The sequence below is a fragment of the Mycobacterium sp. ZZG genome, assembly GCF_054786995.1.
Map to the genome: position 1 here is coordinate 56,632 of NZ_JBTBFV010000012.1, position 56,703 is coordinate 113,334.

At 68.8% G+C, this 56,703-nt stretch carries 53 protein-coding genes (1 of these 53 only partly in view); 38 read left to right on the forward strand and 15 right to left on the reverse strand.

Annotation, left to right across the window (positions count from 1 at the left end):
• On the reverse strand, window positions 1-17 hold the start of the coding sequence (locus ACXMYJ_RS09875) for an ABC transporter ATP-binding protein (RefSeq protein WP_460355850.1). The gene continues 1,726 nt to the left of window position 1, outside the view; only the first 17 of its 1,743 coding nucleotides appear in the window; the start codon lies at window positions 15-17; its stop codon lies off the left edge, out of view.
• Between the two features lie 125 nt (window positions 18-142).
• Between ACXMYJ_RS09875 and ACXMYJ_RS09880 the strand changes: the two genes are divergently transcribed.
• Window positions 143-751, forward strand: coding sequence for a DUF3558 domain-containing protein (locus ACXMYJ_RS09880; RefSeq protein WP_260754684.1), 609 nt, complete (start codon window positions 143-145; stop codon window positions 749-751).
• Window positions 748-1,293, forward strand: coding sequence for a DUF3558 domain-containing protein (locus ACXMYJ_RS09885; RefSeq protein WP_260754683.1), 546 nt, complete (start codon window positions 748-750; stop codon window positions 1,291-1,293). The genes ACXMYJ_RS09880 and ACXMYJ_RS09885 overlap by 4 nt, the downstream gene beginning before the upstream one ends.
• A 13-nt stretch (window positions 1,294-1,306) precedes the next feature.
• Here ACXMYJ_RS09885 and ACXMYJ_RS09890 read toward each other — a convergent pair whose 3' ends face one another.
• On the reverse strand, window positions 1,307-1,825 hold the full coding sequence (locus ACXMYJ_RS09890) for a SixA phosphatase family protein (RefSeq protein WP_443187165.1): 519 nt from the start codon (window positions 1,823-1,825) through the stop codon (window positions 1,307-1,309).
• Window positions 1,826-1,938: 113 nt separating this feature from the next.
• On the opposite strand from ACXMYJ_RS09890, the gene ACXMYJ_RS09895 reads away from it, so the two are divergent.
• On the forward strand, window positions 1,939-3,090 hold the full coding sequence (locus tag ACXMYJ_RS09895; RefSeq protein WP_260754681.1) for a metallophosphoesterase family protein: 1,152 nt from the start codon (window positions 1,939-1,941) through the stop codon (window positions 3,088-3,090).
• Window positions 3,087-5,735, forward strand: a complete 2,649-nt coding sequence (locus ACXMYJ_RS09900; protein WP_460355764.1) for an AAA family ATPase — start codon at window positions 3,087-3,089, stop codon at window positions 5,733-5,735. The genes ACXMYJ_RS09895 and ACXMYJ_RS09900 overlap by 4 nt, the downstream gene beginning before the upstream one ends.
• A 111-nt stretch (window positions 5,736-5,846) precedes the next feature.
• Here the strand turns inward: ACXMYJ_RS09900 and ACXMYJ_RS09905 are convergent, their stop codons facing one another.
• Window positions 5,847-7,061, reverse strand: a complete 1,215-nt coding sequence (locus ACXMYJ_RS09905; RefSeq protein ID WP_460355767.1) for an acyl-CoA dehydrogenase family protein — start codon at window positions 7,059-7,061, stop codon at window positions 5,847-5,849.
• A gap of 112 nt (window positions 7,062-7,173) precedes the next feature.
• Between ACXMYJ_RS09905 and ACXMYJ_RS09910 the strand changes: the two genes are divergently transcribed.
• A complete protein-coding gene (locus ACXMYJ_RS09910; protein ID WP_460355770.1) occupies window positions 7,174-8,412 on the forward strand; it encodes an alpha/beta fold hydrolase in 1,239 nt (412 codons plus the stop codon).
• Here the strand turns inward: ACXMYJ_RS09910 and ACXMYJ_RS09915 are convergent.
• From ACXMYJ_RS09915 to ACXMYJ_RS09935, 5 genes are all read right to left on the reverse strand, one after another.
• Entirely contained in the window at window positions 8,402-10,108 is a 1,707-nt protein-coding gene (locus tag ACXMYJ_RS09915) for an ABC transporter family substrate-binding protein (RefSeq protein ID WP_460355772.1), read from the reverse strand. The two genes, ACXMYJ_RS09910 and ACXMYJ_RS09915, sit on opposite strands and share 11 nt — an antisense overlap.
• An 11-nt stretch (window positions 10,109-10,119) precedes the next feature.
• Complete coding sequence (locus ACXMYJ_RS09920) at window positions 10,120-11,955, reverse strand: dipeptide ABC transporter ATP-binding protein (RefSeq protein WP_460355775.1); 1,836 nt, start codon at window positions 11,953-11,955, stop codon at window positions 10,120-10,122.
• Between the two features lie 47 nt (window positions 11,956-12,002).
• The gene (locus ACXMYJ_RS09925; RefSeq protein ID WP_260758225.1) at window positions 12,003-12,890 is read right to left on the reverse strand and encodes an ABC transporter permease; all 888 of its coding nucleotides are present in this window, start codon (window positions 12,888-12,890) and stop codon (window positions 12,003-12,005) included.
• Window positions 12,891-12,898: 8 nt separating this feature from the next.
• On the reverse strand, window positions 12,899-13,876 hold the full coding sequence (locus tag ACXMYJ_RS09930) for an ABC transporter permease (protein ID WP_460355778.1): 978 nt from the start codon (window positions 13,874-13,876) through the stop codon (window positions 12,899-12,901).
• 98 nt (window positions 13,877-13,974) lie between these two features.
• Window positions 13,975-14,490: a hypothetical protein gene (locus ACXMYJ_RS09935; RefSeq protein ID WP_460355780.1), complete on the reverse strand. Its 516-nt coding sequence runs from the start codon at window positions 14,488-14,490 to the stop codon at window positions 13,975-13,977.
• A gap of 177 nt (window positions 14,491-14,667) precedes the next feature.
• On the opposite strand from ACXMYJ_RS09935, the gene ACXMYJ_RS09940 reads away from it, so the two are divergent.
• From ACXMYJ_RS09940 to ACXMYJ_RS09990, 11 genes are all read left to right on the forward strand, one after another.
• On the forward strand, window positions 14,668-15,372 hold the full coding sequence (locus ACXMYJ_RS09940; protein ID WP_260758224.1) for a response regulator transcription factor: 705 nt from the start codon (window positions 14,668-14,670) through the stop codon (window positions 15,370-15,372).
• Window positions 15,350-16,963 carry a sensor histidine kinase gene (locus ACXMYJ_RS09945; protein ID WP_460355783.1) on the forward strand — a complete coding sequence of 538 codons (1,614 nt, stop codon included), beginning with the start codon at window positions 15,350-15,352 and terminating at the stop codon, window positions 16,961-16,963. Before ACXMYJ_RS09940 ends, ACXMYJ_RS09945 begins: the two co-directional genes overlap by 23 nt.
• A gap of 23 nt (window positions 16,964-16,986) precedes the next feature.
• Window positions 16,987-18,912, forward strand: coding sequence for a glycosyltransferase family 39 protein (locus ACXMYJ_RS09950; RefSeq protein WP_460355785.1), 1,926 nt, complete (start codon window positions 16,987-16,989; stop codon window positions 18,910-18,912).
• 20 nt (window positions 18,913-18,932) lie between these two features.
• Window positions 18,933-20,216 carry a bifunctional glycosyltransferase family 2/GtrA family protein gene (locus ACXMYJ_RS09955; protein WP_460355788.1) on the forward strand — a complete coding sequence of 428 codons (1,284 nt, stop codon included), beginning with the start codon at window positions 18,933-18,935 and terminating at the stop codon, window positions 20,214-20,216.
• On the forward strand, window positions 20,213-22,123 hold the full coding sequence (locus tag ACXMYJ_RS09960) for a glycosyltransferase family 39 protein (RefSeq protein WP_460355791.1): 1,911 nt from the start codon (window positions 20,213-20,215) through the stop codon (window positions 22,121-22,123). The genes ACXMYJ_RS09955 and ACXMYJ_RS09960 overlap by 4 nt, the downstream gene beginning before the upstream one ends.
• Window positions 22,124-22,193: 70 nt before the next feature.
• Window positions 22,194-22,685, forward strand: a complete 492-nt coding sequence (locus ACXMYJ_RS09965; protein ID WP_460355793.1) for a beta-class carbonic anhydrase — start codon at window positions 22,194-22,196, stop codon at window positions 22,683-22,685.
• Window positions 22,686-22,839: 154 nt separating this feature from the next.
• The gene (gene cysD / locus ACXMYJ_RS09970; protein WP_460355796.1) at window positions 22,840-23,769 is read left to right on the forward strand and encodes a sulfate adenylyltransferase subunit CysD; all 930 of its coding nucleotides are present in this window, start codon (window positions 22,840-22,842) and stop codon (window positions 23,767-23,769) included.
• A gap of 95 nt (window positions 23,770-23,864) precedes the next feature.
• Window positions 23,865-25,712 (forward strand): sulfate adenylyltransferase subunit CysN, encoded by a 1,848-nt coding sequence (gene cysN, locus ACXMYJ_RS09975; protein WP_260754669.1) that lies wholly within the window; start codon window positions 23,865-23,867, stop codon window positions 25,710-25,712.
• Window positions 25,709-26,464, forward strand: coding sequence for a 3'(2'),5'-bisphosphate nucleotidase CysQ (locus ACXMYJ_RS09980; protein WP_460355799.1), 756 nt, complete (start codon window positions 25,709-25,711; stop codon window positions 26,462-26,464). The genes cysN and ACXMYJ_RS09980 overlap by 4 nt, the downstream gene beginning before the upstream one ends.
• Before the next feature lie 68 nt (window positions 26,465-26,532).
• Entirely contained in the window at window positions 26,533-27,132 is a 600-nt protein-coding gene (locus tag ACXMYJ_RS09985; protein ID WP_260754667.1) for a cysteine hydrolase family protein, read from the forward strand.
• Between the two features lie 26 nt (window positions 27,133-27,158).
• Window positions 27,159-27,635: an Rrf2 family transcriptional regulator gene (locus tag ACXMYJ_RS09990; RefSeq protein ID WP_260754666.1), complete on the forward strand. Its 477-nt coding sequence runs from the start codon at window positions 27,159-27,161 to the stop codon at window positions 27,633-27,635.
• Here the strand turns inward: ACXMYJ_RS09990 and ACXMYJ_RS09995 are convergent.
• A complete protein-coding gene (locus ACXMYJ_RS09995; RefSeq protein WP_260754665.1) occupies window positions 27,632-28,024 on the reverse strand; it encodes a VOC family protein in 393 nt (130 codons plus the stop codon). The genes ACXMYJ_RS09990 and ACXMYJ_RS09995 overlap by 4 nt on opposite strands.
• Window positions 28,025-28,098: 74 nt before the next feature.
• Between ACXMYJ_RS09995 and ACXMYJ_RS10000 the strand changes: the two genes are divergently transcribed.
• Complete coding sequence (locus tag ACXMYJ_RS10000) at window positions 28,099-29,115, forward strand: nitronate monooxygenase (protein ID WP_260754664.1); 1,017 nt, start codon at window positions 28,099-28,101, stop codon at window positions 29,113-29,115.
• Between the two features lie 25 nt (window positions 29,116-29,140).
• On the opposite strand, the gene ACXMYJ_RS10005 is transcribed toward ACXMYJ_RS10000, so the two are convergent.
• From ACXMYJ_RS10005 to ACXMYJ_RS10015, 3 genes are read right to left on the reverse strand one after another with little or no spacing between them, the layout of a single operon-like run.
• Window positions 29,141-30,022 carry a DUF4097 family beta strand repeat-containing protein gene (locus ACXMYJ_RS10005; RefSeq protein WP_260754663.1) on the reverse strand — a complete coding sequence of 294 codons (882 nt, stop codon included), beginning with the start codon at window positions 30,020-30,022 and terminating at the stop codon, window positions 29,141-29,143.
• Between the two features lie 18 nt (window positions 30,023-30,040).
• The gene (locus tag ACXMYJ_RS10010) at window positions 30,041-30,679 is read right to left on the reverse strand and encodes a response regulator transcription factor (protein ID WP_260754662.1); all 639 of its coding nucleotides are present in this window, start codon (window positions 30,677-30,679) and stop codon (window positions 30,041-30,043) included.
• A complete protein-coding gene (locus tag ACXMYJ_RS10015) occupies window positions 30,667-32,007 on the reverse strand; it encodes a sensor histidine kinase (protein WP_260754661.1) in 1,341 nt (446 codons plus the stop codon). The genes ACXMYJ_RS10010 and ACXMYJ_RS10015 overlap by 13 nt, the downstream gene beginning before the upstream one ends.
• A gap of 120 nt (window positions 32,008-32,127) precedes the next feature.
• Here ACXMYJ_RS10015 and ACXMYJ_RS10020 point away from each other — a divergent pair, with 120 nt between their 5' ends.
• Genes ACXMYJ_RS10020 through ACXMYJ_RS10030 form a run of 3 tightly spaced genes read left to right on the forward strand, consistent with a single transcriptional unit; the run spans window position 32,128 to window position 34,868 of the window.
• Window positions 32,128-33,246: a TDT family transporter gene (locus tag ACXMYJ_RS10020; RefSeq protein ID WP_260754660.1), complete on the forward strand. Its 1,119-nt coding sequence runs from the start codon at window positions 32,128-32,130 to the stop codon at window positions 33,244-33,246.
• 46 nt (window positions 33,247-33,292) lie between these two features.
• Window positions 33,293-34,174, forward strand: coding sequence for an LLM class flavin-dependent oxidoreductase (locus ACXMYJ_RS10025; protein WP_260758222.1), 882 nt, complete (start codon window positions 33,293-33,295; stop codon window positions 34,172-34,174).
• Between the two features lie 22 nt (window positions 34,175-34,196).
• A complete protein-coding gene (locus tag ACXMYJ_RS10030) occupies window positions 34,197-34,868 on the forward strand; it encodes a DUF899 domain-containing protein (protein WP_260754659.1) in 672 nt (223 codons plus the stop codon).
• A 110-nt stretch (window positions 34,869-34,978) separates the two neighbouring features.
• Here the strand turns inward: ACXMYJ_RS10030 and ACXMYJ_RS10035 are convergent, their stop codons facing one another.
• The 3 genes from ACXMYJ_RS10035 to ACXMYJ_RS10045 form a co-directional block, all read right to left on the reverse strand.
• Window positions 34,979-36,094 carry an acyl-CoA dehydrogenase family protein gene (locus ACXMYJ_RS10035; protein WP_260754658.1) on the reverse strand — a complete coding sequence of 372 codons (1,116 nt, stop codon included), beginning with the start codon at window positions 36,092-36,094 and terminating at the stop codon, window positions 34,979-34,981.
• An 8-nt stretch (window positions 36,095-36,102) separates the two neighbouring features.
• Window positions 36,103-37,260 (reverse strand): acyl-CoA dehydrogenase family protein, encoded by a 1,158-nt coding sequence (locus ACXMYJ_RS10040; RefSeq protein ID WP_260754657.1) that lies wholly within the window; start codon window positions 37,258-37,260, stop codon window positions 36,103-36,105.
• Window positions 37,261-37,342: 82 nt separating this feature from the next.
• The gene (locus tag ACXMYJ_RS10045) at window positions 37,343-38,152 is read right to left on the reverse strand and encodes a DUF1460 domain-containing protein (RefSeq protein ID WP_260754656.1); all 810 of its coding nucleotides are present in this window, start codon (window positions 38,150-38,152) and stop codon (window positions 37,343-37,345) included.
• Between the two features lie 108 nt (window positions 38,153-38,260).
• Here ACXMYJ_RS10045 and ACXMYJ_RS10050 point away from each other — a divergent pair, with 108 nt between their 5' ends.
• The 18 genes from ACXMYJ_RS10050 (at window position 38,261) to ACXMYJ_RS10135 (ending at window position 56,589) form a co-directional block, all read left to right on the forward strand.
• Complete coding sequence (locus ACXMYJ_RS10050) at window positions 38,261-39,214, forward strand: lytic transglycosylase domain-containing protein (protein ID WP_260754655.1); 954 nt, start codon at window positions 38,261-38,263, stop codon at window positions 39,212-39,214.
• 263 nt (window positions 39,215-39,477) lie between these two features.
• Entirely contained in the window at window positions 39,478-40,296 is an 819-nt protein-coding gene (locus ACXMYJ_RS10055; RefSeq protein WP_460355806.1) for a peptidoglycan-binding protein, read from the forward strand.
• A 38-nt stretch (window positions 40,297-40,334) separates the two neighbouring features.
• Window positions 40,335-42,845, forward strand: coding sequence for a hypothetical protein (locus ACXMYJ_RS10060; protein WP_460355855.1), 2,511 nt, complete (start codon window positions 40,335-40,337; stop codon window positions 42,843-42,845).
• Window positions 42,846-42,994: 149 nt separating this feature from the next.
• Window positions 42,995-44,596, forward strand: a complete 1,602-nt coding sequence (locus tag ACXMYJ_RS10065; RefSeq protein ID WP_460355808.1) for a hypothetical protein — start codon at window positions 42,995-42,997, stop codon at window positions 44,594-44,596.
• A 90-nt stretch (window positions 44,597-44,686) separates the two neighbouring features.
• A complete protein-coding gene (locus ACXMYJ_RS10070) occupies window positions 44,687-44,962 on the forward strand; it encodes a hypothetical protein (protein ID WP_460355810.1) in 276 nt (91 codons plus the stop codon).
• Window positions 44,963-45,023: 61 nt separating this feature from the next.
• On the forward strand, window positions 45,024-45,656 hold the full coding sequence (locus ACXMYJ_RS10075; protein ID WP_260754651.1) for a GIY-YIG nuclease family protein: 633 nt from the start codon (window positions 45,024-45,026) through the stop codon (window positions 45,654-45,656).
• Between the two features lie 57 nt (window positions 45,657-45,713).
• Complete coding sequence (locus ACXMYJ_RS10080) at window positions 45,714-46,376, forward strand: pyridoxamine 5'-phosphate oxidase family protein (protein ID WP_260754650.1); 663 nt, start codon at window positions 45,714-45,716, stop codon at window positions 46,374-46,376.
• Window positions 46,377-46,798: 422 nt separating this feature from the next.
• Window positions 46,799-47,974, forward strand: a complete 1,176-nt coding sequence (locus ACXMYJ_RS10085) for a tyrosine-type recombinase/integrase (RefSeq protein WP_460355814.1) — start codon at window positions 46,799-46,801, stop codon at window positions 47,972-47,974.
• Window positions 47,975-48,146: 172 nt separating this feature from the next.
• Entirely contained in the window at window positions 48,147-48,365 is a 219-nt protein-coding gene (locus ACXMYJ_RS10090; RefSeq protein WP_460355817.1) for an excisionase family DNA-binding protein, read from the forward strand.
• 89 nt (window positions 48,366-48,454) lie between these two features.
• On the forward strand, window positions 48,455-49,873 hold the full coding sequence (locus ACXMYJ_RS10095; RefSeq protein WP_460355820.1) for an AAA family ATPase: 1,419 nt from the start codon (window positions 48,455-48,457) through the stop codon (window positions 49,871-49,873).
• A gap of 462 nt (window positions 49,874-50,335) precedes the next feature.
• The gene (locus ACXMYJ_RS10100) at window positions 50,336-50,581 is read left to right on the forward strand and encodes a hypothetical protein (protein WP_460355822.1); all 246 of its coding nucleotides are present in this window, start codon (window positions 50,336-50,338) and stop codon (window positions 50,579-50,581) included.
• A 484-nt stretch (window positions 50,582-51,065) separates the two neighbouring features.
• A complete protein-coding gene (locus ACXMYJ_RS10105) occupies window positions 51,066-52,520 on the forward strand; it encodes a terminase large subunit domain-containing protein (protein ID WP_460355825.1) in 1,455 nt (484 codons plus the stop codon).
• Window positions 52,517-53,875 carry a phage portal protein gene (locus ACXMYJ_RS10110; protein ID WP_460355828.1) on the forward strand — a complete coding sequence of 453 codons (1,359 nt, stop codon included), beginning with the start codon at window positions 52,517-52,519 and terminating at the stop codon, window positions 53,873-53,875. The genes ACXMYJ_RS10105 and ACXMYJ_RS10110 overlap by 4 nt, the downstream gene beginning before the upstream one ends.
• Window positions 53,872-54,507 carry a hypothetical protein gene (locus tag ACXMYJ_RS10115; protein WP_460355830.1) on the forward strand — a complete coding sequence of 212 codons (636 nt, stop codon included), beginning with the start codon at window positions 53,872-53,874 and terminating at the stop codon, window positions 54,505-54,507. Before ACXMYJ_RS10110 ends, ACXMYJ_RS10115 begins: the two co-directional genes overlap by 4 nt.
• Window positions 54,504-54,989 (forward strand): hypothetical protein, encoded by a 486-nt coding sequence (locus ACXMYJ_RS10120; RefSeq protein ID WP_460355832.1) that lies wholly within the window; start codon window positions 54,504-54,506, stop codon window positions 54,987-54,989. Before ACXMYJ_RS10115 ends, ACXMYJ_RS10120 begins: the two co-directional genes overlap by 4 nt.
• A 113-nt stretch (window positions 54,990-55,102) precedes the next feature.
• A complete protein-coding gene (locus ACXMYJ_RS10125; protein WP_460355835.1) occupies window positions 55,103-55,966 on the forward strand; it encodes a phage major capsid protein in 864 nt (287 codons plus the stop codon).
• On the forward strand, window positions 55,967-56,281 hold the full coding sequence (locus tag ACXMYJ_RS10130; protein WP_460355838.1) for a hypothetical protein: 315 nt from the start codon (window positions 55,967-55,969) through the stop codon (window positions 56,279-56,281).
• Window positions 56,278-56,589, forward strand: coding sequence for a hypothetical protein (locus tag ACXMYJ_RS10135; RefSeq protein WP_460355840.1), 312 nt, complete (start codon window positions 56,278-56,280; stop codon window positions 56,587-56,589). The genes ACXMYJ_RS10130 and ACXMYJ_RS10135 overlap by 4 nt, the downstream gene beginning before the upstream one ends.
• The last annotated feature ends 114 nt before the right edge of the window (window positions 56,590-56,703 follow it).

Here is a 56,703-nt window from a genome sequence, read left to right on the forward strand (position 1 = left end):
AGCAGCCCCCAGAGCATCTCGCTACTGTCGCACACCGGCCGCGCCGCCCGAGGCCGGGGCGAGCGCGAACTCCACCTGAGAATCAGATAAAGAGGCAGGTCAGTCGGCATGTCGGTGGTTGAGGGCGAGGGCTGCCGCTACAGTGCATGGCGTGAACCCCAGCTTCCGCGGACACCGTCGGCCGACGGTGTCGGTCATCGCTCCCCGCGCGCGTGGGGCGCTGGCCGTCGCCGTCGCCGCCATGCTCCCCGTGCTCGCCGGGTGCTCGGACTCCGAGCCGCAGAACCCGGCCATGCCGTCGACCGAGGCTCCGCAGCAGAGCGTCACGCACGGACCGTTCTTCCCCGAGTGCGGTGGGGTCAGTGACGAGGAGATCACCAAGCAGACCGAGGTGCCCGGTCTGGTGAACACGGCCAAGACCTCGGTCGGATGCCAGTGGCTGTCCGGTGGATCGATTCTGGGGCCGCACTTCTCGTTCTCGTGGTTCCGCGGCAGCCCGATCGGCCGCGAGCGCAAGACCATGGAGCTGTCGCGGACCAGCGTGGAGGACATCAACATCGAGGGCCACGACGGCTTCATCGGGATCAACGAGGACCCCGACCCCGAGGTCGGCGTGAATCTGTGTGAGGTCGGCATCCAGTTCAACGACGATTTCATCGAATGGTCGATCAGCTACGCGCAGCCGCCCTATCCGGACCCCTGCGAGGTGGCCAAGGAGCTCACCCGCCAGTCGATTGTGAACTCCAAATGACCCGACGCCTGCTCACCGGGGCGGTCGCCGCTCTGGCCGGTCTGGCCGTGCTGACCGGCTGCACGCAGACGGTCGAAGGCACCGCCGCCAAATCCGGCACCGGCACCGTGCCCCGCAATGACAACTCCGAGCGCAAATACCCCAACCTGCTCAAAGAATGCGAGGTCCTCACCGAGGACATCCTCGCGGAGACGGTCGGCGCCGATCCGCTGGACATCCAGAGCACCTTCGTCGGTGCGATCTGCCGCTGGCAGGCCGCCAATCCGGCCGGTCTTGTCGACATCACCCGCTTCTGGTTCGAGACCGGCAGCCTGGACAACGAGCGCAGCGTGGCCGAGCAGCTGCAGTATCAGATCGAGAACCGGTCGGTCGCCGGCATCTCCTCGATCGTCATGCGGCCCAACGATCCCAACGGCGCGTGCGGGGTGGCCAGCGATGCCGCCGGCGTGGTCGGCTGGTGGGTCAATCCGCAGACACCCGGCATGGACGCCTGCGGGATGGCGATCAAGCTGATGGAGCTGACACTGGCCACCCGGGCCTGACTGTCAGCGCGCTTCAGCGCGGGACGTGGAAGTCGACCAGCTCGGCGCCACGGAGCGCGAGCTGCTCCCACGCCGCGCCGGTGCGCAGCACCGCGACCGCCGACGTCGGGAACTTCGCCGAAACCGCCTGATAGGCACTGTTGTCGGCGTCCGGGTTGGCGGCCAGCCCCAGCGCCAGCGACGACATCACCGGCTCGTGGCCGATGACCAGCAGCGTCGAGACGTCGCCGCCGAAACGGGTCGGCACGGCGTTGATCTCCTCGATCACGATGCCGGGCGTCGCATCGTAGATGCGGTCGACGTACTGCACTGGAGCGATGATCCCGGTGCGCTCCAGGGTCTGCCGGGTGCGCGTCGCCGTCGAGCACAGCACAGCGTCCACCTCGCCCACGTTCGTCCTGATCCAGTCGCCGGCCAGGGCTCCCTCACGGACGCCCCGCGCCGCCAGCGGGCGGTCGTGGTCGACGACCCCGTCCGGGTAGTCCGACTTGGCGTGGCGCAGCAACAGAAGGGTGCGTCGGCGGTCACTCATCCATCAACCGTAGGCCATGCCGGTGCGCGTCCACGGACTTGTCGGAGCCCGGCCCTACAGTAGCCATGCCATGACAGACACAGCCGGCGACGACGCGGAGGGGGCGGGGCGAGATGCGTTTTCTGCACACTGCTGACTGGCAGTTGGGGATGACCCGTCATTACCTCAACGGTGATGCGCAGCCGCGCTATTCGGCGTCCCGGCGCAGTGCAATCTGCGCGCTGGGGCAGCTCGCCGCCGAGGTCGGGGCCGAGTTCGTCGTCGTCGCCGGCGACGTGTTCGAGCACAATCAGCTCGCCCCACGTGAGGTCAGCACCGCCCTGGAGGCGATGCGCGCCATCTCGATCCCGGTCTATCTACTGCCCGGCAACCACGATCCGCTGGATGCGTCGTCGGTGTACACCAGCGCGCTGTTCGCCTCCGAGAAGCCCGACAACGTGGTGGTGCTGGACCGGCCCGGCGTCCACGAGGTGCGGCCGGGGCTTGAGCTGGTGGCCGCGCCCTGGTTCTCGAAGGCGCCCACCACCGACCTGGTCGGCCGGGTGCTCGACGAGCTCCCCGGCGGCACCGAGGTCACACGTGTCGTCGTCGGGCACGGTGCGGTCGACATCCTGGTGCCGGACAAGGACCGGGCGTCGCTGATCGGGCTCGCGGCCGTCGAGGCAGCGATCGCCCGCGGCGCGGTGCACTATGTCGCCCTGGGGGACAAACACTCTCGGATGAGTGTCGGCGCCACCGGCAGGGTGTGGTACTCGGGCTCACCCGAGGTCACCAACTACGACGACATCGAACCCGATCCCGGCCACGTCCTGGTCGTCGACATCGACGAAACCGACGGGAGCCGACCGGTCCAGGTGGACGCTCGCCGGGTCGGCACGTGGCGGTTCATGTCGCTGCGGCATGCGGTGGACAACAGCCGCGACGTCGCGGACCTCGACATCAATCTCGACCAGATGCCCGACAAGGAGCGCACGGTGATCCGGCTGGGCCTGACCGGGTCCCTCACGGTGACCGACCGGGCTGCGCTCGACGCGTGCCTGGACCGGTATGCGCGGCTGTTCGCGGCGCTGGTGCCGTGGGACAAGCAGACCGACCTTGCGGTGATACCCGCCGACGGGGAGTTCGACGACCTCGGGATCGGGGGCTTCGCCGCGGCCGCTGTGGACGAGCTGGTGGCCACGGCACGGTCGGCCGGCGAGGACGCCGAGGACGCGCGCGCGGCGTTGGCGCTGCTGCTGCGGCTCACAGAAGGGGGCGCGGCGTGAAGCTGCACCGGCTGGTCCTGACGAACTACCGCGGAATCACCCACCGCGACATCGAATTTCCCGATCGGGGAGTGGTCGTGGTCAGCGGCCCCAACGAGGTGGGTAAGTCGTCGATGCTCGAAGCCCTCGATCTGCTGCTGGAATCCAAGGACCGGTCCAGCAAGAAAGAGGTCAAGCAGGTCAAGCCCACGCATGCCGATGTGGGCGCCGAGGTGACGGCCGAGATCTCCGCCGGGCCCTACCGGTTCGTGTACCGCAAGCGCTTCCACAAGCGGCCCGAGACCGAGCTGACCGTGCTGACCCCGCGGCGCGAACAGCTGACCGGAGACGAGGCGCACGACCGCGTTCGCGCCATCCTGGCCGAGTCCGTCGACCTCGACCTGTGGCAGGCGCAACGGGTCCTGCAGTCGGCGCCGACATCGGCCGCCGAGCTGGCGGGATGCAACGCGCTGTCCCGGGCGCTGGACGTGGTGGCCGGGGAGGTCGACGAGGTCCCGGCCGCGGGCGCCGCAAACGTCGAGAGCCTACTGATCGACCGGGTCGAGGAGGAGTACCGGCGCTACTTCACCAGCACCGGACGCCCCACCGGCGAATGGGCCGCCGCGACGGCGCGGTTGCGCGCCGCCGACGAGGATGTGGCGCGCTGCGCGGCAGCGATGGCCGAGGTGGACGAGGCGGTGCGCACCCACGCCAGGCTCACCGAGGACCAGGCCCGGCTCGCCGAGGAGTGCACGTCGGCCGTGCAGCGGCTCGACGGCGCGCAACGCGCGGCCCAGGTCCTGGGGGTGCTGCAGGGCGAGTTCGAGCAGGCGACGGTGCGTGCCGAGGCGGCCCGATCCGCGCACACCGTGTCCGTGGCGGCGCTGACCGAGCGGCGCCGGTCACGCGCCGACATCGACGAGCGGACCGCGGCCGTGGCCATGCTGCAGACCGAATCCGACACCGCCGCCGATGAATTGGACACGGCCAAGCAGATGCAGGTGGTGGCGGACGAGGCTGCCGAGCAGGCCCGCGCCGCGGTCAGCGCCAGCCAGGAGCGGGTCGACACCGCGCGTGCGGCGGTGCAGCGACTGGCGGACCGCGAGGAGCTCGACAGGCTCTCCACCCGCATCGCGACGATCGAGCGTCACGAACGCGAGCTCGCCACCGTGCAGAACGATCTCGCGGCGATCACGCTCACCGACGCGCTGCTGGCCGACATCGAAACCGCCGCGGCCGCGGTCGACCGGGCCACCGCCGCCGTCGAACAGACCTCGGCCCGCATCGAGGTCAGCGCCACCGCCGACGTCCAGGTGCTCATCGCCGGGCAGGAGGTGGTCCTACGTGCCGGTGAGACCTGGTCTGCGGCAACAGGATCAGCGACCGGTATCGACCTGCCCGGGGTGCTGTCGGTGCAGGTGGTGCCGGGCGCGTCCGCGGCGGTCACCCAGTCGGCGCTCGACGGAGCCACGGCGCGGCTGGCCGAATCGCTGCGACGGGCCGGGGTCGACGACGTCGACGCCGCCCGTGCGCTGGACCGGCGCCGCCGCGAACTCCGTGCCGCACGCCAGCAGGTGCGGGCCATCCTCGAGGCGCTGACCGCCGACGACTCTTTCGATGAGCTGCGGTCCCGCCTCGACGAGCTCCAAGCCCGGATGCCCGCCGTGGAAGGGCTTTTCGACAACGACGGGTCACTGGATCCGACGGCCCAGCGGCTGGAGCTCGTGGAGGCCACCGCGGCCCACCAGCAGGCCATCCGCGACTGTGAGACACAGCGCAAGGTCGCCGAGGAGGCCGGCCGACTGCTGGCCAAGCGGAGCCTGCACGCGGCCCGGTCGCTGGAGAAGTTGCAGGCCGCGCAGACCGAGCTCGCTGGCGCCGCGCAGCGGCTGGCCGACCAGCGCGCCGCCACCGGGGACGACGAGCTGGCCGTCAGAGCGCAAGCCGATGCCGAGGCGGTGGCCGCAGCCGAAGCGGTGGTCGCGCGGCTGGGCGGCGAGGTGGCGCGGCACGAGCCGGAGGCGGTCGCGTCGGCGCTCACCGCGGCCGAACGTGAGGCGTCGGCGGTGAGCGCGCGGCACGCCGAGGTGAGCGAGTCGCTGCGGGAGGTCTCCGCGCAGCTGAAGGTGTACGGCACCGAGGGGCGCAAGGGCCGCCTCGACGCCGCCGAGACCGAACGTGAGCGTGCCGAGGCCGAGTTCGGGCGTGTGCAGCGGCGCGCGCGGGCCGCCCAGCTGCTCAGGTCGGTGATGGGCCGGCATCGCGACGCGCTGCGCCAGCGTTATGTCGACCCATTCCGCGGCGAGGTGGAACGGTTGGGCCGCATCGTGTTCGGCGACAGCTTCGAGGTCGACGTGGATAGCTCGCTGCGCATCGGGCACCGCACGCTGTCCGGGCGGACCGTGCCCTACGAGTCGCTGTCCGGCGGTGCGAAGGAGCAGCTCGGCATCGTGGCTCGGCTGGCGGGAGCGACGCTGGTGGCCAAGGAGGACAGCGTGCCGGTGGTGATCGACGACGCGCTCGGCTTCACCGACACCGACAGGCTGACCAAGATGGCCGAGGTGTTCGACGCCGTCGCCGGCGACGGCCAGGTGATCATCCTGACGTGCAGCCCGCAGCGCTACGCCGGTGTGCAGACCGCGCGCCACATCGAGCTGATCGCCTGATCTCGGCGCACGCACCCCGCGACCGCGCGCCCTCCCCGCGAGCGTGCGTGTCTGCGGTGGAAACGCCGCGGAAAATCCGGCAAAAGCGCACGCTCACCGCCGGGAAACCCGTCAGAAGTACGCGTTGGCTGGAATCGCCGTGCCGTGCAACAGGTTCTCGCCGATCACCCTGGCCTTGTAGGCCACCGGATTGTGCAGGGTGATCGTGCGGATGTTGCGCCAGTGCCGGTCGAGGTTGAGCCGCCGGCTCGCCGCGCTGGCCCCGCCGAGTTCGAGCAGGCGCGTGGCGGCCCGCGGCGCGACCTCGTCGAGATGCACCTTCACCTTGGCCGCCTTGAGTTGAGCCTCGGCGGCCAGGTCGGCATCGGGCACGCCGTTGTTCTCCGAGGCCGTGGCGTCGGCGATCGCCGCGGCCGCGTCGAGCACCACAGCTCTCGCGACGTAAGCGGTGCCGGCGAGCTCACCGAGCTGGCGCTGCAACAGCGGATCATCGGTGGGGCGCTCGGCGACGGCATGGCTGAAGCTGCGGTCCCGTGAGCGCAACAGCGCCACACCGTCGTCGACCACCGACTCCAGGATCCCGGCAACCACCGCGTGGATGAACAGCTGCAGCGCCGCGTACTGCACAGTCGGCACCGGATCAGCGTCATAGGGTGTATCGCTGAGCACCTCCTCGGCGGATACGGCCACGTTCGCAAACGTCGTCGTCCCGGTGCCGGTCCGGCGCTGTCCGAACCCGTCCCAGTCGTCGACGATCTGCACGCCGTCGCGGTCGGCGGGCACCACCACGGTGGCCACCGAGTCATGGTCGGTGGTCGCGGTGACGGTCAGGTAGTCGCAGAACAGCGTCCCGGTGCTGTAGTACTTCTCGCCGTCGAGGCGGAATCCGCCCTCGCCCGCCGGTAGCAACCTGGTGTTGAAGACGAGGCTGCCGACTGCGTGTGCGCCCTTCTCGCTGAACGCGTTCCCGAAGATTTTGCCCGCGGCGACTTTTCGCAGCCACTGCTGGGCGACCCGGGTGTCGGCGGTGCGCAGGCGCTCCTCGACGAACCAAAAGTGTGTCCGGAAGATGTGCGCCACAATAGGATCGGCGCGTGCGACGTCGATGACGGCGGCGAAGAGCTGGGGCGTTGTCAATCCCGGTCCGCCCAGCCCGGTCGGAAGCCGAAGCGTGCCGAAGCCGGCCCGTTTCAGCGCCGCCACCTGTTCAAAGGGATTCTCGTCATTGAGGTCTCGATTTCGGGCTCCTTCACCGATCTGCTTGAGCAGGGCGGCGAACTCGGCAGAGCCGGGCAGCAGTGCGGTGATGTGATCCACAGAGGTCATGTCTTGGTTGTACTGACGGGACGGCCCGCGGCACACGCGTTTGGCTCAGCCCGAACGGAACGCTGCACGGGCGGGACGCCGTTGGTGACGGCCTCCGGGCACAATGGCTGTGATGACCATGAACGCCAGACGCCGCCGGGCGCACAACAGGCTTGCCGCGCAGCCCGGGGTGCGACGGGTCCGCAGGCCTTTCGGTCGGGGCGCCGACGAGTTCGACCTGTACTACGTGCGGACCGGGCGCCCGTCGGCCCATCCGGTGGTGGTCATTCCCGGCGGTCCGGGGGCCGCCTCCGTCGCGCTGTACCGGGCGTTCCGGCGGCACGCCGCGGCGGCCGGACTCGACGTCATCATGGTCGAGCACCGGGGGGTCGGCTTGTCCCGGCACGACGACACCGGCGCCGACCTGCCACCTGAGGCAATGGCGGTCGATGCCGCCGTGGACGACATCGCCGCGGTGCTCAACGCCGCCGACGTCGACAAGGCCGTCGTCTACGGCGCGTCCTACGGTTCGTATCTGGCCGCCGGGGTCGGCGTGCGGCATCCGGGCCGGGTTCACGCCATGGTGCTGGACTCGCCGCTGCTGTCGGCCGACGACATCGACATGGTGCGCACGCAAGTCCGTCGGGTGCTGTGGGACGGCGCGGACGGCGATGCCGATCTGGCCGCCAAGGTGCGGCAATTGGACGCCGCCGGCGCACTGACGCCCCAGGCCCTGCTGCTGACCATCGGGTTGTATGAACTCGCCGGCCTCGACGCACTCAGCCGCCAGCTCGACCTGCTGCTGGCCGATCGGGACGGGCTGTGGAAGGTCGCCGCGTTTATCACCAAGCAGGTGACGGAACGCAAAACCCCATACCGGCACGAGCCCGATCTGGTCGAACGTATCGCCTACCGGGAACTGAACTACGGCGCGGTGCCCGACGGCGGACCGGTCGACCCGGCGGTCGCGCTGCGCGACATCGCCGGCGGCGACGTGCATTTCGATGCGCAACCCTACGATCTGCCGTCGGCGATGCCGGAGTTCACCTGGCCCACCGCGGTGGTGTCGGGCGGCCGTGACCTGACGACGCCGCCGCAGGTGGCGCACCGCGTCGCCGCCCTGATCCCGGATTCGGTGCTCGTCGAGCTGCCCACGGCCGGCCACAGCATCCTCGACACCCGCGAACGCGCGGCGCTGTCGATCTGCCAGGCCGTCCACGCCGGCCGTGCCGCCGAACTGTCCTCGCGGGCAAAGGAACTGGACGCTTTACCGGCCAATTTGACGGTGCGGCTGCTGGTCGGCGCACTCGCGGTGGCCGCGCGCGCCGAGTCCGCGCTGCCGGGCGTGCCTGCCCGGACGGCTACTTCATGAACCCGATCGCCGAGTAGTTGATGTCGCCGATGCCGGCGGGCCCGAAGTTGGCCAGGTTGCTGCGGACGGCGACATTTCCGGGGGCCTGGAACAGTGGCAGGCTGTGGCCGACCCCCCAGATCATCGTGTCGAGTTCGTTGGCCAGCACCCGTGCCTTGGCCGGATCCAGCTCGGACAGTGTCTCCTCGATCTTGGCGTCGATCTGCGGGCTGCCGATCTTGCCGTAGTTGCTCTCGCCGTTGGAGGCGTAGATCTGGGTCAGACTGGCGAGCGGGAAAGCATCACCGCCCCAGGCGAACTGGACCATGTCGAAGTTGCCCGGGGTGACGTAGTCGGTGAACAGCGAGCCGCCCGCGACCGGCACCAACTCGAGGTTGACCCCGACCTGCGCGAGCTGGTTCTGCGCGATCTGCGCCACCGCACGGGTGCTCGCCCCGTCGTAGAACACATCGCGCAGCGTCAGCCGTCGACCGTCCTTCTCCCGGAACTGGCCGTTCAGAGTCCAGCCCAGCGCATCGAGTTCGCGCTTGGCCGCCTCGGGGTCGAATCCGATGCTGTTGTCCTGGTAGCCCTCCTGGCCCGCCAGATAGATGTGGTTGTTCAACGCCGCCGGCGCGTCGGTGAGGCCACGCTGGGTGACGGCTGCGATCGCCTGGCGGTCCAAGGCTTTGGTGATCGCCGTGCGCAGTGCCGGATCGGACAGCGGTGAACCCTCGGCGCCGTTGATCGTCAGGTGATACCAGTTCGGGGCGGGCGCCCGCCGGATCGAGACCCCCTGCGCGCGCCGCGCACGTTCCAGGTCGTCCAGGGTGGCCAGGCCCACTGAGTCGATGGCGTTGTTCTCCAGCGCGGGGATCATCGCGGCGTCGTCGAGCACGGTGTAGGTGATGGAGTCCAGCAGCGGTGGCGTGCCCCACCACTTCGGGTTGCGGCTCAACATGATTCGCTGCGCCCCGCGACCGATCGTGCTGATCATGAATGGACCCGCCGACAGTGGCGCCGCGTTGAGCAGGCTCTTGTTGAACGCCTCCGGATCCTGGGTCACCTTCTTGGGCATCAGCATGGCGTTGCCGGCGAACATGCCGCGCCAGTCGGCGAAGTGCTTGGCGAACGTGATGACCGCCTGCCGATCGTCGACGCCCTTGGTGACCGAGGCGACCCGTTCGCTGCCGTTGGGGGAGGCGAACAGGTAGCGCTCGTCCTTGCCGCTGGTGGCGTTGATCTGGGCGGCGAGGTCCTCCCAGGTGATAGGGGTGCCGTCCGACCAGACTGCCTTCGGGTTGATCGTGTACGTGACGACCTGCGGCTCGGTGCTGGTCAGCTCGACGTCGGTGAAGTAGTCACTGTTGACCGTCATCTGGCCGTCGGGCTTGATGACGAACGCCCGCGGCAGCGTCGCGCGCAGCAACCGGCCGAGTTCCCCGAGATTGCCGTCGATGTGCAGATAATTGAGGTTCGGCGGGAAACCGGTCAGCGCCAGCCGCAGATTACCGCCCTGTTGGAGGGTCGCCGGGTCCTGGGGGTTGATGTCGGCGGTCGCGCCCAACTCCGCGTTGCCTCCGGCCGACGGGGCGTCGGACGGGCCGCTGGCGCACCCGGTCACGACCAGTGCCGCGACGCTCCCGACCGCGAGCAGACGCAAAATCGCACTTTTGATGGCCAAACGGTGCGATTTTGTGTCTGCTCGCGAATTCATAGACGTCGACTCTAACCGGGATCGGGTTGCGGGCGGGGCACCGCGGCCAGCAGCCGCCGCGTGTACTCGTGCTGCGGATGACCGAACACCTCGTCGCTGTCGCCCTGCTCGACGATCACGCCCTTGTGCATCACCGCCACCCGATGGGCCAGGTGCCGCACCACGGACAGGTCGTGGGAGACGAACAGATAGGCCAGCTCGAACCGGTCCTGCAGATCCAGGAGCAGATTGATGATGCCGGCCTGGATGGACACGTCCAGCGCGCTGACCGGCTCGTCGAGCGCCAGGATCTTCGGGCGCAGCGCGAGCGCCCGGGCGATGCCGATGCGCTGCTTCTGCCCGCCGGAGAACTCGCCCGGATAGCGGCCGGCGTCCTCACGGCGCAGCCCGACCACACCCAGCAGCTCGGCCACCCGGTCGCGGATCGAGGTCTTGTCGAATCCATTGGCCTGCAAGGGTTCTGAGAGAACATCGAAGACCGGAAGGCGGGGGTCCAGCGACGCCACCGGGTCCTGGAACACCACCTGAAGATCCCCGCGCAGCGCCCTGCGTGCCCGCCGGTCCAACGTCGCGACGTCCCGCCCGAGCACCTCGATGGTGCCGCCCTGCGGGGCCGACAGGTCCAGGATCTGGTGCAGCGTGGTGGATTTGCCCGACCCCGACTCGCCGACGATGCCCAGCGTGCGGCCCTGCGGCAGTTCGAAGCTGATTCCGTCGACCGCGCGCACCTCGCCGATGCGGCGGCGCAGCACCACCCCCTTGGTCAGCGGGTACGTCTTGGTCAGGTCGGTGACGCGGAGCGCGACGGTCTCGGCGGACGGGGTGCTCTCGCGGTGCGGTGCGGTCGACACGTCGTAGATCTCGGCCGCGCTGCGCCCGACGACCTTCTCGTGCCGGATGCAGGCCACCCGATGGTGGGGGGCCACGGGCAGCAGTTCCGGCTCGGCGGCACGGCATTGGTCGATCGCCAGCGGGCACCGCGGCGCGAACGGGCAGCCGGGCGGCAGCGCGCTGACCGCCGGAGGCGCGCCCGGGATCGGCACCAGCCGGACACCCTGTGAGGCGTCCAGGCGGGGCGCCGATCCCAGCAGGCCCACGGTGTAGGGCATCCGGCGGTCGCGGTACAGGTCCGCCACCGGCGCGGTCTCCACGGCCCGTCCGGCGTACATCACCAGCGCGCGGTCGGCGAATTCGGCGACCACGCCGAGATCGTGGGTGATGATCAGCACGCCGGCGCCGGTGACATCGCGCGCGGTGCGCAGCACGTCGAGGATCTGGGCCTGCACGGTGACATCGAGCGCGGTGGTCGGCTCGTCGCAGATCAGCAGGTCGGGATCGTTGGCGATCGCGATCGCGATGACCACGCGCTGACGTTCACCGCCGGACAGCTCGTGTGGGAACGCCCGGGCCCGCTGCGCCGGCTGGGCGATCCCGACCATCTCCAGCAGTTCGACGGCCCGGGTCTGCGCCGCCCGCCTGTCGATACCGCGCTGATGAATGCGGATGGCCTCCGCGATCTGGTCGCCGACGGTGTAGACGGGCGTCAGCGCCGACATCGGGTCCTGGAACACCGTGCCGATCTTCGCGCCGCGCACCTGCGACATCTGCCGGTCGGTCAGCCCCAGCAGCTCCTCACCGTGCAGTCGCACCGAGCCGGACACCTCGGCGTATTCGGGGAGCAGACCGATGACGGCCATCGCCCCGGCGGACTTGCCCGCACCCGATTCCCCGACCAGCGCGACGACCTCGCCGGAGTCGACGTGATAGTCCAGCCCGCGCACCGCGGGCACCCGTTCACTGTCGGTCGGGAACGTGACCGTCAGCCCCCGCACCTCGAGCAGGCTCATCGGGGGATCTCTTTCTTCGTGCGGGCGCCCATAAGGTTGCGTGCCTTTCACGTGCGACGCCCCGCCGGCCGCACCCCGGGATCGAGTGCGTCGCGCAACCCGTCCCCGACGAGGTTGGCGCAGAACACGATCAGCACCAGCACCCCGGCCGGGAACAGGAACACCCACGGAAACGTCGTCACCGACCGGGTGCCGTCGGCGATCAGGGTGCCCAGCGAGACGTCCGGCGGCTGCACCCCGAAACCGAGGAAGCTCAGGCTGGTCTCGGCCAGGACGGCCAGGCCGACGTTCAGTGCGGTGTCGATGATCAGGATCGACGCGACGTTCGGGATGATGTGGCGGACGATGATGCGCCAGTGGCTCACACCCATGTACCTTGCCGCGGTGACGAATTCGCGTTCGCGCAGGCTCATCGTCATGCCCCGGACGATGCGGGCGCTGATCATCCAGCTGAACGCGACCAGCAGCAGGATCAGCCACAGGATGGTGCCGGATTCCCGGGTGCGCGGGGTGACGATCGCGATCAGCAGGAAGCTCGGGATGACCAGCAACAGGTCGACGATCCACATCAGCGCGGCGTTGCGCCACCCCCCGAAATACCCGGCGATCGCGCCCACGGTCGCCGCGACGAGCGTGGACAGGAACGCCACGCACACCCCGACCAGCAGCGATTTCTGCATGCCTCGCAGCGTCTGGGCCAGCAGGTCCTGACCGAGCGCGTTGGTGCCGAACCAGTGGGTGGTCGTCGGCGGCTGCTGCAGCGCGTAGTAGTCCAGGTCGGTGTGCGAGTAGGGCAGCAGCGGGGGCAGCGCCCAGCAGCTGATGAACAGCGCGGCCAACACGAACAGCGACACCACCGCGGGCCGGTTGCGCACGAACCTTCGCCACACCAGCGTGCGCCTCGATGCGAACCCGTTGTGGGCGCCGTCGGTCATCGCCTCGCTCATGACACCCGCACCCTCGGGTCGAGCGCGGCGTAGAGCACATCGGAGAGCAGCCCGGCCAGCAGCACCGTCAGTCCGGTGAACACCGTGATCGCGACCACGATGTTGGTGTCCTGGGTGGCGATGCCCTGGATGAACCACTCGCCGATGCCGTGCCAGCCGAAGATCTTCTCGACGAACACCGCGCCGGTGAACAGCCCGCCGACCCCGTAGGCGAACAGAGTGGCCATCGGGATCAGCGCGGTGCGCAGCCCGTGCCGGAACAACGCCTGGCGCCGGGTCAGCCCCTTGGCCCGCGCGGTGCGGATGAAGTCCTGGCCCAGCACATCGAGCATCGCGTTGCGCTGATAGCGGCTGTATCCGGCCATCGCACCCAGCGCCAGCGTCAACGTGGGCAGCACGAGATGTTGCAGCCGGTCGACGAACTGATTCCACGCGCCGCCCACGGCGTCCGACGACGTCTCCCCGGTGTACTCGAACAACTGCACGCCCAGCGCCGAGTTCGCGTTCAGCGCAGCCAGGATCAGCAGGTTAGCGATCACGAAGGTCGGTGCGCTCAGGATCAGCAGCGCCAGCGTGGTGATGACACGGTCGGACAGCCGGTACTGCCTGACCGCGCCCCAGGCGCCCGCCACCACGCCGAGAACGGTGCCGACGATCGACCCGATGATCACCAGCCGCAGGCTCACCCCGATGCGGCGCCACAGTTCGTCGCTGACGGGCTGACCTCCCACGGTGGTGCCGAAATCGCCGCGGACGGCTCCGCCCAGCCAGTCCGCGTACCGCACCGGGATGGGCTTGTCGAGGTTCAGCTCGGCCGCCTTGGCGTCGATCACCGCCTGCGGGGGCCGCGGATTGCGTTCGAGCAGGCTGTCGAGCGGCTCGAACATGACCGAGGTCAGCGTGAACGTCAGGAACGACGCCAGACCCAGCAACACGACGTAGTTGAGCAGCCGGCGCGCGAGGAAGCGGGTCATCCGATCGGTCCGCCGCGGGGCTGCATGCGCCCCAGGTTAGGAGATGTGTCCGGCCACAGCCCGCCGACGCGGCCCAGGCGTGGCGGTGTCGTCCCGGTTCAGCGGCGTCCGCGCAGCGGGTCGAGCACCTCCGTCACCTCGGCCGTCATCCCGTTCTGCACCCCTCGGACCATCACGCTGTCGTCGACGGCGAACGCCGGGTCTTCGCCGGGCGCCGTCGACCAGGTCTGGGTGAACCCGTCGGCGCTGCGCACCGTGATCGAGCCCGGGGTGGTCGCCGTGACGACGCCGGTCTGGCTCAGCATCGTGACGAAGCCGCCGGCCCCGTCGGCGACCACCACCTGCCCGTGCAGCGGCATCTCCTGCTGCGGCCTGGGGCCACCGGGTCCGAAGGGGGGCCGACCGGCGGGGCCGTCGGCGTGGTGGCCGGGCGGCGGGCCGCCCAACTGTGGTGACGACCTGCCCGACGCGGCGTAGATCGCGGCGCCACCGAGTACGGCGATCACGGCGGCGACGGCGACGGCCAGCAGTGTCCTGCGCCGCCCCCAGGGCCGCGGTTCCGAATCCCGGCCGCCCCGGACGGTGTCGGGGTAGGGCAGGTGCTCGGCGCTCATGGAACCAGGCTGGAGGCCCTTGATGTGGACCCGCTGTGCGTCGGCTCAGCGTTCGATATGGCCCTGCTTCACAGCCGGCACATAGCAACAGCACAGAGACCGCATAGCGCGCCGGGCGACAATGGACGCATGCCCGACCCGCAGAACGACCCCGGGGATGAACCCGCGCGCGCGGTGATGCGGCGCGCGGACGGCACCCCGATCCACGTGCTCGTGGTCGACGACGAAGCCGTGCTCACCGAGTTGTTGTCGATGGCGTTGCGGTACGAGGGCTGGGAGATCTCCACCGCGGGCGACGGCGCCACCGCCATCGCGATCGCCCGGCAGAACCCGCCCGATGTGGTGGTGCTCGACGTGATGCTGCCGGACATGAGCGGGCTGGAGGTGCTGCGCCGGCTGCGCGAGCAGATTCCCGGCCTGCCGCTGCTGCTGCTCACCGCGAAGGACTCCGTCGAAGACCGCATCGCCGGCCTGACCGCCGGAGGAGACGACTACGTCACCAAACCGTTCAGCATCGAGGAGGTGGTGCTCAGGCTGCGCGCGCTGCTGCGCCGCACCGGCGTGAGCACTGCGACGGGGGGAGCCAAGATCGTGGTGGGCGACCTCGTCCTGGACGAGGACAGCCACGAGGTGACCCGCGGGGGAGACCTGATCACCCTCACCGCAACGGAATTCGAACTGCTGCGGTTCATGATGCGCAACGCCAGACGTGTGCTGAGCAAGGCGCAGATCCTCGACCGGGTGTGGAGCTACGACTTCGGCGGCCGCTCCAACATCGTCGAGTTGTACGTGTCCTACCTTCGCAAGAAGATCGACAGCGGCCGCGAGCCGATGATCCACACGCTGCGCGGCGCGGGATATGTCCTCAAACCGGCGCGGTGAGCGAGCACCGACCGTGCTCCGTTCCCCACGCAGTTGGTCGCTGCGCACCCGGCTGATCGTCACCCAGGTCCTGCTCATCGCCGCCGTGTGCGCCGGCATAGGTCTGGCCACCGAGTATGCGCTGCAACGCTTTCTGACCAACCAGCTGGACGAGCAGGTGGTCGAGGCGGGCAGGCGCTCGACGGTGATCTTCGAGTTCGGTCCGCCCCCACCGCCTGGCATGGGCCATCGTCCGGGGATGCGTCCGCCGGGGGCGGCGCCGCCCCCGCCGGGTTCCGACGGGCGCGTGGTGATCCGCGACGACGACTGGCCCGGACCGGCGTTCCTGAACGCGCCCGGGCAGGCCATCCACACCGTGGGAGCGGTGGTGGCCGGCGGGCGCGCCGTCGAGGCGGGGGTGATCACGGCCGACGGTTCGCGTGCCGAGGTATCCGCGACGGCGGCGGGACAACTCGCCGCAGTGGCTGTCGACGGCCGGCCGCAGACGCTGGACCTCGACGGGCTCGGCCGCTACCGGGTGGTCGCCTTCCAATCCCACATTCCGGGCAGGACCGTGGTCGCCGGGCTACCGACCGCCGACGTGGACGACACCCTGTTATGGGTCGCGGTGATCTTCACCGCTGTCGGAGCGGTGGCACTGCTCGCCGCGGGCACGGCGGGCATCGTCATCGTCCGCCGCCAACTGGCCCCGCTGGCCAGGGTCTCCGCCGCTGCACAGCAGGTCGCCGACCTGGAGCTCGACCGGGGCGAGGTGCGGTTGCCCACGCCGATCGTCGACGTCGACCCCGCGTCCGCGCACACCGAGGTCGGACAACTCGGTGCCGCGCTGAACCGGATGCTCGACCGCATCGCGGGGGCGTTGTCCGCGCGGCACGCCAGCGAGACCCGGGTCCGCCAGTTCGTCGCCGACGCCAGCCACGAACTGCGCACGCCGCTGGCCGCGATCCGCGGTTATACCGAGCTGGCGCAGCGTCGACGCGCGCAGCTGCCTGAGGACGTCGCCCACGCGATGAACCGCGTGGAGTCTGAGACCGAGCGGATGACCCAGCTCGTCGAGGACATGCTGCTGCTTGCCCGGCTCGACGCCGGCCGACCGCTGGAACGGGAGACCGTCGACCTGACCCGTCTGGCGGTCGACGCGGTCAGCGACGCGCACATCGCCGGCCCCGAGCACCGCTGGGAGCTCGACCTTCCCGACGAACCGGTCACGGTCACCGGCGACGAGCCCCGGCTGCGCCAGGTACTGGCCAACCTGCTGGCGAACGCACGGATCCACACCCCGCCCGGCACCGCCGTGTCTACCTCACTGACCGTCGGGGCCGGTGGACAGGCGGTGCTCACGGTGCTCGACGACGGGCCCGGCATTCCCGCGGACCTGCAGCCGGAGGTGTTCGAACGGTTCGCCCGCGGCGATTCGTCGCGCGCGCGGACAGGGTGGAGCACCGGGCTGGGACTGGCCATCGTCGCCGCCGTCGTGCGCGCGCACGACGGAACCATCGAACTGGACAGCGTGCCGGGCCGAACCCGGTTCGTGGTCACACTGCCCGGCGATTCACAGGCGGGGCACAGCCGCGGCCCATCGGACGCCTAGCGGCCGCACCCACGATGGCGTGAGTGACCCTGCTGACCCCTGACGAGCTCGGGGCACCCTCTGCCGACGGCGCCACGCGAACCCGCACCCCACGCCGCCCTGCCCCGCGCTTCCGGTGCCGCCCGCGCGCCGGTGCCCTCCGGCAAGCGGGGACCCTCGCCGCGCTGCTGCTCGCCACCGCCGTGCTGTACCTGTGGAACCTCGGCGGCAGCGGATGGGCCAACGCGTACTACTCGGCGGCCGTGCAGGCGGGCACCCAGAACTGGACCGCGATGTTCTTCGGTTCCAGCGACGCCGCGAACGCGATCACCGTCGACAAACCGCCCGCCGCGCTGTGGGTGATGACGGCCTCGGCACGGCTGTTCGGGTTCGGCCCGTGGAGCGTGCTCGTCCCGCAGGCCCTGATGGGGGTGGCCGCGGTCGCGGTGCTCTATCTCGCAGTCCGGCGGGTCAGCGGCCATGGCGCCGGGCTGCTCGCCGGGTCGGTGCTGGCAACCACGCCTGTGGCGGCATTGATGTTCCGTTTCAACAACCCCGACGCGCTGCTGGTGTTGTCCCTCGTGGTCGCGGCGTTCTGCACGCAACGGGCGTGCGAGAAGGACACCGGCCGGTGGTGGCTGGTCGCGGCGGGCGCGGCGGTCGGCTTCGGGTTTCTGGCCAAGATGCTGCAGGCACTGCTGGTGCTGCCGGCTTTGGCGACCGCCTATCTGGTCGCCGGGCACCGGCCGCTGGGACGCCGACTCGCCGACACGCTGGCCGCTGCCGGCGCCTTCGTGCTCTCGGCCGGCTGGTACCTCCTGCTGGTCGAATGGTGGCCCGACGAACGGCGGCCCTACATCGGCGGCTCGCAGACCAACAGCATCCTGGAATTGACCATGGGTTACAACGGTTTCGGGCGGCTGACCGGCGATGAGCCCGGCGGCCTCGGCAACCTGAACCACGACGTGGGATGGGGGCGGCTGTTCGGGTTCGGCATGGGGGCCGACGTCGCCTGGCTGCTGCCCGCCGCGATCGTCTGTCTCGCCGCCGGATTCGTGATCACCCGGGGCCGGCCGCGGACCGACCCCGCCCGCGCGGCACTGATCCTGTGGACCGGCTGGCTGGCCGTCACGGCGGTCGTGTTCAGCTTCATGAACGGCATCGTGCACCCGTACTACACGGTCGCGCTGGCCCCTGCGATCGGGGCTGTCATCGGCATCGGTGCAAACCTGTTGTGGCAGAATCGCTATGACGTTCGGGCTGCGACCGCGATGGCCGGCGCGGTGCTGATCACCGTGATCCTGGGGGCCGTGCTTCTGGCCCGGCAGATCGACTGGATGCCGTGGTTGCGTGCGGTGGTGGCCGTCGGGGGAGTGGGCGCGGCGGTACTGCTGCTCGCCGTCGCCCGGCTGCCGCGGCCGGTGGCGTCGCTGGCGGCCGTATCGGCTCTGATCTCCTGTCTGGTTGGTCCGGCCGCGTTCTCCCTCGCCACCGCTGCCTCGCCGCACAGCGGTGCGTTGCCTTCGGTTGGTCCGTCGCGCTCCGGCGGCTTCACCGGAGGCGGACTGCTCAGCGCGCCCCGCCCCCACCCCGATCTGCTGCGGATGCTCAGCGCCGACAGCGGCGAATCCACTTGGGCCGCAGCCGTCGTCGGCTCCAACAACGCGGCCGGATACCAACTGGCCGCACAGGTTCCGGTGATGGCGATCGGTGGGTTCAACGGCACCGATCCGGCGCCGACCCTCGAGCAGTTCATCGACGACGTCCACGCCGGGCGCATCCACTACTTCATCGCCGGCCCCTCACTGATGATGGGTCGCCCCTCCGGCGACAGCGGGGGGGATTCCGCAGCGATCCGCGAGTGGGTCGAGGCGCGTTACCCCGCGCTGACGATCGACGGGACCGCTGTGTACGACCTCACCCAGGAACCCCACGTCTCACAGCCGCCGCATAGCTCAGGCCCACGGTGAGCACACGTCCGCGAACCACCATGGCAGACATGACAGACACCGTCCTCGAACCCGGGTGCGCCGACCGTCTTTTCGCGGCCCGGCCGAATGCCGCGGTAGCGGCGCGCGCCACCGGTGCACCCGTCCTCGACGTGGTCGTTCCGGTGTACAACGAGCAGGCCGCACTGGCGGCCTCCGTGCACCGGCTGCACCGCTATCTGCATGACTCCGTGCCGTTTCCGGCGCGGATCACCATCGCCGACAACGCCAGCGTCGACGCCACCCCCCGCATCGCCGCGCAGCTGGCAGCGGAGTTGCCGAACGTGAAGGTGGTGCGGCTGGAGGAGAAGGGCCGCGGTCGCGCACTGCACCGGGTGTGGACGGAATCGGATGCGGCCGTACTGGTCTACATGGACGTCGACCTGTCGGCGGATTTGGCTGCGCTCGCCCCGCTGGTGGCGCCACTGATCTCCGGGCACTCCGACCTGGCGATCGGCACCCGGCTGGCCCGCGGGGCGCGCGTGCGGCGCGGACCCAAGCGCGAGATCATCTCCCGCTGCTACAACCTGATCCTGAAATCGACTCTGTCGGCCGGGTTCTCGGACGCCCAGTGCGGATTCAAAGCGATTCGGGCCGACGTCGCGGCGCAACTGCTGCCCTATGTCGAGGACACCGGATGGTTCTTCGACACCGAGTTGCTGGTGCTGGCCGAGCGCAGCGGGCTGCGCATTCACGAGGTTCCGGTGGACTGGATCGACGACCCCGACAGCCGCGTCGACCTCGTGGCTACCGCCGCCGCCGACCTGCGGGGCATCGGCCGCCTGCTGCGCGGCTTGGTCACGGGTGCCATCCCGGTCAACACCATCGCCGCGCAACTGGGCAACTCGCGCGCCGCGGCCGCCCCCGGTTCGCTGATGCGCCAGGTGGTGCGGTTCGGCACCGTCGGGGTCGCGTCCACCGCCGCCTACATCGTGCTGTTCGTGCTGCTGCAGGGGTGGGCAGGTGCGCAGCTGGCCAACCTGATCGCGTTGCTGCTCACCGCGATCGGCAATACCGCCGCCAACCGGCGCTTCACCTTCGGTGTCGGCGGCCGCGCGCACCTGGCCCGCAACCACGTCGAGGGCTTGATCGTCTTCGGGATCGCACTGACCATCACCAGCGGGGCGCTCGGCCTGCTGCACACCACCACCGAAACCGCGCACCACACCGTCGAACTCGCCGTCCTGGTGGCGGCCAACCTGCTCGCCACCGTTGTGCGTTTCGTCCTGCTGCGCGGCTGGGTCTTCCACCCGCGCCGCACCACCGCCGGAGGAACCCCCCGATGACCGTCACCGCCGCCCCGCCGTCAGCTGCCACGGAAGCCGCCAGGCCGCAACGGCCGCGCTGGGTTCGGCCGGCGTTTCTGGCCCTGCTGGTGGCCACCGCCGCGCTCTACCTGTGGGGGCTGGGCGCGTCGGGCTGGGCCAACCAGTACTACGCCGCGGCCGCTCAGGCCGGTACCCAGGACTGGAAGGCGTGGCTGTTCGGCTCGCTGGACCCGGGTAACGCGATCACCGTCGACAAGCCGCCGGCTGCGCTGTGGGTGATGGCGCTGTCAGGCCGGCTGTTCGGCTTCACCCCGTTCACGATGCTGTTGCCGCAGGCGCTGATGGGGGTGGCCTCGGTAGGCATGCTGTTCGCGGCGGTACGTCGGGTCAGCGGCCCGGGCGCCGGTCTGATCGCCGGTGCCGCGCTGGCCGTCACCCCGGTGGCGGCGCTGATGTTCCGGTACAACAACCCGGATGCGCTGCTGGTGCTGCTGCTCGTGGTGGCTGCCTATCTGATGGTGCGGGCCGTCCAGACCGGGGCGGCGAAGTGGGTCGTGCTGGCCGGTGTCGTGCTCGGGTTCGCGTTCCTGACCAAGATGCTGCAGGCGTTCCTGGTCGTGCCCGGGCTCGCGCTGGCTTTCCTGGTCGCCGCGCCGGTGGGGCTCTGGCAGCGGGTGAGCCGGCTGGCGGCCGGGGCGGGCGCGATGATCGTGACAGCGGGCTCGTTCCTGGCGCTGGTCAGTCTGTGGCCGGCGGATTCACGGCCCTACATCGGCGGCTCCACTGACAACAGCCTGCTGCAGCTGGCGTTGGGCTACAACGGTATTCAACGCGTCATGGGGGAAGAAGGCCCGGGCCCCGGCGGCCCGGACAGTCCGCCCGCAGGCCCCGGAGGGCCCGGTGGTCCCGGTGGGGGAGCCAATCTGTTCTTCGGTGGTGATCCCGGAATCGGCAGGCTCTTCGGCGCGTCGATGGGTGCCGAGGCGTCCTGGCTGTTGCCGGCCGCGCTGATCGGCCTGGTGGCGGCGCTGTGGTTCACCCGCCGCGCCGCCCGCACCGACGCCGTCCGCGCGAGCCTGCTGCTGTGGGGCGGCTGGGTGCTGGTCACCGCAGCGGTGTTCAGCTTCATGGACGGGATCATCCACCCGTACTACACGGTGGCACTGGCGCCGGGTGTCGCCGCACTGGTCGGCATCGCCGTCGCCGAGTTGTGGCGCGGCAGAGCATGTTCGCCGCAGCGGGCGGTGCTGGCGGCGATGTCGGCGGCGACGGGGGTGTGGGCGTTCGCGGTTCTCGCCCGCACACCGGACTGGCAGCCGTGGCTGCGGTGGACCGTCCTGGTCGGCTCCATCGTCGTTGCCGCTGTCATCGGGGCCGGCGTCCACCGGCTGGGCCGGGCCACTGCGGCGGTGGCGGCGGCCGCGCTCCTGCTCGCAATGGCCGCACCAGCGGCGTACGCGATCGTGACCGCAGCCGACTCGCACGAAGGCCCGATAGCGATGTCGGGTCCGCACCGAGCCGACGCGTTCGGGCTGCCCGGCGGGCCGGATGGTCCCGGTGGTCCCGACGGCCCGGGTGCTTCGGGCGCGTCGTTGGCAGACAACGCCGAACTGCAGCAGCTGCTGCGCGCGGCCGACAACCGCTGGGCCGCAGCCAGTGTCGGGTCGATGACGGCCGGCGACCTCGCGCTGCAGACCGGGGCGTCGGTGATGGCCATCGGCGGATTCACCGGCGGCGACGACTCACCGACGCTGGCGCAGTTCCAGAATTACGCGGCCGAGGGGCAGGTCAGATACTTCATCGCCGGCGGGCACCGCGGGCCGGGCGGGCACTCCGGGACCTCCGGCCAGATCACCGCCTGGGTGGCGCAGAACTTCACTCCGGTCGACGTCGGCGGGATGACCGTCTACGACCTGCAGAAGTGACGCGGCCCCGGTGCCGATCTGCCTGATTCTGACCCGTGACTTCCGCCGCCGGCGCTGCTAGCTTCGCGCCATGTCGGCCACAGACGAGTACCTGAAGAACAACGAGGAATACGCCAACACGTTCACCGGCCCGCTGCCGCTGCCGCCCAGCAAGCACGTCGCGGTGGTCGCCTGCATGGACGCACGCCTGGACGTGTACCGGATCCTCGGCCTCAAGGACGGCGAGGCGCACGTGATCCGCAACGCCGGCGGCGTCGTCACCGACGACGAGATCCGCTCCCTGGCGATCAGCCAGCGACTGCTCGGCACCAGGGAGATCATCCTGATCCACCACACCGATTGCGGCATGCTCACCTTCACCGACGACGGCTTCAAGCAACAGATCCAGGACGAGACCGGCATCAAACCGGAGTGGGCCGCCGAGGCGTTCCAGGACGTGGAGGAGGACGTGCGGCAGTCCCTGCGGCCTATCGAAGCCAGCCCGTTCGTCACCAAGCACGAGTCATCGCGCGGGTTCGTCTTCGACGTGGCCACCGGAAGGCTCACCGAGGTCACGCTCTGACCCGCCGAAATCGCATTCCACGAGATTTGACTCGCGTTTTCCCTCGTGGAATGCAATTTCGGCCACCGCTCGTTGACACCCCGGACGGGCATCCGGCACAATTCCCGGTTATGGCCGTAAATCTGGTCAGATCTACCAACTTTACGAGGTATCCATGACCGTGACCGACGAGCTCGCGCACACCGCGGGACGTTACGAGCTGAGCCACCTGCGGGCCCTCGAGGCCGAGGCGATCCACATCATCCGCGAGGTCGCCGCCGAATTCGAGCGGCCGGTGTTGCTGTTCTCCGGCGGCAAGGACTCCATCGTGATGCTGCACCTGGCGATCAAGGCGTTCCGGCCCGGACGGCTGCCGTTCCCGGTGATGCACGTCGACACCGGGCACAACTTCGAAGAGGTGCTGGCCGCCCGCGACGAGCTGGTCGCCGAGTCCGGGGTGCGCCTCGTGGTGGCCAAGGTGCAGGACGACATCGACGCCGGGCGGGTGGTGGAGACGATCCCGTCGCGCAACCCGATGCAGACGTTCACGCTGCTGCGCGCCATCCGGGAGAACAAGTTCGACGCCGCGTTCGGTGGGGCCCGCCGCGACGAGGAGAAGGCGCGCGCCAAGGAGCGGGTGTTCAGCTTCCGCGACGAGTTCGGTCAGTGGGATCCGAAGAACCAGCGCCCCGAGCTGTGGAACCTGTACAACGGCAGGCACCGCAAAGGTGAGCACATCCGCGCGTTCCCGCTGTCGAACTGGACCGAATTCGACATCTGGTCCTACATCGGCGCCGAGAAGATCAAGCTGCCCTCGATCTACTACGCCCACCAGCGCAAGGTGTTCGAACGCGACGGCATGCTGCTGGCGGTGCACAAATACCTGCAGCCGCGCAAGGACGAGCCGATCATCGAGAAGACCGTGCGGTTCCGCACCGTCGGTGACGTGACCTGCACCGGCTGCGTGGAATCCACCGCGGCGACGGTGTCGGAGGTCATCGCCGAGACCGCGATCTCGCGCCTGACCGAGCGCGGCGCCACCCGCGCCGACGACCGCATCTCCGAGGCGGGGATGGAAGACCGCAAGCGTGAGGGCTACTTCTGATGGGGCGAGCGAAGCGACGGGGGATTGAACTGATGGGGCGAGCGAAGCGACGGGGTTCGAATTGATGGGGCGAGCGAAGCGACGGGGGAAATAAGATGACGACACTTCTGCGCATCGCCACCGCAGGCTCTGTCGACGACGGCAAGTCCACGTTGATCGGGCGGTTGCTCTACGACTCCAAGGCCGTCATGGAGGATCAGCTCGCCGCGGTGGAACGCACCTCCAAGGAGCGCGGGCACGACTACACCGACCTGGCCCTGGTGACCGACGGGCTGCGCGCCGAGCGTGAGCAGGGCATCACGATCGACGTCGCGTATCGCTACTTCGCCACGGCCAAGCGGAAATTCATCATCGCCGACACGCCGGGCCACATCCAGTACACGCGCAACATGGTCACCGGCACGTCGACCGCGCAGCTGGCCATCGTGCTGGTCGACGCGCGCCACGGGTTGCTCGAGCAGTCCCGCCGGCACGCGTTCCTGGCATCCCTGCTCGGTATCCAGCACATCGTGCTCGCGGTCAACAAGATGGACCTGATCGGTTGGGACCGTGAGCAGTTCGAGAAGATCCGCGACGACTTCCACGATTTCGCCGCGCGGCTGGACGTCCACGACGTCACGACGATCCCGCTGTCGGCGCTCAACGGCGACAACGTGGTCACCAAATCCGATGCGACGCCCTGGTACGAGGGTCCGTCACTGCTGGCGCACCTTGAAGAGGTCTACATCGCCGGCGACCGCAACCTCGTCGACGTCCGGTTCCCGGTCCAGTATGTGATCCGTCCCCAGACCCTCGAGCACCACGACCACCGCAGCTACGCCGGCACCATCGCCAGCGGCGTGATGCGCGTCGGCGACGAGGTGGTCGTGCTGCCGAGCGGCAAGGCCAGCACCATCTCGTCGATCGAAGGACCCTCCGGTCCGGTCGAGGAGGCTTTCCCACCGATGGCGGTGTCGGTCAGCCTGGCCGATGACATCGACATCTCGCGCGGCGACATGATCGCCCGGCCCCACAATCAGCCCCGCGTCACGCAGGACTTCGACGCGACGGTGTGCTGGATGGCCGACGGATCGGCGCTCGAACCGGGCCGTGACTACCTGATCAAGCACACCACCCGCACCACGCGGGTGAAGGTGACGGGTCTGGACTACCGGCTCGACGTCAACACCCTGCACCGGGACAAGACCGCCACGGCGCTGAAACTCAATGAACTGGGCCGGATCTCGCTGCGTTCGCAGGTTCCGCTGCTGCTCGACGAGTACAGCCGCAACTCGGCCACCGGCTCGTTCATCCTGATCGACCCGAACACCAACGGCACCGTCGCCGCCGGCATGGTGCTGCGCGACGGCGCCGCGCGGTCTTCAAGCCCCAACACGGTGCGCCACGAGTCGCTGTGCCGGCCCGAGGACCGGCTCAGCAAGGGCCGGACCGTGTGGTTCACCGGCCTGTCCGGTTCGGGTAAGTCGTCGGTGGCGATGCTGGTCGAGCAGAAGCTGATCGAAAAGGGGGTTCCGGCCTACGTTCTCGACGGCGACAATCTGCGGCACGGCCTGAACGCCGACCTCGGGTTCTCGATGTCCGACCGGGCCGAGAACCTGCGCAGGCTCGCGCATGTCGCGGCGATCCTGGCCGACTCGGGTCAGGTCGTGCTGGTTCCGGCGATCAGTCCGCTGGCCGAGCATCGGGAGCTGGCCCGCAAGGTGGCCACCGACGCCGGCGTCGACTTCTTCGAGGTGTTCTGCGACACCCCGCTGGAGGACTGCGAGCGGCGCGACCCCAAGGGTTTGTACGCCAAGGCCCGCGCCGGTGAGATCACGCACTTCACCGGGATCGACAGCCCGTACCAGCGGCCGAAGAACCCCGATCTGCGGCTCACCCCGGACCGCACCCCCGACGAGCATGCGGCTTCGGTGATCGAGCTGATCGAAGGCTGCACGTCGTGACCGATGACCACGCACTCGCCGCGCGGCTGGCGACCGAAGCCGGGAACCTGCTGCTCGACGTCCGTGGGGAGTTGGCCTCGGCATCCGCCCAGGAGCGGAAAGCAGCCGGAGACAAGCGATCTCACGACTTCTTGCTGGCCGCGCTCACTGCCGAGCGGCCCGACGACACCGTCCTGTCCGAGGAGGGGCCGGCAGAACAGGCCGAGCCGGCGCGGCTGTCTGCCCGGCGGGTGTGGATCGTCGACCCGCTCGACGGAACGCGGGAGTTCTCCGAGCTCCGCCGCACCGACTGGGCCGTGCACGTCGCTCTTTGGGAGCGCAACGGTAGCTCTGGTGAACTCGTCACCGGGGCGGTCGCGTTACCCGCGCAGGGCGTCACGCTGGCCACCCCGACCGTGCCGGTGCCACCGGTGGCGCCCGCGGCGCCGCGCGTGGTGGTCTCGCGTACCCGCCCCCCGGCCGTGGCGCTGGAGGTCAAGGACGCGCTCAACGGCACGCTGGTCGAGATGGGTTCGGCCGGAGCCAAAGTCGCGTCGGTGGTGCAGGGGCTCTCCGACGTGTACGTCCATGCCGGTGGGCAATACGAATGGGACTCCGCGGCACCGGTCGCCGTCGCCCGTGCGGCCGGGCTGCACACCTCGCGGCTCGACGGGTCGCCGCTGGTGTACAACCGGCGCGACCCTCGGCTGCCCGATCTGATCGTGTGCCGGCCCGAACTCGCCGAGGCCGTCCTCGCGGTCACCGCGCGCTGAACCTTCACCGCCGACATGAGCGTCCCCCGATCCTGACACCGCGGAGCGGGTCGCAGTAGGCTGCGACGATGTCTGATCTTCCGACCCTGCGTTCACTGACGGGTCTGCCGCTGGCACCGGTCAGCCTGGCCGACTCGGCGCTGGTTCTCATCGACTGCCAGAACACCTACACCTACGGGGTGATGGAACTCGAGGGCGTGCAGGCCGCGCTGGACGAGGCGGCCGCGCTGCTCGAGCGCGCCCGCACCGCGGGCATCCCCGTCATCCACATCCAGCACGACGCCGGGCCCGGGTCGCCGTACGACGTCACCGCAGAGATCGGCGCGATCGTCGAGCAGGTGGCCCCGCGCGAGGGGGAGCCGGTGGTGGTGAAGAACTACCCGAACTCGTTCGTGCAGACCGACCTCGACGAGCGCCTCAAGGCGGTGGACGCCTCCAACCTCGTGCTGGCCGGGTTCATGACGCACATGTGTGTGAACTCCACCGCGCGTGGCGCGTTCAACCTCGGCTACGCGCCGACCGTGGTCGCCAATGCAACGGCGACCCGCGCGCTGCCCGGCATCGGGGACGAGACTGTACCCGCGTCGGCTGTGCACGCCGCCAGCCTGGCCGCGGTCGCCGACCTGTTCGCCGTGGTGGTGCCGGGCGCACAGGACATCCCCGACTGACCCGACGCGCGGGCTAGGGTTGGCCCATGCGGATGTCGGCCAAGGCGGAGTACGCCGTGCGCGCGATGGTCCAGCTCGCGACGGTGGACGACGGTGTCCTCGTCAAAACCGACGATCTCGCCAAGGCCCAGGGGATCCCGCCGCAGTTCCTCGTCGACATTCTGTCCGACCTGCGCACCGACCGGCTGGTGCGTAGTCACCGCGGCCGCGACGGCGGGTACGAGCTGGCCCGGCCGGCAGCCGACATCAGCATCGCCGACGTGCTGCGCTGCATCGACGGCCCGCTGGCCAGCGTGCGCGACATCGGCCTGGGAGATCTGCCCTATTCGGGGCCGACGGCGGCGTTGACCGACGTGTGGCGGGCGCTGCGGGCGAGCATGCGCTCGGTTCTGGAGCAGACCAGCCTGGCCGACGTCGCCTCCGGTGACCTGCCCGGCCACGTCCGGTCGATGGCCGACGACTACCGCGGCCAGGAAGAGGCGCGCGGACACTCGATCGGTTAGCGGGACGCGCCGGACCCGTACGGGCGGGTGAGGATCTCCAGGTAATGACCGCCTGGGTCCTGGAAGTACACGCCCCGTCCGCCGTCGTTGTGATTGACCTGACCCGGCTGCGCGCCCCGCGGGTCGGCCCAGTGCTCCAGAGCCCGGTCCCTGATCTTTGCGTAGATGACGTCGAACTCGTCTTCGGAGACCAGGAACGCGTAGTGCTGCGGGTGAATCGGCTGATCGGCACCGACCTCGGCGTAGTCCAGGCTCGTGTCACCGACACTGACCACCAGGAAATGGCCGAACGGCTGCGGGTCGGGCAGATCGAACAGCTCGGTCAGGAACCTCGCTGACGCCCTCTTGTCCCGCGCCGCGACGATCGTGTGATTGAGGGTGATGGCCATCGCGATCCAGGATAAGACTGTCGGTGACCGCGGTTCCAGCGATCGGCGCCACGGGGCCGTGATACGAAGGGCTGGTGGTGTTCGATGTTCGCGACCTCACGGCGCCGGTGCTGGTGGCGCCGATGGCGGGCGGGCCGTCCAGCCCTGAGCTCGCCGCGGCCGCGTCGTCGGCGGGCGGTCTCGGATTCGTCGCGGCCGGTTACCTGACAGCCGACGCGTTCGCCGACCGCGTGGGTGCCGCGCAGCGACTCACCAGCGCCCCGCTGGGCGTCAATCTCTTTGTGCCGCAACCCAGTGCGGCCCGAGCGGCGGAGATCGACGCCTATGCCGGCGCGCTGGCCGGTGAGGCGCAGCGGTACGGCGTCAGCACCGGCGAGCCGCGGTTCGACGACGACGACTGGGACGCCAAGCTCGATGCACTGCTCGACCTGCGGCCCGCGCTCGCGTCGTTCACCTTCGGTCTGCCCGGCGACACCCAGCGACGCCGCCTCACCGAGGCGGGGATCACCACCGCGGCGACGGTCACGACGCTTGCCGAGGCGCGCCTGGCGGCCGGCGTCGGAGTCGACGTGCTCATCGCCCAGGGCCCGTCCGCGGGCGGGCACCGCGGAACCTTCGACGCGACCGCCGCGCCGTCACCGCAGCCGCTGGCCGAGCTGGTCACCGCGATCGGCGCCGAGCTCGAGCTCCCCGTGGTCGCGGCGGGCGGGCTGATGACCGGCGACGACGTGGACCGCGTCCGGCGTCTCGGGGCAGCCGCCGCGCAGTTGGGGACCGCATTCCTGCTCGCCGACGAGGCGGGCAGCAGCCCCGTGCACCGGGCCGCGCTGCAGGATCCGCAGTTCACTGAAACCGTTGTGACCAAAGCGTTCTCGGGACGTTATGCGCGCGGTCTGCGCAATCGGTTCATCGTCGAACACGACGCGGAGGCGCCGTTCGGCTATCCCGAGGTGCACTATCTGACCAGTCCGCTGCGCGCGGCGTCGGTGCGGGCCGGGGATCCGCACGCGGTGAACATCTGGGCGGGCACCGGCTTCCGCGCCGCCCGCCCGGGCACGGTCGGCGAGATCATCGCGTCGCTGATCGGTTGACAGCTCTTCTCGTCGCGTCCTGTCCTCACCGCTGGTCGTCGACGATGACGTCGCCGGACTCGGTGCGCGCCGTCACCACAGCCGCCGCGGCGTCACGGTCCCGGGTCTGCGGAACGCGCACCACCGTCGTGGCGCGGTCTGTTCCGGTCGTCGCGTCGACGAAGTAGGGTCCCGGCGGCGGCAGCGCGATCACGACGTCGCCGCGGTCGGTCTGGGCGTCCACGGTCACCGGCGCCTCAGCGAAGTCGACGCTGACGTCACCGGTGGTGGTGGTCGCCCGGAACGATTCGGCGACCGAGATTGGTTCCCGCGTGCTCACGTCACCGTGCTCGTTGGCGATGTCGATCCGGCGTGCCGAGCCGCTGAGGACCACCGCCCCGTCGACGATGCGGGCGTTGAGTTGGTCGAGGTCGGCCTGGGCGAACACCACCCCCACCTCCTGACGGATGGTCACGGTCAATCGGCGGGCGAGTTCGGGTGGCAGCACCAGCGTGATCTCACCGGCGCGGCCCCACTGCAGGAACTCCGACGGCTCCGCGTCGATGGTCACCCGTGCGGTGGCGCCGTCGGCGGTGACCGACAGCGGATCGGCGCCGGCGCGGGTGGAGTTGACCATGCGCATGTCCACCCGGGGCCCGCGGGACTCGCGGTCGGAGGTCAGCCGCACCGCCACCGGCACCGATCCGGTGTCGATCACCACTGACGTCACCGTGGCCGGCAGTGGCATCGAGTCCCTGACCACCCGGAACGAGCTGACGGTCACCGCGGCGGTCACCGACAGCGCGACGACGGCGGCGACCAGTGCCGCGGCCGCGAGAATGAGCAGCGTGCGGATCGCGGTGCGCCCGCCCGGCGAGAGCTGCGGGGGCGGCGACGCGGGCGGTGGCGGTGCGAGCGTGGTGGTCACGAGTATCCTTCCGTCGCTTCAGGATTCGAGGTAGCGCAGCACGGCGAGCACGCGGCGGTTCTCGTCGGGCGCGAGGTTCAGCTTGGCGAAGATCGACGCGATGTGCTTCTCGGCCGAACCCACCGAGATGTGCAGGGCGGCGGCGATCGCGGCGTTGGTCCTGCCTTCCGCCATCAGTTGCAGCACGTCGTGCTCGCGGGGCGTCAGCGCGTCGAGTGCGTTGCGGCGATGGGACCGGACCAGGATCTGGGAGACCACTTCGGGGTCGAGCACCGTGCCGCCCGACCCGACGACCTCGACGGCGTCCAGGAACGCCGGGACGTCGGCCACCCGGTCCTTGAGCAGATACCCGAATCCGCGGGTGTCCGAGGCGATCAGGTCGGCCGCGTAGCGTTCCTCGACGTAGTGCGACAGCACCAGCACCGGCGATTCCGGATTCTGGCTGCGCAGCAAGGCCGCGGCCCGGATGCCCTCGTCGGTGAAGGTGGGTGGCATCCGGACGTCGAGGATGGCCAGGTCTGGTCGCTGTTCGTTGACCAGGCGCAGCAGGTTGGTCGCGTCGGGCACGCCGGCGACGACCTCGTGCCCGGCGTCGGTGAGGATCCGTTCGATACCGGCCCGCAGCAGGGCCGAGTCCTCGGCGATCACGATCCGCATGGCAGCACCGCGGAGATGATCGTGGGTCCGGTGGGCTGACTGGCCACCGAGAAACTCCCCTGAGCCGCACGCACCCGTTCGTCGAGTCCGCGCAAGCCGGTGGCTTCCGTGTCGTCGTCGTCTTCGACGATGCGCGCCCCGCCGTGTCCGTCGTCGAACACGGTGACGTGCAACTGATTCGCCGCTTCGTCGAGACGGACGGTGACCGCGGCGGCCGACGCCCCGGCATGCCGGCTGACGTTGGTCAGCCCCTCGGCGACGACGAAGTACGCGCATGCCTCCACCTCGTCGGGCAGCCGTCGCGGCAGGTGCACGCTCAAAGTGGTGGGCACCCCGGAGTTGGTCGCCCGCTGTACCACCGCCGACAGCGCGGCGTCCAGGCCGCGGTCGGCCAGGATGGTCGGGGCGATCCCGCGGACCACGTTGCGCAGCTCTACCAGGGCGCTCTTGGCGTCGTCGTGCGCCTCGGCGATCAGCGCCTTGGCGGCAGGCAGGTCGGAGTCGAGTTTGGTCTGGGCCAGCCCTATCGTCATCGCCAGCGACACCAGCCGCGGCTGCACGCTGTCGTGCAGGTCGCGTTCGATGCGGTGCCGCTCGGTCTGCGCCGACGTGACCGCTCCCTGCCGGGCGTCGGCCAGCGCGCTGACCTTGTGCTGCAGTGCGGCGGTCGGTGACGGCGCCAGCAGCCAGCGGTCGATCACCGCGTCCAGGGTCGGGGCGAAGATCACCAGCGCCACCGCGGCGGCCAGTGCGACCACAGCCAGCAGCCACGCCACCGGGATGGGCAGGAACGCCAGACCGGCCTCGGGGTCGCTGTGCCCGACGGCGATGGCGAGGGCAGGAGCCAGGAACGCGAACACCGCCAGACCCAGCGCGATGGCGGTGACGAGCGCGTCGTAGATCATGCGCAGGTAGTGATGCGCGGCTGCCTTCCAGAACCAGGCGCTGCTGACGTCGAGCCAGAGCTGGTGGGCCCAGCGCTGGAATCCGGTGTACTGGGACAGGCGGCGCGCCGGGACGGCGATGCCCATGCCGAACACCGCTTCGCTGCGTACCCGCTCGACGTGATCGATGCCCCGGATCAGGTAAACGAACACGATGCCGGCCAGCACGGCACCGACGATGCTGGGGATCGACGATATGCCGATTACCAAGATCGCCAATGGAATCCAGAACCACACGGCGGCCAGCGCGCCGCCGGTGAGCAGCGATGCGCTCGCGGCGACGCTGAGCGTGCGGTGCTGCGGCGGCGGCACGGTCGCCGGTCCGTCGGGGGTGAACACCGGAACCCGGTCGGTGACAGCATCGGTGTCGGTGACTGCGGTCATGCCTCAAACCTAGGGATGGGGCCGCCGCGGCGACACAGCGTTTTCCCGAGAATGCTCCGGGGGATAACCCCACCCCCAGCCCGGCATTCTCCGCACGGTCGCGGTGACCATACTGACCCCATGACGAACCCGCCGCCGACGATCCTCGGCTACCTGGGGCCGAACTGGTTCGCGTCGGTGATGGGCACCGGCATCGTGGCGACCGCGGGCGCGTCACTGCCGGTGCAGATTCCGGGCCTGCGCGCATTCGCCTTGGTGGTCTGGGTGCTCTCGGCGCTGTGGCTGCTCGTGCTGATCTTCGCGACGTTCGCCCACTGGCTGCGCAACCCTGCGGTGGCCCGCAGCCACGTGCGCAACCCGCAGATGGCCCACTTCTACGGCGCGGCCCCGATGGCGCTGCTGACCGTCGGCTCCGGCGCGCTACTGGTGGGCCGGGATCTGATCGGGGAGCAGGCCGCGGTCGACGTGGCCTGGGTGTTGTGGACGGCAGGCACCCTTGGCGGTTTGTACACCGCGATGACCATCCCGTATCTGATGTTCACCCAGTACCGGGTGGAACCCGACGCGGCGTTCGGCGGCTGGCTGATGCCGGTCGTGCCGCCGATGGTGTCGGCGGCCACCGGCGGCCTGCTGCTGCCGCACATGGCCGAGGGGCCCGGCCGGGCCACCATGCTGTACGGCAGTTACGCGATGTTCGGGCTGTCGCTGGTCGCCTCGCTGATCATCATCACCATGGTGTGGAGCCGCCTCGCGCACTACGGCACCTCGGGCACGGCGCGGGTGCCCACGTTGTGGATCGTGCTGGGCCCGCTGGGTCAGTCCATCACGGTGGCAGGGCTTCTCGGTGCTGATGCGGCACTGGCCGTCGATCAACGGCTCGCCGACGGGATGAGCGTCTTCGCCGTGCTCTACGGCGTCCCGGTGTGGGGTTTCGCCGTGCTGTGGATCGGCCTCGCGACCGCGTTGACGGTGCGCACGCTGCGCCGCGGGATGCCGTTCGCGTTGACGTGGTGGAGTCTGACGTTCCCGGTCGGCACCTTTGTGACCGGCACCAGTCAGCTCGCCTTCCACACCGCGCTTCCGGCGTTCCGGTACGCGGCCGCGGTCGCGTACGTCGGGTTGCTGTGCACCTGGTTGCTGGTCGCGGTGCGCACAGTGCGCGGCGGAGTGCGCCTGTTCGCCCCGCCGGCCGCTGATCCGATCCGCGCCCACAAGGACCCGCCGGCCACGGCGCGCTGACAGCCCCCGGACCGGCCGTGCCAGAATCGCCTGCGTGCGTATCGGGATGACGATGCCGGTGATGGAGCCCGACCTCGACCGTGCGTCGTTGAGGTCGTGGGCGCAGCTGGTCGACGACGGGCCGTTCTCGTCGCTGTGCTGGGGTGAGCGGATCGCGTTCGACAATCCCGAGAGCCTGACCCTGCTCGGTGCGCTGGCGGCCTGGACGGACCGGGTCCGGTTGGTGACGACGGTGGTCATCCCGCAACTGCACGACCCCGTGATGCTGGCCAAGCAGCTGGCGACCGGAGACATGCTGTGTGAGGGCCGGTTGACCGTCGGTATCGGCGTGGGCGGGCGTCACGAGGATTACCGCGCCGTCGGGGCCGACCCCGCCACGCAGACGATGCGGGAGATGGCCGAGCGGGTGGCGGTCATGAAGCGGGTGTGGGCGGGGGAGAAGGTCACCGACTCGACGCTGCCGGTGGGTCCGCCGCCGGCGCAGCCCGGTGGGCCGGTGCTCCACGTCGGGACGCTCGGTCCCAAAACGGTGCGCTCCGCCGCGACGTGGGCGGACGGGTTGGCCGGCACGACGCTGGACTTGGACCTGGGCAAGCAGAATGAGCTGTTCGAGGTGGCGCGCCAGGCATGGCAGGGTGCCGGCAAGGCGAAACCGCATCTGGCGACGTCATTCTGGTTCGCCCTCGGTGACGGTGACGCACCCCGCGAACAGGTCCACCGCCACCTGCTGCGGTACATGAACTGGATCCCGGCCGAGTTCGTCGACGCGATGGCGCCGACCACCGGATTCGCCGGGACCGCCGAGGAACTCCACGACGTGCTGACCGGATTCGCCGAGATCGGCACCGACGAAGTGCATCTGATCCCCACCAGTTCGGACCTCGACCAGGTCCGCCGGGCAGCTGAGGTGATCGCCGACTTCGCCTGACCCGCGGTGGCAAGCTTTGAGCATGGAAACCACCGCCCTACCGCCGATCGTGTCGCGAGACGAATGGGAGCAGGCACGCGCCGAGCTGCTCGCCCGCGAGAAGGAGCTGACCCGTCTCAAAGACGCCGTCAGCGCCGCGCGGCGGCGCCTGCCGATGGTGCTCGTCGACAGCCCCTACCTCTTCGACACCGAGGCGGGCCCGTTGACGCTGCTGGATCTTTTCGACGGGCGGCGACAGCTGATCGTGCAGCACTACATGTTCGGATCGGACTGGGACGCAGGATGTTCCGGCTGCGCGATGATGGCCGACCACCTCGGCCCGCTGTCGCACCTGCACGCCAAGGACACGTCACTGGTGCTGGTGTCGCGGGCCCCGGTCGGCAAGCTGGTCGCGTTCAAGGACCGGATGGGCTGGGACCTGCCCTGGGTGTCCTCGGGCCGCACGAGCTTCAACGAGGATTTCCGCACCACCGTCGACGGCGAAGAGCGCCACTCCATCAGCGTGTTCCTCCGGGACGGCGATCGGGTGTTCCACACCTGGCAGACCTTCGATCGCGGCGAGGAGCCGTTCATGGTGGTTTTCGACCTGCTCGACCTCACGCCGTACGGGCGCCAAGAGGACTGGGAGGACTCACCGCCGGGCTGGCCGCAGCAGCCGACCTATGAATGGATCCGTCTGCACGACGAATACTGATGTGTTCGAGTCGCGACGTGACCCATTTCCAGGGCTTGTCTCAGTGCCCGGGCTCGACGCAGCGCTGACGAACTATTTCACCGGCCCGACCAACGGGTCCGGATCTGGTTCTAGACGGTGACGATCTCGTAGTCGCCGAGCTGACCGATCAGCACGTGCAGCTGGTCCTGCGTGGAGCCCAGGGTGTGCGAGATCGCGGTCAGCCGCGCCGCGTAGTGGCTGATCGGGTACTCGGCCGTCACGCCGATGCCGCCGTGCAACTGGATCGACTCCTGGGCGATGTGGCGCCCCGAGCGGCCGATCTGCAGCTTGGCGCGTGCCGCGATCGTCGGGTCCAGGTTGCCGTCGGCAACGGACATGTTCGCGTAGAACGTCATGCTGCGCGCCAGCTCAAGCGACACGTACATGTCGGCGGCCCGCTGGGTCAACGTCTGGAACTTGCTCAGCGTGACACCGAATTGCTTGCGCGCAGTGAGGTATTCGCTCGTCAGCCGCAGCGCCTCCTCCATCGCGCCGAGCGCCTCGGCGCACAGGCCGGCCGAGATCCGCACCAGGGCACGGCTGATCGCCTCGGAGGCGTCCACTGCCTCTCCCAGCGGTTCTGCGGCCACGGAGTCGAAGTCGACCTGAGCTCCGCGCTGACCGTCGAACGTGCGGTACGGCGTGCGCTTGGCCTGATCGTTGCCGGCGGTGTCGACGAGAAACAGGCCGGTGCCCCCGTCGGGCAGTGCGGCGCTGACCACCAGCGTGTCCGCGCAGTCACCGGCCAGCACCGGGTTCTTGCTGCCGCTCACCGTCCACGAATCACCCTGTCGGGCAGCCGTTGTCGAGACCTTTGCGGTGGGCAGGCGCATCCCCGGTTCCAGGTGGGCGAAGGCCAGCATCCGTTCGCCGCCGGCCACCTCGTCGAGAAGCGCCCGCTGCCCTTCGGTGCCGACCTCGGCGATCAGTGCGCCGGGTCCCAGCGCGGCGTGCAGCACCGGTTCCGGTGCCAGCCGGCGGCCGATCTCGGTGAGAACGACCAGCACCTCGATCTGTCCGCCCGCATCCTCGTCGAATCCCAGCCCGAGGACGCCGACCTCGGCCAGCTGTTTCCACACGTCGCGGCTCCAGCCGGGATCGGTGTCCACGGTCTTGAGGCGGCTCTCCGGGTCGTAGGTCCGTGAGAGCATCTCGCGGGTGGTGTCGCGCAGCAGGACCTGCTCTTCACTGAATTGGAAATCCATGTCTTAGCTCACAATCCGAGAATGGTCGACGCGATGATGGTGCGCTGGACCTCGTTGCTTCCGCCGTAGATCGAGGTCTTGCGGTAGTTCAGGTAGCGCGGTGCGGCGTCCTGCGCCCAGTCGGCCGATGCGATGCCGTGGCTTCCGAACGGCAGCGCGTCTGCGCCGGCGACCTCGACCAGCAGTTCGGTGGCGGTCTGCTGCAACTCGCTGGCCCGCAACTTGAGCACCGACGAGGCGGGGTTGGGTTTGCCGCCCTGCGAGCTCGACGCGACCCTCATCTGCGTCAGTTCCAGTGCCAGGACGTCGTTCTCGGTCTCGGCCAGACGGGCTGCGAACAGCGGGTCGTCGATCAGGCCGTTGGCCTTCGCGCGTTCCTTGACCTCGGAGAGCCGCAGTTTCGTGCGGCCGATCTGTGTGATCCCGGTGCGCTCGTTGCCCAGCAGGAACTTCGCGTACGACCACCCCTGGTTCTCCTCGCCCACGAGCTGATCGGCGGGTACCCGGACGTCTTCGAAGAACACCTCGTTGACCTCGTAGCTGCCGTCGATCAGCTTGATCGGCCGCAGCGTGACGCCGGGGGTGTTCATGTCGATGAGCAGGAAGGAGATGCCCGCCTGCTTCTTCGGCGCGTTCGGGTCGGTGCGCACCAGGCAGAAGATCCAGTCGGCGTACTGGCCGAGCGTGGTCCAGGTCTTCTGACCGTTGACCACGTAGCTGTCCCCGTCACGCAGCGCGGTGGTCCGCAGCGACGCGAGGTCCGAGCCGGCCTCCGGCTCCGAGAAGCCCTGACACCACCAGATGTCGACGGCGGCGGTGGGGGGCAGGAAGCGCTCCTTGAGCTCCTGGCTGCCGAACTCGGCGATCACCGGGCCGACCATCTTGGCGTTGAACGTCAGCGGCTCCGGCACGCTTGCCAGCTGCATCTCGTCGAGCCAGATCTGGTGCTGGATCGGCGTCCAGTCCTTGCCGCCCCACTCCACGGGCCAGTTCGGCACCATCAGCCCGTGGTCGTTGAGGATTTTGTTGGCCGTGACGACGTCGTCGCGGTTGGCTTCGGTGGCGGTGCGGGTCCGCTCGCGGATCTCCGCCGGGATCTTGGTGCGGTAGAAGGTGCGAAGCTCGTCGCGGAAGGCGGCTTCCTCGGGCGTCAGCGCCAGCTGCATGTTGCGGACTCCTGGTTCATCGGTGTACCAACCGCCAGACTAACCACTTGGTTGGGCCGCGAACACACGGGCACGCCAACCGTCACAGGATCGGGCGCAACACCACGATCCCGGGGACGGTCTGGAGGTACACCGACAGTGGTGTGTCGATGACCGCGTCGTCGCCCGGCAGCGAGGACGCGTTGCGGAAGACCGGTCCGTCCGGCGCCTGGACGAGGATCCCGACATGGGTGACGTCCAGGCCGCCGTCCTCGGCGTAGGCGCCGATGTAGTCGCCGCCGCGCAGACCGGCGATGACGCCGTCGGTCACCAGATCGCTGGGGATATAGGTGACGGTGCGCGGGACCACCGGCAGGCCCGGCAGATAGACCCCGCCGGAGTCCTTGCGGTTCAGCTGCTTGGCCGCGCGCACCGCGTCGTCGCTGAGGGAGGCCGTGACATCGGTGGCGATCGCCGGCGCGGACGCCGACCAATCGGTGAAGAAGTGTCTGCGGTTCTCGAACGACATCACACCGCCCTTGTAGCGGACGTGGGTGAGCCCGGCGAGGAACTCGTCGCGGTCGTGTGCCCGTTTGAAGGCCTCGACGTAGTCGGCGTAGGTGAAGCAATCGACCCGCTCCAGGTTCACCACGAGCTCTTCGGGTTCGCTCGCCGAACCGATGAGAGTGTTTGCGCCGTAGGGTGTTCCGAGGAAGCGAGCGGAGATCAGGCTGGGATCGGAGGTGTCGGCGGCCAGCATCGACTCCAGGATCTGCGCGCTGGCGGGGGAGATGTCGGCCGCCGGTGCGGCGTGCGTGCCCGCAGGGGGAGCCAGAATGCCGATCACGGCCGAGATCAGCGCGGCCAGCGTCAGCCGCGCCGCGCGACGGTTCGGTGTTGCTGAGCTCGGCACCGCATCTCCTCCCCGAGGTACTCCGGCCACTGTACGGGCCGCGATCGGTCAGACTGGTCGGAAGCGATCGCGCGATCCGGGAGGCGACATGAGCTGTGGTGAGGGGCGATGACCACCCGTGCCGGGGTGGTCCTCGCTGCAGCCGCGGCCGTCGCGCTGGTCAGCGGCGCGGTGTATGCGGCGACACCCACCCGGGATCCGGCGCACCGCACGGAGGTCGTGCAGGGGGCCCCGCCGGCACCCCCGGCCCCGCCGGCGCCACCGGCACCACCGCCGCAGGCTGGGGCGCAGCCGCGGCTGGCGACCGACCCGGTGCGACTGGTCGGCGACCTCGTCGACGACGAACTCGCGTTGCGCGATCCGTCGTCGCCCGAAGACGTGCTGCTCGCCGCCGCTCGGCGCCAGCAGGTGGCGTACCGGGTGCTGGGGCGCCACCCGGAGTGGGACGCCGTGGTGCGGCCGCGGGTGCCCGCGCACCTGGTCGACGCGTACGACCGCAACGTCGACGCGCGCAGGCAACTGACCGCGATGGGCAACGGGCGGGGCAGGCCGACCTTGCCGGCCTGGCGGATCAAGGCCCCCGCGCCGGCCCAGGAACTGCTCAGGTACTACCGCGAGTCCGAGGCCGCGTCCGGGGTGGCGTGGAACTACCTGGCGGCCATCAATCTGGTGGAGACCGCATTCGGGCGAATCGCCGGAGTCAGCACCGCGAACGCGCAAGGGCCGATGCAGTTCCTGCCGTCGACGTTCGCGACCTACGGTGCGGGCGGCGACATCGCCGCCGACCGCGACAGCATCATGGCCGCCGGCCGGTTTCTGGCCGCCCACGGCTTCGCGCGTGACCGTGATGCCGCGCTGTACCGGTACAACAACTCGAACCGCTACGTGCGCGCGGTGACGCACTACGCGACGGTGATCGGCACAGATCCCGGCGCGTTCAAGGGCTATTACCGCTGGGACGTCTACTACCTCAGCAGTGCGGGTGACGTGGTGCTGCCCGTCGGCTACGCGGCCACCGAGCCGATCCCCGTCGACAGATATCTGGCCGACCACCCGCAGTAGGGTGGCACCCGACCAGGCGGCAGGCTGGCATCCAGCAAACCTTGACCGTTGCACTGCGCGCCTTCGGCTACCTGAAATCCGGGGATCATCGCGCCCTGCTGTGTGGCTGAGCTAATTAGGCGAGCGTGGTTGTCGCAGATGGGCGAAATTTTCTGGCCATCCTGCAAGTGAATTCGGAATTTTCGGGGTACCCGGTCGCTCACCAGAGCAATGTGCAGCGTGTGCGGGCAGCAACGCCACCCAGTCGAAAGGGCCAAAAGCTGATGACCGCGGAAGGACTGTCTCACGACGAACTCCTCGCCGAGAGCGCCATCGCGCTCCCCGACAAGGAGGTCGTCTCGATTCTCGATCTGAACGCCGATGTCGACGTCGCGATCGACGCCGCCTCCCCGATCGACCTCGCGGCCGCGGCGAACCTGAATGTGGCGGCGCCGATCGACGCCGCGGCAGGGGCGAACGTGCTGACCTACGGGTCCGGCAGCCAGGCGGTGGTGGATCAGGGCACGTCGATCGAGCAGATGCTCGACGCCGATGCCTACGCCACCTCGACCCAGGTGAGCGGCATCGACCAGGGCGGCATGGATACCGACAACGACGTGGACGGCACCGACGGCACGGATGGCACCGGCGGCACGGATGGCACCGGCGGCACGGATGGCACCGGCGGCGCGGGTGGCGCCGATGGCACCGACGACGGGACCGGGGCCGTCGTCGACACCAGTCCCGGCGCTCTGCTCGACGGCAACCTGCTCAACGTCAACGTCAACGTCGACCTGGATTCCGACCTCGCGGCCCCGATCAGCGGTGCCGTCGCGGCCAACGCCAACGTGGCCGCGCCGATCAACGCCGGTGTGTCGGCCAACATCGGTTCGATCGACTCGGATGCGATCTCCGTCGCCGAGCAGGACGCGATCATCAAGCAGACCGTCATCGGTGAGGCCGTGGCCGAGGCCGATCAGGACTCCACGATCAGCCAGGGTGACGGTGACGCCGGCGGCACCACCTCCGATGTCGGCTCCGCGGGTGACAGCGGGTCGGCCGGTGACTCCGGATCCTCCGACGGCGGATCCACCGCGGGCTGATCAGCTGACCTTCCAGGGGGAGTACGACCGTGACCACCATGGGTGTCGAGCCCACGCATGCTCACCTGCGGCGCGCTGACGGAGTCGATTTGATCGGAGCGATGCCAGGCTCCGGTTATCGGGTGCCGCCGGCGCTGGTGCGTCGCGGTGACGGCCAGACGGTGCAGCTCACCCCGTTGCTGTACGCCATCATCAGCGAGATCGACGGGCAGAAGACCGCCGCGGAGGTGGCCGCGGCGGTCAGCGCGTCCACCGGCCGCACCGTCTCCGAGGACAACATCACCCACCTGGTCGACAAGCAGCTGCGGCCGCTCGGGTTGGTGACGCTGCCCGACGGTACGCAGCCCGTGACCAAGAAGCGAAACCCCTTGTTGGGTCTGCGTTTCCGCTATGCGGTTACCGATGCCGAGCGCACCCGCAGGCTCACCGATCCGTTCCGGGTGCTGTTCCGGCCGTGGGTGGTGTTGCCCGCGCTGGCGGCGTTCGCGGCGGTCTGCTGGTGGGTTTTCTTCGAGAAGGGCCTGGCGTCGGCGGCCCACGACGCGTTCCAGCGGCCGGGCCTGCTGATCCTCGTCTTCGTCGTCACCATCGTCTCGGCCGGTTTCCACGAATTCGGTCACGCGGCGGCCGCCCGCTACGGCGGGGCCACGCCCGGGGTGATGGGCTTCGGTGTGTACCTGGTCTGGCCCGCGTTCTACACCGACGTGACCGACTCCTACCGCCTCGGCAGGGCAGGACGGTTACGGACCGATCTGGGCGGGCTGTATTTCAACGCACTGGTGGCCATCGCGATCACCGGGCTGTGGCTGTGGCTGCGCTACGACGCACTGCTGCTCGTGGTCGCCACGCAGATCCTGCAGATGCTGCGCCAGCTCGCGCCCCTGGTGCGATTCGACGGCTACCACGTGCTGGCCGACCTGACCGGGGTGCCTGACCTCTATTCGCGCATCAAGCCGACACTGCTCGGTGCACTGCCGTGGCGCTGGGGTGACCCGCAGGCCCGCCAGCTCAAGGCATGGGCGCGCATCGTCGTCACGCTGTGGGTGCTCGTGGTCGTTCCGCTGCTGCTGGCCACGGTGGCGATCGCGGTGTGGGCGCTGCCCAGAGTGCTGGGGTCGGCGTGGGCGAGCCTGGTCACCCAGCGCGACGTGTTCGTCACGGCGTGGGCCGACGGAGACATCGTGCAACTCGTGGCCCGCGTGCTGGCGATGATCGCGATCGTGATCCCGGTGGCCGGAATCCTGTACATGCTGGCCCGTCTCGTGCGTCGCACCGTCGCCGGTACCTGGCAGGCCACCGCGGGCAAACCGCTGCTGCGGATGCTCGCGCTGGTCGCCGGAGTCGGCGTGCTCTGTGGCGTCGCGTACGCCTGGTGGCCGGGCGAACAGAGATACCGGCCGATTCAGCCGTGGGAACGCGGAACCATCGGGGACATCGTCTATGCGCTGAATACCGACCGCATTCCGCAAGGGGTGCAACGGGATTCCGCCGCCGCGACAGGTGCGGCGCACCGGCTCGTCAGCGGTCAGCGGGGCGTCATGAACGTCGTGTGGGACACCCGCACGGCGATGCCCACCCAGGATTCGCCGCAACTGGCACTCGTGTTGAGGCCGCGGACGTCCCCGCCGGTGATGAACGGCGGCAGCGGAAGCGGCGGCGGGGCCGGGACGGCCGCCGTGCTCGGATCCACCGACACCACGGACGGCTGGGTGTTTCCGGTCGATAAGCCGCTCGCCCCGGAACCCGGCGATACACAGGCGCTGGCGGTCAATACCACGGACGGCACCACGGTGTACGAAGCCGCATTCGCGATGGTCTGGGTCACCGACAACACCGACGCGATGAACGTCAACGAGGCGCAGGCCTACGCATCGTGCAATTCGTGCGCCGCCGTCGCGGTGGCCTATCAGGTGGTGTTCGTCGTCGACAGCGACGACGGCGACGACAACGTCGCCGCCCCCCAGAACCTGGCCGGCGCCCTCAACTACGAATGCGTCAACTGCTTGACCTATGCGCTGGCCCGACAGCTCTTCATCACCCTCGACGAGCCGTTGTCGAAAGACGCGATGGACGACCTCGACGCGGTGTGGGCCGAGGTCGCGCACTTCGCCAAGGAGATCGAGGCAGGCACTGTGCCACCGGAAGAGATCGAGACTCGGCTGGGGGCGTACACCCAGCAGATCATGGGCGTTGTGCAGACCGCCGCGCCCACCGCGTTGCCGCAGCAGACCGCTTCCTCCGCGGCGCCGACCACGCCCACCTCCACCAGCGTGACGACGACGACAAGCGCTCCGGCGACCACGGCGCCCTCCACCACGCCGCCTGCGACGACCGCCCCCACGACGACTGCGCCTGCGACGACTGCGCCGCAGACGACTTCGGCGGTGGCACCGTCGACCTCCGCCGCGCCGACGACGGTGAGCAGTGAGGCGACAACGCCGACCGGCGAGACCTCAGCGGCGGACACGGGTGAATCGTCCTCGGCCACGGAAGCCGGCAGCGCTGACGACTCGACGTCGAGTACGTCCGGCAGCGAGACCGGCCAATGAACAGGGCCCGGGCAGCGGGGATCACCTGACGGGCCACGATCTGTGCGCTGGCCGACGCTGAGAAGAATCAGCCCTGCGGATCCGCTGAAACCGGTATGTCAGCGCCGGTTCAGCGCGAGAATTCATGTCATCTCGTGCAGGGGGTGGCCATGGATTTGGCATTTCGGTCCACACTCAAACTGGCGGTCGCGGTGGTCGGCGCGAGCAGCATCGCGCTGGCGCCCGGCGTCGCCCCCCTGCCCGACCTGTGGCACCCGCAGAATCAGAACTTCGCCGCGCAGTACACGGTTCCGCAACAGACCTCGCTGACGCTGCGTGCCCCCGACCTGCAACTGGCGGCGGCGGTGGAGGCGCTGCTTCTGGATCCCACCCCCACCCTCGTGCCGACACCGGGGCTCGTCGCGCTCGCCAACGCGATCGACAACGCCTACAACGTGATCGAGCCGTGGGTTCGGTACGGATTCGAGGTCGCCTCCGACGTGGTCGCCTGGATCCCGTGGGTCGGGATCTTCGCCAACCAGATCATGGTCGTCTACAACTTCGTCGAGTCACTGATCAACAGCGGGGTGTTCAACACCACCGATTGGCTGAGGGGCCAGGGATCGGCACTCAAGAATGTCGCCGACTGGGTCGTCGATCTCGGCCTCGCAGTGGTCTGGCTGGGAATCGACGAGGTGGGTGCGTGGATTCCATTGCCGCCGATCGGTTTCTACCCACCGAGACCTCCGGCGGCTGACCTTCCGGAAGGATTTCTGGGCAACGCCGTGGTCGGAGCGTCGCATCTGCTGGCTGATGTGTCCAACGCCATCTGGGACATCTGGGAACCGATCCGTGGCGGCATCGACTGGGCAGTCGGCGTAGCAAGCGATGTGCTGGACGCGGTCTCCTGGATTCCGTTCGTTCCGTTGATCAACTTCGAAGTGACCGAGGGCTGGGATCTGATCGCCGGTGGCATCGACGCGCTCACGGGATTCGCACACGACATGATCGACGCCGGCGATCAGTTCGTCACCGACACCCTGCAAGGTGACGGTTTGATCGCCGCAATCGTCAACGCTTTCGACAACACCGTTTCGTCCATCGCCACCCGCACCGGCGAGGCATGGCAGGCGTTCGTTGATTGGGTGGACGCCCAGATCAGTTATTTCCTCAATCCGTTCGGCGCGACCGGTACCACCACCGAGGAGACGCCGCAGCCATCGGAGGGACCGGCGGACGAGTCGGACGAACAACAAAGCTCGGCCCGCAGCATGTCTCCGGTCGAGCCCACCGTGACCGGCGCCCCAGCGCGGCGGTTGACGGTCGAGGGCACGGACGGCGCGACCGTCGTCGAAGAGGGGGCGGCTGAGGAAAACGGAGCCGATCCGCTGCAGGCGTCGGGTGCGGACCCGACCGGGCAAGCACCGGGCCCGGCCGAGCAAGCAACGGGTGCGGACAGCCAGGCACCGGTCGTCGGCGATGACGAGGTGGTCACGCTCGGACCGTCCGATTCGGCCGACGGCATCCCGGAAGACGCCGAGGGGGAGGCGCCGGACGACGTCCTCGGCGGCGCGCTGGAAGACACCGACGATCCCGAGCCGAGCGAGGCGTCGATCGGCGATGCCGACGACGCGCTGGAAACCGCAGAAACCGAAGGGGACAGCGAAACAGGAGAAGCCGACGACACCGACGGCGCCTCATCTGCCACAGACAACTCGGGTGGCGTGTCGGGCGACGCGCAGACGTCGAGTGGCGCGCAGGAGGCCGCCTAGGCCAGTCGCGGCACGTTGGATCCGGCGGGGCTCAGTCCTACGATTGAGGACACGCACGGGGTCGGGGATCAGGTCAAGGGAGGCCCTACGATGCGAACCAGACTGATCGTTGCCGGGGCGGCGCTGTCACCGCTGGCTTCGCTGGTCCTGCTGTCACCGGCGCTCGCCCGTGCGGCGGAGTGCGGCGTCGGGACGGTGTACGACCCCGCCACGAACACGTGCATCGTCGCGCCGGTTCCTCCACCGCCGCCCCCGCTGCCCCCGCCCCCTCCACCGCCGCCGCCATGGAACGGTGACCCGACGCCAGGATTCTCCATCGGCATCTGCGCGCCGATTCCGTTCGTATCGATCTGCACCGGGATCTGAGCGGGCTTCGGGGGCGGCTTCGGGGGAACGCGCCGGCCCGCCCAGCGGATACCCTGGGCCGATGGCCGAGTCGATATCCGCGAAGCGCACTGCCGATGCTGTGGCGAAATTCGTTGCAGCGCAACGCTTCACGCGGGAAGAGGTGTTGGGCGAACCGAGCCCGGTGCCTGCGGAGGCGGGTGTGCACGGCTGGTGGTTCAAGACGATCCCGGGCGACATCGACGTGTCGGGATGCGAACAGCGGGACGGCTGGACGCTGCTGTATGTGGGCATCTCCTCCGGGCCGCCCCGGCCGGACGGCAACCCGCGGGCGCCACAAGATCTCCGCAAGCGCATCCGGTACCACTTCGGTGCCGGCAATGCCAGCGCCGACGGGTCCACGCTGCGCAAGTCGCTCGGCGTGCTGCTCGGCGGTGAGCTCGGGTTCGCGCTGCGCCGGATCGGGTCGGGCAAGCGCATGACGTTCGCCGGTGGCGAGAGCGTCCTGACACAGTGGATGGCCGAGAACGCCGCGGTGTCGTGGGTGCTGCACCCCGAGCCCTGGCACCTCGAACGCAAGCTGCTCGGTGCGCTCGATCTGCCGCTGAACTTCCAGGACAACGAGCGCAACGCGTTCGCACCCGAGCTCAAGAGGCTGCGCCGGGAGGCCGCCGTCAAAGCCGGAAAGATGCGCGTGCTCGCGGAATGGTCGTAGCTTCTCGCGCACGGAAACGCCGCGCGCCCGCACGCCGGAGGTGCGAGGCTTGCTGCCATGCCTCCGCCCTCGACCCGGATTTCCCGCCTCGCCGAGAAACAGCGCGCGTCTCGCGCGGAGCTGAACGCGCTGCTCGACGCCACCCCGCTGGCGACGATAGCTCTGGTGCGTGACGGCCATCCGGTGGCTTTCCCCACCGGATTCGCCCGCGTCGAGGACTCGGTGGTGATCCATGGCTCCACCGGGTCGCCGTGGATGCGCGCCGTCGCCGACGGGGCCGCGGTGGCGGTGTCGGTGACGACGCTGGACGCAGTAGTGGTGGCGCGCAGCGCGTTCGAGTCGTCGTTCCACTACCGCAGCGCGGTGCTGTTCGGGACGTTCGAGGTGGTCGATGCCGAGCAGAAGGTCGCAGACCTGGAAGCACTGACCGACACCTTCATCCCGGGGCGGGTGGCCGAGCTGCGCCCCAGCAGCCGCAAGGAACTGGCCGCCACCATGGTGTTGCGGCTCGCGATCGCTGACGGCAACTGGTCGCTGAAGGTGAGCGACGGCTGGCCCGACGACCCCGAGGAGGACATCGCCGCGGGCGCCTGGGCCGGCGTGGTGCCGGTGAGCACCGGCTACGGAGAGCCCCGGCGCGCCCCCGACTGCCCCGCGGACGTGCCGATGCCGCAGTCGGTGCTGGCGATGACAGGCGAAGCGATCCGTCGCAGGCCTTAGGTGTCGCCGGTCACGGGTCGGACGGAATCAGCGGAGGATGTGTCGCACGTTCGGGAGAATCCCGGTGTCACCTGGGCGAATGGAGTGCCCCCGGCAGGATTCGAATTAGCTGAGAGCGGATATGCTGTACCTGTGCTGACTTCGCCGGACGCTCAGAAACGCCGAACTAGATGCGATAACAGTGGTTTTGGTGTGTGAGGTTCTGTAAGGTTCTGTGTGGATCACTGTTGCACGGAGATTGCACGGAATCGAGGACACATGACCGCGCTCAAGTCGGGACGCCGGGTGCAGTACGTCGGCATTCACGGGACCGCTGACGGGCCGACTGGCTGGGTCAGCCGCGTGCTCAAGACAGCCGTCAGGGTGCGGTGGGACGACGGTCGACTTGACGACGTTCACCCCGAAGATCTCCGGGCGCTCTGATGGCGGCGAAGGGTGAGCGGACGCGGCGTCAGTTCGGTCGGTTGCGTCAGTTGCCGTCGGGCCGGTGGCAGGCGAGCTATCTACACAACGGCGCGGTCTACAAGGCGCTGGCGACGTTCCCCACCAAGAGTGCGGCGAATCACTGGCTGCAGGCTGAGGCCGACCTGATCGACCTCGACCGGCGTCGGCCGGGGGAGTGGACGCCGCCCGCCGAGCGTGCCGCCAAGCGCCAGGCCGAGAAACTGACGCTGCGCACCTACGCGAAAGCCTGGCTGGACAACAAGACCAAGCTGGCCCGGCGCACCCGTGACAACTACCGGGGCCACCTCGACAATCACATTCTCCCGGTGCTGGGTGATCTCGGGCTGGCCGAGATCACGCCCGAGCACGTCCGGTCCTGGTTCGCCGGGTTGGGCAACACGCATGAGACTCGCAACGCGCAGGCCTACGCGGTGCTCAACGGTGTACTGAACACCGCGACGTCCGACGACCTGATCGACCGCAACCCGTGCCGAATCCGGGGCGCGGCACAGGTGAAGCACGCCAAGCGTTCGGTGGTGCTGCTCGACGCCGCCGAACTGACCACGCTGGCCGCGACGATGCCCGAGGACGTGCGCCTGGCCGTGCTGCTGGCCGGGTGGTGCGGGCTGCGCAAGGGTGAGGTGTTCGCATTACGTCGCTGCGACGTCGCGGCCGACGGTTCCAGCGTTCGGGTCGAGCGAGCCGTGACCTACCGCGATGGCAAGTTCGAGGTCGGCCCGACCAAGACACGCGAGTCGCGGCGTGCGGTGTCGGTGCCGCCGCACGTTCGCCCGGCCGTGGTCGAGCACCTAGAGAAGTTCGTCGGAGACAGCGCCGAGGCGCTGGTGTTCGTGGAGCCGTCGACCGGATCGTTCGCCGGGGAGAAGCGGTTTCGGACCGCCTGGGAGGCCGCGAGAACCGCGATTGGACAGCCCGAGCTACATTTCCACGATCTGCGTCACGCGGCCGGTGTGATGGCCGCACAGACCGGCGCAACGCTGCGTGAGCTGATGGACCGGCTCGGGCATACGTCGCCGAACATGTCGATGCGCTATCAGCACACTGCCGAGGGCCGGGCCGCTGCGTTGGCTGACCGGTTGTCGGCGCTGGCTGCCCCGGCCCCGTCAGGTGGCGGCGACACGCCGAGCAAGTAGCGAAACCTACAGAGCCGCAACAACGATCGCATTCCTGTACAGAATCCAACACACCACAATTGCGCGTGCGCTAATGTGGTAAGCCAGTCCTCGCCCCGGTCTGCTCTCTCACTCTCATCTCCGTCTCAATCTCAGGTAGGGGAAGTTTCACCCAAGACGGAGCAACCACGAGATGAGCAAGGCCACCCCCACCCCTGAGTTTGAATCGCTGCGCAGCGCCGCAGCTCGTACCGGATTCTCGGTATTCACTTTTCGCGAGCTGGTCGCCAGCGGCGAACTGACCGGCTATCGGCTGTCCGACAAGCCCGGCAGCGCAATCCGCGTCAAGCGGTCTGACGTTGACGCGATGATGAAACCCGTTATCCCCGCGGCTATTTCGGCCAGTCGGTGACGATTCGCCCTGAAACGAGACCCGCCCGCAACGCGACCTCGAAGTTCAGCGCAGCGGGCGGGCTAACCACCAGAAATAGAGAGTTCCCAGTGACCAGCTCCAAGAATACCGCGAACGGCGGCGAAAAGCCGCGCACATACTCGCTGTCCACCATCGCCGAATCCGAATTTCCCTGGGCTACTGCGGTCGTCGTACACGCGCGCGACATGGCTGCGGTGCAGCGCGGTGACCGGCACGCCAAGCGACAGTTCGTGTTCTCCGAGCCGTTCCTGATCGGCAAGTTCGGTGCTACCGCTGATGAGGTCAGGTCGCTGCCCGAGCCGACCGCAGCGTCAGAAGCGGCGACACAGCGTCTGATCGAGCAGTGGGACGCGCAAGATTGGCAGGCTGCCCGTCGCGGCGACGAAGGGGCCGAACGTCCGCAGGTGCGTGCCGCGAGTTCTCTGGCCCCTGCTGCGGCGCTGGACTGGCTGGCTCAAGGGCGCGTCCCCGCAGCCGCCGTCACGTTGTTGGTGGGCGATGAAGGCATCGGTAAGTCCCTCTTCTGGGCCTGGCTGATCGTGTTCATCACAACCGGAAAACCGTGCCCGGAGTACGGCATTCCGGCCCGCGATCCGGCGCATGTGTTCCTGGTGTGCACCGAAGACGACTGGAGCACTGCGGTGCGGCCCCGGCTGGAAGTTGCCGGTGTGGATCTCGACTACGTGCATGTGGTCTGTGTCGATGAGGACGGCAGCGGTGCCCCGGTGTTCCCCCGTGACATCGACGTACTGGTCGATTCAGACGTCACTCCGGCGCTGGTCGTTGTCGATGCCTGGCTCGATACGGTGCCGTCCGGGTTGCAGGTCCGCGACCCGCAACAGGCCAGACAGGCGTTGCACCCGTGGCGCGAGTTCGCGGCCAGCACGCGGGCTGCGGTGCTGCTGCTGACGCACACCAACCGGGTGGCCACGGCCAACCCGCGCGATAAGTATGGGATCACCTCGGAGCTGCGTAAGAAAGCTCGGAGCACCCTGTTTGCGCAGGCTGACACCGATAACCCGGACTGCGTATTGATCGGGCCGGAGAAATCGAATATCGCCGGTCAGTCGGCTGCCGATCGTTTCCGTATCAGCGCGGTGCAGCATTTCGAGCCGACGCATTCCAGTGATGGCCGGGTGCCTCGGCTCGCTTATGTCGAATCGGCGGGGGTCTCCTCGCGGGAATTGATTTCCGAGTCATTCTTTGGCCGCGACGACGGCGACGACGACGATTCGGACTTGGGCGAGGCTGTGAATTGGTTGACCGATTACCTGACCGAGAATGGCCGCACGCCGAGCAAGACGGTGAAGAACGCCGCCAAGTCGGATGGAATTTCCGAGCGCACGCTTAAGCGGGCAGCGGAGAAAATGAAACGCACGGGGGAGCTGATGTATTTCTCAGACGGATTCCCTCGGGTCACGGCATGGGAATTGCTTGGCGGTGTCCAGGTCGACCCGGAAAGCAAAGCTCGGGATGGTGAGGAATGATGCGCTGCGCAGTCGGGCCAGTCAGGCCAACATGGCCCCCGTGTCCCGAAACCTTGGCCCCACTGGCCCAACTGGACGTTACCTGCGGAAACAGTTTGGCCCGACTGTGGCCGACTTTCGCAGTTGGGCCAGTGGGGCCAACAGTCAGGGAAAGGCCTGACTGGTGGCCTCACTGTGGCCTGACTGAACCGGGCGGGCCGTGCCGACTGGACAAATGGACTGACCAGCAAACGAGAAAACAGGCGGGCGGCGAGCTGTGATTGAGATGCTGCGGGACTACTGTAAGGGCTGCGTGGCTGACTGCGGTTGCGCGCGAATGGACACGCTCACCGAGCCGTTCGAGGTGCATTGGCCGGGTCCGGGTAATTCGCTCATCGGTCGATATGAGTGCAGCGGTGGACATAAATGGACGTGCAACTGGTCGTCGGAATTGCTGCACGAAACAATGGGAGGATAAGAACTATGGCGAGCGAGGAGATATTCCCCGGCGATTTCGAGGACGACGACGATGCGCTCGACGATGACGACGAGTTTCGGGAGTTCTTCGGCATGGCGTTGAACCCCGAACAGCCCGACCGGGAGGCCGATGAGAAGTTCCTCCGCGAGATGCTGCCGAAGCTGCGGGCCGAGGGTAAGCGCACACACGCCGCGTCGCTGGTCGCTGATTTCGTGCAGAAGCACGGCAAGCCGCTGCGGTGGGACGACTGATGACGCTGCGTCCCTGCATCGAGTGCGGCGAGCCCGCCGACGGGCCACGCTGCCCGGATCACGCCCGAAAGTCGAGTCCGAAGGTCTCGGCGTCGGAACGCGGATATGACGCCGCCTGGCAGAGTCTCAGTGCCAAGGCGCGCAAGCTGCAGCCGTGGTGCTCGGACTGCGGGGCCGCCGAGCGTTTACAGTGCGATCACACCCCCGAAGCGTGGGAACGCAAGGCCGCTGGCAAGCCGATCCGGCTGCAGGATGTGGACGTGGTGTGCGGCCCGTGCAACCGCAAGCGTGGCGCTGCCCGGCCCCAGCAAACTCCCGGACGTGGCCAGCAAACACGGTCGTTTCGCGCGACCCGGGGGTACACCCCTCCCTGGCCGGGTACAGACCCGCGCGGGGAGGCTAAATCCGAGTTACACACTGAAATCGGGGCTGCGGCGCTGACGCCAGCAAACAGCAAACAGGGTCCAGCAAACGGGGTGACGGCATGAGGGCCGGGCCGAAGGGCACCGTGAAGGTTGCCCCGCTCGATCTGTCCGGGTTGCCGGATGATCGAGCTGGCCGACGGTTGGCGTTCATCGCCGAATACCTGCGGGTGCCCAAGGGTGTCGGTGCCGGTGAGCCGGTGCGGCTGCGGACGTTTCAGACCGAGATCGTCCGTGATGCGTTCGCTGCGGGTATCCGTACCGGCCTGGTGTCGGTGGCCCGTGCCAACGGCAAGACGGGCCTGGCGGCGATGCTGGCGGTCGCTGAGTTATTCGTCGGCCCGCCGAGCGCCGAGGTGTTGGTGGTCGCCAGCGATCATCGCCAGGCCGCGATCACGCTGCGGATGGCCAAGCGGATGATCGAGCTGACCCCGGAGCTGGCCGACCGGGCGCAGGTGTTCGCCGACAAGATCGTGGTGCCGCACAACGATTCGATGCTGCTGCCGCTGCCTGCCGAACCCGGAGCACTGCACGGTCATGACCCGTCGCTGCTGATCGTGGATGAGCTGCACGTGGTCACCGAGGCGGTATGGGAGGCCGTGACGTCGGTGTCCGGTAAGCGTCCCGAGTCGCTGACGCTGGCGATCAGCACGCCGTCGTCGTCGCCGGATTGCGTCATGTGGCGGCTGGTCGAACATGGTCGCGCTGGTGATGATCCGTCGTTCTACTTCCGCGAGTTCGCCGCCCCGGAGGGCTGCGCAACCACCGACCGCAAAGGGTGGCGCGTGGCCAATCCGGCGCTGGCGTGTGAGGAACCGTTTCTCGCCGAGGATGGCATCGAGGCCGCGCGTAGAACGTTGCGCGAGCCGGTGTTTCGTCAGTTGCGGTTGGGCCAGTGGGTGACCGGCGTCGAGTCATGGTTGCCGTGGGGCCTGTGGGATGCCTGCGCTGCTGATCGGTCCGTGGGGCCGCGTGAGCGTGTGGTCCTGGCGTTCGATGGGTCGGCCTCGGGTGATTCGACGGCGCTGGTCGGTTGCACGCTCGACGGTCATCTGTGGCTTGAGGGCTTGTGGGAGAACCCCGGCGATCCCCGGTGGCGGGTGCCGCGGGCTGAGGTCGATATGGCCGTGCAGATGGCGTTTCAGAAGTTCGACGTGATCGAACTGGCCGCGGACCCGTGGGGTTGGCGTTCGGAGATCGAGCAGTGGGCGCAGCGGCACGGTGAGCGCCGAGTTCTCGAATGGAACACCGCGAACGCGCAGCGGATGGCCCCGGCTACCGATCGGCTGTATCAGGCGGTGGCGACCAGGGCCGTGACCCACGACGGCGATCCGAGGATGGCCGCGCACGTCGCGCACTGCGTGGCGAAATCGACCCCGATGGGCGACCTGGTGAGCAAGGACAAACGGGGGTCACCCCGCAAGATCGACGCCGCCGTTGCCGCCATCGTGGCGTTTGACCGGGCAGCGTTCCACCAGCAGAAGAACCGTAGGCGCGTAAGGAGTTTCGCATCATGACCACCCAAACCGAACTGCTGACCGAGCTGCTGCAGCGGCTCAACGAACCGCTGGCCCGGTATGCCGACTTGGATCGGTATTACGAGGGTCGGCAGCCGTTGGCGTTCCTGTCGCCGGAGGCAAAGACGGCGCTGGGCAACCGGTTCGGCGTTATGGCGTCGAACATTCCGCGCCTGGCCGTGACCGCGCTGGCCGAGCGGCTGCGGGTGACCGGTTTCACCGGAGACGCTGCGTTGTGGGCCGATTGGATCCGCAACGATCTAGACCAGACCAGCGGTGTCGCGCACCGTGAAGCGCTGCTGCTGGGAGATTCCTACGTCATCGTGTGGGCTGACCCGTTTGGCCGGCCTCGGGTGACCGTCGAGTCAGCCAAGCAGGTTGCCGTGTTGACCGACCCCGGCAGTCGCGAGGTCGTCGCGGCGGTCAAGCGGTGGGAGGACAAGCAGGCCAAGACGACTGAGGCCGTGGTCTACGAACCCGGTGAGATTCGCCGTCTCCGGGCCGATCAACAGGGCGCGGTGGCCAACGGGTTCCGCACCATTGGCGTGATCCCCAACCCGCTCGGTGTCGTGCCGGTGGTCAATCTGCGCAACACCGACCGCATCGTTGGCGATTGGGGTAGCAGTGAGATTGACGACCTCAAGCCGTTGGTCGACGCGCTCAACAAGTCGCTGGCCGACATGATGACGACCTCGGAGTACGTCGGTCGGCCCCGGCGCTGGGCGACCGGCATCGAGCTGACCGAGGAACCCGTTCTCGATGAGAACGGCGATCCTGTGCTCGATGACGACGGCCAGCCGGTGATGCAGGAGGTCAACCCGATTCCCGAGGGTCATCGGGCGATGATCTCGGAGAACGACGCCGCGAAGTTCGGCCAGCTCGCCGCTGCCGATCTGTCGGGCTACGGGGAGTCGGTCAAGGTGCTGCTCGGTCAGATCATGGCCGTGTCGACGCTTCCCGCGCACTACGTCGGGGTGTTCAGCGACAATCCGGCCAGCGCGGATGCGCTGCGGGCTGCCGAGGCGAGCCTGACGGCCCGTGCTGAGGCTCGACAGGCGACGTTCGGACGGGCCTGGGAACAGGTGGCGCGGCTGATGATCGCGGTCCGGGATGGCACCGACCCGAACGGGATTGACGACATTCGGGTGCAGTGGTCCGACGCCGCGACCCGTTCGGTGGCGCAGGAGGCCGACGCCGTGGTGAAGCTGTATCAGGCTGGCCTGCTGCCCGCATCCTATGCGCTGGCCAAGCTCGGGTACTCCGACGACGACGTTGCCAAGATCCGCACCGCACGCCGCGCCGAGGCGCTCGACGGGGCCGGTCTGACCCTGCTGCAAGGCGGTGGTGCGGCGTGACCGACGTGCAGCGCTACCAGGAGTTGACCGACGACCTTGCCGGGACGACGGCGGCGGGGGTGTTGACGGTGTACGCCGCCATGCAGGCCGGGACGGTCGGTCCGAACGCGGCGGCGGCAGCGATGGCGTCGGTCATCGCCACGGCCAACGCGGCGGCAACCACGCTGGCCGATCTGTTCGTGAGCGCACAGATCGAGACGGCCACGGGTGTCCCGCAGCCACCGACCGGCATTGCACCACGCGACGATTCGGAACGACTGACCAAGGCGGTGCTGACCGTGCTCGATGACCTGGACGACGACGAAAGCCGTACCGAGGTACCGGAACCGGCTGCGGCACCGGACGATTCCCCGGACCCGTCCGAGGTGGCCGCGAACCGGCTGGAACGGCTGGCACGCTCCGAACCGCTGGAAACGGGGCAGGCGATCACGGTGGAGATCATCAATCGCCTACCGCAGGTCACCGGGTGGCGGCGGGTGCTCGACGCCGACCCGTGCGAACGCTGCGTGAAGTGGGCCGAGGGTGGCCGGACGTTCCCCACGGGCCACCACTTCAAGCGCCATTTCGGATGCAACTGTCAGCAGGAGATCGTCACCAGTACAACAACAACGAGTGAGAGGACAGCATCATGACCGCTACCACCGAGACCGACGCCGGGCAGACCGAGGGCACCGACCCCACCGAGGGCACCGACGAGACCACCGACACCGGGGCCACCGAGGAAACGGACGCCGCCACCGAGGGCACCGGCGCCACCGAGGGCGACGAGAACCCCGACGACGACAACGCCGAGACGTTCCCGCGTTCGGTGGTCGAGAAGCTGCGTCAGGAGAACGGGCGCTACCGGCAGCGTGCGCAGCAGGCCGACGCGCTGGCGCAGCGGTTGCATGTCGAGTTGGTGCGGGCCACGGGACGGTTGGCCGATCCGACCGATTTGCCGTTCGACGCCGAGCACCTGGACGACCCCGAGGCGATGACCGCTGCCCTGGACGCGCTGCTGGCCGACAAGCCGCACTTGGCGTCCCGGAGGCCGGTCGGTGACATCGGGCAGGGGCAGCGCGGCGGTTCGTCGCAGCCGTTCTCGCTGCTCGACACGCTCAAGTCTCTGACCTGATACCCCTCGGGGGTACACTGATGGGGTCGGTTCCTGGCGGACCGGCCCCATCGTTGTCCTGGCGGCAAGGGTTCCGTATATCGAAATCCACTGCTGTGTAAGGACATTCGCCAATGGCTATCGAAGTAACGTCGGGTAACTCCACCCTGATTCAGTCGCAGGTCGCCAGCCTGCTTGTCCAGCCGCTCGAACAGGCCAGTACGTTCCTGGCCGCTGGGCCGGTCGTGCTCGATTCCAGCTCTCCGGTCCGCGTGCCGCGCATAGTCAACGGTGTCAGCGCCGGGTTTGTCGCCGAGGGCGCGCAGATCAGTGACGGAGATGTGGCGTTCGATGAGGTCACGCTGCTGCCGTCCACCCTTAAGGGCCTCAAGGTGCTGGTGAAGCTCTCCAACGAGCTGATCCGTACCTCGGTGGTCGGGCTGGAATCGGTGCTACGTACCCGTCTGGTCACCGACGTGGCCAACGCGCTCGACGCGGCCCTGTGGGACGGTGCGGGCACGTCGAACACGATCAAGGGGATTCTGCGTGCGTCCGGTATCGCGACCGGCACGCTGGACCTCACCGACCCGGACAGCCTCATTGACGGCCTGGCCACCGCGCAGGGCAACAAGGTCACCCCGACGCACTGGGTGATGACCTCGGCGTCGTTCGCGGCTATCCGCAAGATCAAGGTGGGCACCGGGGATGCGCGCTATGTGATCGACCCGAACACCATCCAGAACGGCACCGAGCTGCGGTTGCTCGGTCTGCCGGTGATCCTGACCGACAACATCGCCAACACCGGCACCGCGCCGGGCAAGGCGCGTGTCGGCCTGGTCGACTTCTCCAAGGTCGTCGTGGCCCGCGACGTCAACGCCGAGGTGAAGATTCTCGATCAGACCTGGGGCGACTACGACAGCATCGGCATTCGCGTGGTGTCGCGGTGGGATACCGCGCTGCTGCAGGACAAGGCCGTCACGCTGCTGACCGAGGCGTAAGTGGCTGCGGTCACCGGCCAGCAAGTGGCTGACTTCCTCGGCCAGGGCGACGACAGCGGTCTGGTCGCCCTGGCCGGGGACCACGCCGCCGTCGTGACGGCCCTGGCCCGCAGCTACACCCGAGGCCGTGGGTTCGCCGGAGCCGACCCCGCCGAGGACATCGCCGCCGTGATCGTCACGGCCACGGCGCGCCTGGTCGCCAACCCCGAACAACTCGCGTCCGACTACGGCAGCGTGTCAATGCGCGGCGGTTGGCAAGGGTGGAACCTCGCGGAACAGATCGTGTTGAACCGGTACCGGGTGAGGGCGCAGTGATCGGGCGCGACCGCATCGTGGTCCGGTGGAAGAACAGCGACGGCGATCCCGTCGAGAAGATCGTGCACGGCGTCGTGGTGACCGAACACCTCGACGGCAAGCTAGAGCCGTTCGGTAGCTCGCTGGTGTTCCAGAACTTCTACAGGCTGATTTTCCCGCGCACGCTCGATCTGGCCGGCGCACAGGCGATCACGGTCTCGTTTCGCAACCGGACCAACGTCCGACTGGAATCAGCGATTACGCCGATCTATGACGCTCGCGGCCGCGTCCACCATCTAGCCTCGACGTTTCGTGAAATAGGCTGTTGACACGACCTGTAATGCACGGAAGTGCCTGTCCTGTTTGAGAAAATGTGACTTGTCTAGGGTCCATGTTCACAAAGCGGGAAGGCACTCCGTAGGTGAAGCGTAGCGCGGTTCGTT

What these genes read in the sequence shown, in the direction of transcription:
- ACXMYJ_RS09930 (WP_460355778.1), bottom strand. Translation starts at nt 13,876, where the DNA reads ATGACCCGCTTCCTCGCGCGCCGGCTGCTCAACTACGTCGTGTTGCTG.
- ACXMYJ_RS09890 (WP_443187165.1), bottom strand. Translation starts at nt 1,825, where the DNA reads ATGAGTGACCGCCGACGCACCCTTCTGTTGCTGCGCCACGCCAAGTCG.
- ACXMYJ_RS10015 (WP_260754661.1), bottom strand. Translation starts at nt 32,007, where the DNA reads ATGACCGCAGTCACCGACACCGATGCTGTCACCGACCGGGTTCCGGTG.
- ACXMYJ_RS09910 (WP_460355770.1), top strand. Translation starts at nt 7,174, where the DNA reads ATGACCATGAACGCCAGACGCCGCCGGGCGCACAACAGGCTTGCCGCG.
- ACXMYJ_RS10020 (WP_260754660.1), top strand. Translation starts at nt 32,128, where the DNA reads ATGACGAACCCGCCGCCGACGATCCTCGGCTACCTGGGGCCGAACTGG.
- ACXMYJ_RS10050 (WP_260754655.1), top strand. Translation starts at nt 38,261, where the DNA reads ATGACCACCCGTGCCGGGGTGGTCCTCGCTGCAGCCGCGGCCGTCGCG.
- ACXMYJ_RS09885 (WP_260754683.1), top strand. Translation starts at nt 748, where the DNA reads ATGACCCGACGCCTGCTCACCGGGGCGGTCGCCGCTCTGGCCGGTCTG.
- cysD (WP_460355796.1), top strand. Translation starts at nt 22,840, where the DNA reads ATGACCGTGACCGACGAGCTCGCGCACACCGCGGGACGTTACGAGCTG.
- ACXMYJ_RS10030 (WP_260754659.1), top strand. Translation starts at nt 34,197, where the DNA reads ATGGAAACCACCGCCCTACCGCCGATCGTGTCGCGAGACGAATGGGAG.
- ACXMYJ_RS10075 (WP_260754651.1), top strand. Translation starts at nt 45,024, where the DNA reads ATGGCCGAGTCGATATCCGCGAAGCGCACTGCCGATGCTGTGGCGAAA.
- cysN (WP_260754669.1), top strand. Translation starts at nt 23,865, where the DNA reads ATGACGACACTTCTGCGCATCGCCACCGCAGGCTCTGTCGACGACGGC.
- ACXMYJ_RS10065 (WP_460355808.1), top strand. Translation starts at nt 42,995, where the DNA reads ATGGATTTGGCATTTCGGTCCACACTCAAACTGGCGGTCGCGGTGGTC.
- ACXMYJ_RS10120 (WP_460355832.1), top strand. Translation starts at nt 54,504, where the DNA reads ATGACCGCTACCACCGAGACCGACGCCGGGCAGACCGAGGGCACCGAC.
- ACXMYJ_RS10085 (WP_460355814.1), top strand. Translation starts at nt 46,799, where the DNA reads ATGGCGGCGAAGGGTGAGCGGACGCGGCGTCAGTTCGGTCGGTTGCGT.
- ACXMYJ_RS10060 (WP_460355855.1), top strand. Translation starts at nt 40,335, where the DNA reads ATGGGTGTCGAGCCCACGCATGCTCACCTGCGGCGCGCTGACGGAGTC.
- ACXMYJ_RS10025 (WP_260758222.1), top strand. Translation starts at nt 33,293, where the DNA reads ATGACGATGCCGGTGATGGAGCCCGACCTCGACCGTGCGTCGTTGAGG.
- ACXMYJ_RS10110 (WP_460355828.1), top strand. Translation starts at nt 52,517, where the DNA reads ATGACCACCCAAACCGAACTGCTGACCGAGCTGCTGCAGCGGCTCAAC.
- ACXMYJ_RS10080 (WP_260754650.1), top strand. Translation starts at nt 45,714, where the DNA reads ATGCCTCCGCCCTCGACCCGGATTTCCCGCCTCGCCGAGAAACAGCGC.
- ACXMYJ_RS09985 (WP_260754667.1), top strand. Translation starts at nt 26,533, where the DNA reads ATGTCTGATCTTCCGACCCTGCGTTCACTGACGGGTCTGCCGCTGGCA.
- ACXMYJ_RS10100 (WP_460355822.1), top strand. Translation starts at nt 50,336, where the DNA reads ATGGCGAGCGAGGAGATATTCCCCGGCGATTTCGAGGACGACGACGAT.
- ACXMYJ_RS09965 (WP_460355793.1), top strand. Translation starts at nt 22,194, where the DNA reads ATGTCGGCCACAGACGAGTACCTGAAGAACAACGAGGAATACGCCAAC.
- ACXMYJ_RS09960 (WP_460355791.1), top strand. Translation starts at nt 20,213, where the DNA reads ATGACCGTCACCGCCGCCCCGCCGTCAGCTGCCACGGAAGCCGCCAGG.
- ACXMYJ_RS09915 (WP_460355772.1), bottom strand. Translation starts at nt 10,108, where the DNA reads ATGAATTCGCGAGCAGACACAAAATCGCACCGTTTGGCCATCAAAAGT.
- ACXMYJ_RS09935 (WP_460355780.1), bottom strand. Translation starts at nt 14,490, where the DNA reads ATGAGCGCCGAGCACCTGCCCTACCCCGACACCGTCCGGGGCGGCCGG.
- ACXMYJ_RS09925 (WP_260758225.1), bottom strand. Translation starts at nt 12,890, where the DNA reads ATGACCGACGGCGCCCACAACGGGTTCGCATCGAGGCGCACGCTGGTG.
- ACXMYJ_RS10035 (WP_260754658.1), bottom strand. Translation starts at nt 36,094, where the DNA reads ATGGATTTCCAATTCAGTGAAGAGCAGGTCCTGCTGCGCGACACCACC.
- ACXMYJ_RS09905 (WP_460355767.1), bottom strand. Translation starts at nt 7,061, where the DNA reads ATGACCTCTGTGGATCACATCACCGCACTGCTGCCCGGCTCTGCCGAG.
- ACXMYJ_RS09990 (WP_260754666.1), top strand. Translation starts at nt 27,159, where the DNA reads ATGCGGATGTCGGCCAAGGCGGAGTACGCCGTGCGCGCGATGGTCCAG.
- ACXMYJ_RS09895 (WP_260754681.1), top strand. Translation starts at nt 1,939, where the DNA reads ATGCGTTTTCTGCACACTGCTGACTGGCAGTTGGGGATGACCCGTCAT.
- ACXMYJ_RS10055 (WP_460355806.1), top strand. Translation starts at nt 39,478, where the DNA reads ATGACCGCGGAAGGACTGTCTCACGACGAACTCCTCGCCGAGAGCGCC.
- ACXMYJ_RS10010 (WP_260754662.1), bottom strand. Translation starts at nt 30,679, where the DNA reads ATGCGGATCGTGATCGCCGAGGACTCGGCCCTGCTGCGGGCCGGTATC.
- ACXMYJ_RS09940 (WP_260758224.1), top strand. Translation starts at nt 14,668, where the DNA reads ATGCGGCGCGCGGACGGCACCCCGATCCACGTGCTCGTGGTCGACGAC.
- ACXMYJ_RS09920 (WP_460355775.1), bottom strand. Translation starts at nt 11,955, where the DNA reads ATGAGCCTGCTCGAGGTGCGGGGGCTGACGGTCACGTTCCCGACCGAC.
- ACXMYJ_RS10040 (WP_260754657.1), bottom strand. Translation starts at nt 37,260, where the DNA reads ATGCAGCTGGCGCTGACGCCCGAGGAAGCCGCCTTCCGCGACGAGCTT.
- ACXMYJ_RS09955 (WP_460355788.1), top strand. Translation starts at nt 18,933, where the DNA reads ATGGCAGACATGACAGACACCGTCCTCGAACCCGGGTGCGCCGACCGT.
- ACXMYJ_RS10125 (WP_460355835.1), top strand. Translation starts at nt 55,103, where the DNA reads ATGGCTATCGAAGTAACGTCGGGTAACTCCACCCTGATTCAGTCGCAG.
- ACXMYJ_RS09995 (WP_260754665.1), bottom strand. Translation starts at nt 28,024, where the DNA reads ATGGCCATCACCCTCAATCACACGATCGTCGCGGCGCGGGACAAGAGG.
- ACXMYJ_RS10090 (WP_460355817.1), top strand. Translation starts at nt 48,147, where the DNA reads ATGAGCAAGGCCACCCCCACCCCTGAGTTTGAATCGCTGCGCAGCGCC.
- ACXMYJ_RS09945 (WP_460355783.1), top strand. Translation starts at nt 15,350, where the DNA reads ATGTCCTCAAACCGGCGCGGTGAGCGAGCACCGACCGTGCTCCGTTCC.
- ACXMYJ_RS10105 (WP_460355825.1), top strand. Translation starts at nt 51,066, where the DNA reads ATGAGGGCCGGGCCGAAGGGCACCGTGAAGGTTGCCCCGCTCGATCTG.
- ACXMYJ_RS10070 (WP_460355810.1), top strand. Translation starts at nt 44,687, where the DNA reads ATGCGAACCAGACTGATCGTTGCCGGGGCGGCGCTGTCACCGCTGGCT.